The following is a 56,412-nucleotide window of genomic DNA, read 5'->3' on the forward strand; positions in this document are numbered from 1 at the left end:
TACAGGGCCGCGCTGTCCTCCAGTACGGACCCGGCGGACCAGTTGGCCGCGTTCGCCGCCGCCTACGTACGCTTCGCCGCCGAGGAGCGCGCGCTCTTCGACATCACGTTCCTGGCCGGTCTGGACAAGGGCCGACACCCTGAACTGGCTCAGGCGGGTGGCGCCCTCCACGACGACCTGATGCCCGTCACCGGTCGGCTCGCCGGCGGCCCCGAGGCGGCCTTCGACCTGCTCGTCCGTATCTCCGCCGCCGCCCACGGACTTGCCCTGTTCCTCCAGCAGGACATGCTCCCGGGCGCCTGGAACACGCTGGCGGCGGTCGAGGCCCAGGCGGCACTCACGGCCCGCGCCCTCATCGACCACCTGGCGCACGCCACCAGCACGGAAGGCGGCCATGTCCACCACGACCGATGACTTCGGCCCCGCTCTCGACCGCATCGGCCGAGGCAAGTACGTCAGCCTGACCACTCTCCGCAGGGACGGGCGCGCGGTCGCCACGCCCGTCGGCTGTCTGGTCCGGCACGGCATCCTTTACGTCCTCACGCCGCCGGACTCCGGCAAGGCCAAGCGGATCCGCAGCAATCCCCACGTCACCCTCGCACCCTGCCGCATGAACGGCACGGTTCCCGCCGGCGCACCCGTCACGGCCGGTACCGCCCGGCTTCTCGGCGAGACGGAGACCGCCGGCGTACGCGACCTGATGCGGCAACGGTTCCTCATGTACCGCCTGGTAGTGCTGACCGACCGGGTCCTGCGCCGTGAACGCCCGCTGGTGGCCATCGCCGTCTCGGCGTGAAACGGGCTCCTGGCGGTGACCGACGGCCGGGTGGGGGACCGGTTCCTGCGTGAGCGGCGTGTCGGCCCTACTCGGCCGCGTACCCCGCACCGCTAACTTTATTGATCAATCCAGAATCGTGGTAGCCTTCCCTCACGGCACGGATCGGGGAGTTCGGTGTCGACCAGGCGGCCGATCGCGTTCGGCGCGGGCCTGGTCGATGCGTCGCGGGGTGAGGTGGCGCAGGAGGGGAACCCGATGCGGCCGTCTCGGGCGGACCTCCGTCGAGGGTGCCCTCGCGGTCACGATGAGGCGCCCCGGACCGACCTCGGCCGAGCTTCCGCTTGCCGTAATTCTGTATTGATCACTCCATAAAGGATTCCTCATGGAACTGCGCCCCAAGGACAAGGCCGCCGCCGGAACCGGAGCCGCCACGGGCACGGGCCCGGCCGTCGGCGACTCGATCACACCCGAGCCGATCCTCCAGCTCGGCCTGGGATTCATGGCCTCGAAGACCCTGCTGAGCGCGGTGGAACTGGGCATCTTCACCGTCCTGGCGCGGGGCGGCCGGGACCGCGCGTCCCTCGCCGGGGAAGTGGGGCTCCACCCCAGGTCCTCCGCGGACTTCCTCGACGCTCTCGTGTCGCTGGGTCTGCTGGACCGCGACGATGACGACGTCTATCGCAACAGCCCCGCGTCCGGGGTCTTCCTGGACCGGGCCAAGCCCTCCTACATCGGCGGGATCCTGGAGATGGCCAACGCCCGCCTCTTCGGGTTCTGGGACAACCTCACCGACGCCCTGCGAACCGGCACCCAGCAGAACGAGGTCACCCACACCGGGGCCCCCTTCTTCGCCACCCTGAGCCAAGACCCTGTCGCCTGGCGCAACTTCCTCAACGGCATGAACGGTGTCAGCACCCCCCTCGCCGGCGCACTCGCCGCCGACTTCGACTGGACCGGCCGCCGGCACGTGGTCGACCTCGGCGGCGCTCTTGGCGCCGTACCCGCTGCGGTACTGCGATCCCACCCCGAGATGACCGGCACCGTCTTCGAACTTCCGCCGGTACAGCCCGTGTTCGATGAGTTCGCCGCGGCGCACGGCCTGGCCGACCGCCTCTCCTTCCACGGAGGCGACTTCTTCTCCGACCCCCTTCCCCCGGCCGACGTCTACGTCATGGGACAGATCCTCCACGACTGGAACCCCGAGCAGCGGCAGTTCCTGCTCCGCAAGGCCTACGACGCCCTGCCCGCGGGCGGCACGCTCATCGTCTACGACGCCATGATCGACGACGACCGACGACGCAACACCTACGGCTTCATGGTGTCGCTCAACATGCTCATCGACACGGAGGGCGGATCCGAGTACACCGTCGCCGACGCTACCCGCTGGCTGGGGGCGGCAGGCTTCTCCACGACGGAGGCCCGTCCCCTGATCGGCGGCTACACCGCCGTCTACGCCACCAAGTGATCTGATCTGCCGCCGAGTCAGGCTCGGCGTCAGCTCACCGCCGCGGGGTCTGTCCCATGAACGGACTCCGGTGTGGTCCCTGGGATGACGACGTGAAACGCAGCCCAAGGCCCACAGTCAGGCCTTCGCGACGCGGCTGTCGTGCTGCTCCGACAGCCGCGTCGTGAAGGCTGTGCCGGCTGTACCTCCGGCCGGCGGCGACGGCGGATCATCGCGTCCACTCAAGGGCCGGCGGCGCGCCGCAGTCGACCGCCACCACCCTCGCCGCATGTCGCCCGGGCCGACGACGACAACGCCCGTCGCGGGCGGCCGTGCCGAGCGATGTCGTGGAGGTCGCCTCCCGATCGTCCGCCGTGGCGACACCACTGCGGTCCACTTCGACATCGCACTGGGCTGAGCCGGCCTTTGCCCGATTGGCCCCGGGATCAAGAGAGGCGTCGGTACGCTGGCCGTTCCAATGGGGCCTGTATGACCCGGAGGTCTGTATGGCTGACGAGCCCCTCAAGGCGCACTTCTCGGAGACCGTCGAGATTCCGGACGGCCGGAAGGTTCGCGTCATGGCCTATCCCGACGGCAGTATCCGCTTTCGGGTGGACGGCCTGCCGTACGTCCTGACCGAGGCGTATCTCACCGGTAACGCCGAGAAGGACAAGGCGATCCTCAAGATCTCGCCCGGCAAGCAGGGCAGCAACGCCGCGTACAACTACGTGGAAGAGCTGCAGAAGAGGGACCGCAGTTAGACGAACGAAAGCGCCCCCCCCGGACCTCCACGAGAGAGATCGGGGCGCCTGTCCTCACTCAGCTCGGCGGGCTACCTCTGGTGGCCCTCGTCCTCCAGGACGGTCCGCGCCTCCTCGGTACAGGCGCCCAGGCCGCGTTCTCCACTGAAGCCCTCCCGGGGGAGTCGGCGACCGCCTTCGGACCCCTGGAAATGACGGACCCCGCGCGTGGGGCGTCATGACCCTGGGCGGGTGTCCAGGGGTCCGGACGATGCCGGGTAGCGCCGAGGGGTGGTACTCGCGGTACCGTCAGTACATGACGACGACCAAGGGCATGAACGTCCCCTTCGCGGACGACGACGAGCTCGACGTGGTGCGGCGTGCGGCCGCGGCCGCGGGGATGTCCACCCGCGAGTACATCCGCCAGGCCGCTCTCACGCAGGCCAATGCCGTACCCACCGCGTTCCTGGAAGCCGCCTTGGAGGCCCACGCATACGTGAAGGACGCGTTCGCCGAGGTCCTGCCCGAGGACGGGCGCCCGAACGAGGCGTACCGTGCCGCGGACGCCGAGGCCGGCCGCCGTCTGGCCGAGCTCGACGCCGGCGACCAGGCCCGCGGAACCGCCGCGTGAGCCGAGCCCGCCCCGACGGGGTGATCTACGCGACGGTCCCGATGTTGCTGCAGGTCGCGGAGCACATCACCGGCGACCCGCAGGCCGACGACCTCGGAGTACTCGATGCCGCGGTCGCCCGTCACCGCGCGGAGGCCATGGGCCAGGAGATCTACGGCTCGATCTGGCTCAAGGCGGCCGCGCTGGTTCACACCCTGGTCAGGCTCCCGGCCCTGGAGCACTCCAACGGCCAGTTCGGATGGTCGGCCGCCGTCGCGTTCCTCCAGGTGAACGGCCGGACCCTGGCCTACGAGCCGAAGGACGCCGCGATCCTCGTGCGTGGCGTCATCGCCGGCGACGTCCCCGTGCGGCAGATCGCCCTGCAGCTCCGCCAGTGGGCGCAGGCCTGAAAAGGATCGCCGACCGTCGTCGGGGATCGGTCTGCCGGCTCAAAGGGTGAGCGCACCTCCGCGTCCAGCACCCCAGGCAAGGAACTGCCGGGGTGTTTGCGGCCATTGCGGCTCAGGCGGCGGGAAAGGGGGGATGCGGACAAGGGTCCGCTGACCCGCCCCGACCACATCCTCACGATCGCCCAGCGCATCCGGCGAACCCAAGGCCGGGCCCGGGAAGGCTGAGCGCCGAGCCGGCACCCGCCGTGGTGCCGGCCGACAAGCCTGATCCGTGCCTAAAAGGGCAGTTTGTCCCCCGTGTCAGGGGTAGGCGCACAGTGTCTCCGGTGAACGGAGGAGAGCCATGGCGAGACAGAGATCGCGGACTCGTTGAGTGCGTGGTGCGGGAGACTCCCAGAGAGCCGCGTGCTGTCACGTCGTGATCCTCAGGAGCTTCCGCGAGGAGCAGCACATGATCTATTCAGCCGATATTCGGGAGTGGCGCGACCGCGATGTCGTGGACCCGAAGGGCCACAAGATCGGCGCGCTGGAGGCCGTGTACGTCGACACCGCCACCGACCAACCGGCCATGGCGACGATCCGCACCGGTCTGCCCACACGGCAGCGCCTGGTCTTCGTCCCCCTCGACGAGGTGATCGTGGGGCCTGGCTACGTCAAGGTCGCGCTGTCCAAGGGACTGGTGAAGAAGGCCCCGTCGATCGGGACGGACGAGATCCTGCCGGCGGAACAAGAGGTCGAGATCTTCCAGTACTACGACATGGCCTACCAACCGGGCGCCGGGGGCGAACGACGGCTTGCTCGCCGCTGATCGGCTCTCGCCGAGCTGAGGAGGTGCTTGGACATGGCGCTCTTCCTGTTCCTCGTACTCGTGGCCGTCATCCTGGGCCTGATCGGCGTGGTCGCCCACGGCCTGTTCTACCTCTTGATCATTGGCATCGTGGTGCTCGTGCTCGACGTGGTCTACATCGTCGCGAGAGGACGTCGCAGGCGCCAAGCCCCCCTCCGCTGACCCGGCTCGCCGCGCGGGGACGGAGGCCCTCCGGGCCGGTGGGACGTCGCCGTCCACACCGGGCCCGGAGGGTCTTCGCTCGTTCGCGAACCGTCAGCCGTACACCTGCATCTCGTAGAGCGAGTAGCCCCACTGGCCTGACAGTTGACTGCCCTGCATGCGGACGTATCTCGCCTGCCCGCTGACGGGGATCTTCTCGGTACCTCCCGAGGAGTCGGGCCGGGTGGAGAGGTCACGCCAGGTGGAGCCGTCCGTGGAGCCCTGCACCTTGTAGGACTTCGCGTACGACGCCTCCCACATCAGGTCGACCTCGGAGAGGTTGTACGTGCTGCCGAGGTCCACCTGGATCCAGCTGTTCGGGTCCTGGCCGGCGCTCCACCGGGTGCTCAGGTCCCCGTCGAAGGCCTTGGTCGCCGACTGGGTGTCGCTGGACTGGGACGAGGCGGTCGCGGGCCTGCCCTGTGCGAGGTTGGCCCGCGGGGCGTTCATGGTGAGGTTGACGGTCACGGTCTTGCCGGCCTGGAGCGGCAGGACGCGTGCGATGCCGCCCAGCGGGGAGGCCTGGACGGTCACGCCGTCACCGGTGATCGAGGAGATGCCGGAGCGCTGGATCAGGGTCAGGTTCTGGTTGATCTTCGAGGTGAGTGTGACCTTCGCGGTGTGGGCGTCGGTGTCCCACGTCAGGTTGTTGATGGTGAACTGGCTCTTGCCGAGCATCCCGGAGACGGACCCCTTGTTCAGGCCCTTCGGCAGACCGGGCAGCAGTTCCAGCGTGCCGGGCTTGGTGGCGGCCAGCATCTCCATCATCACGGTGGGCACGGAGTTGACGACGTCCGTGGCGAAGGTGTTGTGGTTGTTGTAGTGGGAGGTCGCCATGCTGCTGTAGTAGTAGTCGTCCTTGGCGAAGCGCAGCAGCTTCGCGCCGACCGAGTCCGGCATGTCGAGGTCGGCCGCGATCAGGGCCCCGTGCAGCAGGCCGTGTCCGGCGTTCTCGTACGAGCCCTGGTCCTTCTTCTGCAGGAAGACCTGCGCGGCCTTGAACTGCGCGGAGTTGGTCTCCGGCGTGAGCTCGCGGTAGGGCCACACCGGCATCAGGCCGCTGGAGTGGCGGTGCTGGTAGTTGTTCTTGTTCGCCAGGTCGGGCCACGCCCACTCGGCCAGCGCGCCGTCGTTGTTGATCAGGTACGGCGGCAGGTGGTCCAGCTTCTCCTGCCAGACCGGGATCCTGTCGGCGTCGCGGCCGAGGGTCTTCGCGGTCTGGATCAGCGTCGTCAGCGCGAACTTGGCGCCGGAGACGTCGTAGACGGAGTTGACCGCGAGCGGCACCCCGCCCGGCGGGGTGTTCTCCGGGGAGATGGAGCCGGCGAGGACGTAGTTGCCGTTGCCGTCCTTCTTGGTGAGGAAGTCCTCGTAGAAGTCGCCCATGTCGCGGATCAGCGGGTAGTACTTGTCGGCCAGGAACGTGGTGTCCCCGGTGATCTGGTAGTACTCCCAGAACGGTTCGAGCAGCCAGGACTCCCCGCCCGTCACGTACTGGTAGGGGTAGTCGAAGTTGATGTTGGAGATGAGGCCCTCGCCGTTGGGGGTGTTGCCGCCGGTGAGCATGCCGCGGGTGCCGAGGAGCTTCTTGGCGTTGGTCTCGAAGTCCTTCTGCCATTGCTGGTTGAGCCAGAAGTAACCCGCCATGGCCTCCGGCATGTTGCCGATGTTGCCGCTGGAGATCTGCAGGTTGAGGTTGGCGTCCAGGTGGTAGTAGCCGTCCCAGCCGACGTTGCTGTCACCCGTCCAGTTGCCGAGCAGGTCCGGGGCCTGCGTGGGCCCGCTGGAGCCGAGCAGGTGGTAGCGGCCGGCGTAGAACATCCGCTCGTACAGTGCCGGGACCGGTGTCGAGGAGGACTTCTGTTCGGCGAGCAGCTGCTCGGTGGACTTCGCGCGGTCGGCGGGGGAGGCGCCGAAGTCGATCGACACCCGGCCGAAGATCGAGCTGTGCGCGGCGGTGTGCCGGTTGAGCAGCGTGGGGTAGTCGGTGGTGAGCCCGGCGAGCTTCTGCTGCAGCAGGTTCTTGCCCCACTCCTGCTCGGCCGGGACACCGCCGTTGTAGGTGCCGTTGTAGCGCTGGGTCAGGGACAGCAACAGCACGTAACTGGCGTTCGAGACGGTCACCTGGCCGTTGCTGAGGGTCTTGGTGCCGTCGGTGACGATGCGGGTGACGCCCTCGTATCCGGCGTTGTAGCTGCCGCTGGGGTACTTGGCCCGCAGGTTCAGGTAGTCGGTGGTGGAGTTGTTGGTGGAGGTGACGCCCTTGTTGAGGAGGTTCATGCCGGGGTCGATGGACAGGCCCAGCGTCATGGTCTCCTTCTGACCCGCGGGCGCCGCCTGGTACTGGACGGTGACGCCGTCGGCGCGGGAGACGAAGGAGTCCCGTTCCCACGAGCCCTTGCTGTCCGCCCAGTTGACCTTCACCACGCCCGCCGAGTAATCGGTCGAGCGGACGTAGTTGCTGATCGTCCCGGCGTCCGGCATCGCGATGGTCATCTTGTAGCCGGGGTGCTTGCTGCCCTCGCCGCCGCCCTGGTAGCCCTGCACGTCGGCGGCGAGCTGGTTGGCCTGCTGGTACTGGCCGGAGAGCAGCTGGTCGCGGATCTTGTTGATGTTGTCCTGGCTGACGGTGTTGAAGGTGCGGTGCGGACGGGCCTCCGTACGCGCCATGAAGAAGTCCTTGTCGTCGAAGACGACGGTGTCGTTGTGCGGGTTGCCGAAGACGATGACGCCCTGCTTGCCGTTGCCGGCCAGGAGGCCGTCCTGCCAGTTGCCGTACGTCGTGGGGTAGGTGGTGGACGGCGCGACGGTCGGTGAACCGACGGAGGGGCCGCCGCCCGTGGTGCCGTAGACCGCGAACTCCCACAGGGAGTACCCGTACGCGGTCGCGGGTGTGACGCCCTGTATGCGTACGTAGCGGGCGGTTCTGCCCACGTTGACGGTTTCGGTGCCGCCCTGGCCGTTGGTGGTGGAGTAGGCGTCGGTCCAGGTGGAGGCGTTGTCCGACACCTGGATCTTGTATGCCTTCCCGTATGCCGCCTCCCAGGTGAGTACGGCGGTCGACACCGCGTACTGCGCGCCGAGGTCGACCTGGAGCCAGGCGCCGGGGTCGTTGCTGTGGTCGCTCGACCAGCGGGTGCCGGTGTTGCCGTCGATGGCGTTGGACGCCACGTAGCTGCCGTCCTGGTACGAGGCGACGGCGCGGGCGCCCGGATTGCGGGCGAGGTTGACGGGGGCGTCGGCGGCGTTCGACCGGGACGCCTGCAATGCCATGGTGAGCAGCAGGAGCAAGGTCGCGGCGACGCCGAGCAACGCTCTTCCCGTGCGCGGGGTGCGGGATCTTTCGAGGATCATGGGTGACTCGCCTCTCAGCTGCCGTTGGCGGTGACGCGCAGGGAGGAGATGGCGTCGTTGTTGCCCGTGGTGGTCAGGTTCGGGGCGTCGCCGGTGAAGGTCCAGGCGGTCCCGGAGAAGCCCGCGTCAGCGTAGCCGGTCAGGGTGCAGCCCGCCGGGACGCGGAGCGAGGAGATGGAGTCGTTGGCGATGCCCTTGGCCTGGAGCGCCGGCAGGTCGTAACTGCCGGGTGCGAGGGCGGCCGAGGCCCCGCTGTAGTTGGCGTCGCCGTAGACGGTGGCGCTGGTGCCGGTGCCGCCGACGGGGGTGCCGTAGATCTCGAACTCGTAGAGCGAGTAGCCGTATCCGGTCGCGGGTGTGACGCCCTGCATGCGTACGTAGCGGGCGGTTCTGCCCACGTTGACGGTTTCGGTGCCGCCCTGGCCGTTGGTGGTGGAGTAGGCGTCGGTCCAGGTGGAGGCGTTGTCCGACACCTGGATCTTGTATGCCTTCGCGTACGCCGCCTCCCAGGTGAGTACGGCGGTGGACACCGTGTACTGCGCGCCGAGGTCGACCTGGAGCCAGGCGCCGGGGTCGTTGCTGTGGTCGCTCGACCAGCGCGAGGAGCTGTTGCCGTCGATGGCGTTGGAGGCCAGGTAGCTGCCGTCCTGGTAGGAGGCGACCGCCTTGGCGTCGGCTCCGAGCGACAGGTTCACCGGGGTGCCGGTCGGCGGGGGCGGCGGGGTGGGCACGGTCTGGCCCGCCGGCGGCCACAGCGTGAAGGAGTTGCTGCCGGCCCGGGCCGCGGCGAACGGGCCGGCCATGGTGTCGGTGCCGCTGACCTGCCGGCCGAAGAAGTCGGTGGTGACGTCGGCCTGGATGCTCTGGTTGGCCGGCGGGATGGTGCCGACCCTGGCCTGGGTGACCGGGGTGTTGCCGTGGATGCCGGAGGCGTCCAGATCGAAGCTCAGCGACATCTGGGTGTTCGTCGCGGTGTAGCGCACGTTCGAGATCGTGCCGGCGGAATTGCCTTCCTTCACCTGGGTCTTGTCCGTGGTGGTGTCCGGCAGCGTCGAGCCTTGGACCAGGTTGTTGTACCAGAAGAACTTCTCGGGCGAGGTGAGCGCGGTGGTCTCGTTCATCGTGCCCGGTTGGAAGTAGTACGCGTTCCGGCCGCTGCCGTCGATGTGGATGTTCGCGTTGTCGAGGAAGAGATTGTTGGCGAAGACGACGCCGGTGGCGTCCAGGGTCCGGATGTCGCTGTTGCCGATGAAGACGTTGTTGTCGACCAGGATGGGGCCGAAGACCGCTTCGGCGTAGTAGCCCCAAGGGCTGTTCATCACGATGTTGCCGGTGATGCGGACGTTCTGGTTGCCCCAGTCGGTCCAGATGCCGGCCGAGTTCCCGCCCTTGGAGTTCTTGACGTAATTGCCCTTGATCAGGCCCTCGTTCATGTAGTGGACCTTGATCGGGGCGGTCTCGGCACCGCTGAACTCATTGCGGTAGTTGGTGTCCTCGATCATGTTGTAGAGGATCTGCGAGTGCCAGGAGAAGACGCCCGCGATACCCGACTGGCCACTTTTCGCGATGTAGTTGTTGCGCACGATGTGGGAGCCGTAGGCGCTCGTGTTGTGGAAGTCCGTGCGCGGTGTGCCAGGGCGGTTGCCGGCCCAGGTGTCATTGCTGAGGCCGATGTCGATGCCGATGGTCCTGGCGTTGATGACGATGTTGTTCTGGATGATCCACTTCAGGCCGCCGTAGACGCTGATCGCCCCGGCCTGCCGGCGGTCGGGGCTGTCGGGGAAGTCCGAGTAGGTGTTGGCCGCGTGCTTGATCGTGAAGCCGTTGACGGTGATGTACCCGAGGCCCCACACGTCGGGCGCGAACACCTGCCGGCGGACGTTGATCTCGGCGAGCCGGGCGTTGGGGTCGGCACCGCTGAAGTTGGCCCAAATGGTTGTGCTGGACGAACCGACCTGGGAGTACCAGGTGTTCGCGGCGCTGTTCACGGCGCTGAGCGATGGCTTCTCGTAGTACGCGCTCTCGTCGAGGTAGACGTCACCGGCGGTGTAGCCGGCGAAGGTGCCACCGCCGCCGCCGTTCGGCTGCCCCTGGGCGTACGGGTTCCAGTCGCCGAAGTAGCTGTTGGGCAGGGTGACGCTCCAGACGTTGCCGCTGCCGCGGGTCCAGGAGTTGATCTCCTCGGAGCCCTTGATGCTCACCGTGCCGTCGCCGGCGTTGGTGTAGGTGATCCGGTGCTGCTCGTCGGTGCCGCCACGCGCGGGCTTGACCGTCTCGCGGTACAGCCCGGCGTGGACCATCACGGTGTCGCCGGGCTGCGCCACCTGGGCGGCGCGGTTGATCGTCAGATACGGGGCGGCCTGGGTGCCGGCGTTGCCGTCGCTGCCGTTCTTGGCCACGTGGATGACGCGCGGGGCGTCGGCCGCGTGGGCCGGGACGGCCGCGGGCAGCGCCAGCACGGCGAGCGCGGCGGCGGCGACCATGGCGCACATCGCGCGGCAGGCGGCGGCCACGCGTGAGGCTCTGCGGTCGCGGCCGGGCGCGGCATGGCCGGGCGGGCTGTCGGTGTGTCTCATCGGGCTCCTTCGGGGGAGGTGAGGGGCGCCGCGGAGGCCGGGTTGGCGCGAGAGCCCCAAAAGGGCTTGAGGCTTAGTTTCTTAATTAATCTATGAAACTCCGACGCGTCATGGCCCGCACGTGCCAGCGGTCGAGCACCGTACCCGCGCGTCGGCGCGGCATCAATACATCGGACCAAAGTGGCCGCTGCCGGGCGGAAGATGAGCGTCCGTCAGGGGGTGGCCGCGTGCGCGCCGAGCGACCCCCGGGGGCCTCAGGGGCTAGGCGCGAGCCGCCAGTTCGGGACCGTGGCCCGGGGCCACCGAGCCCTGGAGCACCAGCGCCGCGCCACCGATGGCCGCTGCGTCCCGGGGGTTGCTCGACAGGTCCACCTGCACGCCGTGCACGTCACGGGTGTACGCATGCGCGGCGAGTTGCCGCCTGACCTCGCTGACGTAGATCGACCCGGCGACCACGAAACCCGGCCCGGCCAGCACCAACGTGTCGAGGTCCCACACGTTCACCAACGCCACCGCACCCTCCGCGAGCAGCGCCGCCGACTCGTCGACGAGCGCGCGGGCCTCCTCGTCGCCGTAGAGCGCGGCGCGCGCCAGTACGTCGAAGGCGCGGGTGTCCGCGTCGTCGGGGCTGATCCGCAATCGGTCCGCGAGCCCCGGCACCGCACGGGCCCGGCCCACCACGGCGCGCGGCGCGGCGTACATCTCCAGGCAGCCGCGGTTGCCGCACGGGCAGGGTTCACCGTCACGGATCACGGCCAGATGTCCGATCTTTCCCGCGTTGGAGCTCGACCCCCGGTGCAGCGCACCGTCCAGGACGACGCCCGAGCCGATGCCGGAATTCATGTACAGGCAGCCGAAAGTGCGGTCCCGGGAGACCTGCCGGCTCCAGAACTCGCCGACCGTCGCGGCCGCCGCGTCGCTGTCGACCAGCACCGGGATGTCGAGGCGGCCGGCCAGCGCGTCCGCGAGGTCGAGTCCCGCCCACTGCGGCAGGCCCGGCGGGGCGAGGAAGCCACCGCGCGCCAGGTCCACGGGCCCGGGGCCGACCACCGCGAGCCCGGCGACGCTCTGCTTCTCCAGGCCCAGACCCTCCGTCACGTCGCGGTAGAGCGAGGCCAGTTGCTCGACCGGGTCCTCGGTGCCGCCGGAGCCCGTACCTTCCGGCTCCGCCCCGGAATCGGCACCGCCGGCGCCCGGGCCCGCGACGAGGGCGCGGCCCACCGTGCCGCCGCGGGTGTCGGTGACCACGCAGGTCAGCGCGTCGGCACCGACGTGGATGCCGACGCCGTAGGCCGCTCGCGAGTTGATGATCAGCATGGTGCGCGGCTTGCCCCGGGTGGCCACCGTGTCGCCGGTCTCGCGCACCACGCCGTCGTCGATCAGCCGCCGCACGATGGTGGAGATCGTCGGCTGTGTCAGCCCCGTCGCGTTGACCAGCTCCACCCGGCTGATCGGCCCGGACGACCGGATGAGGTCGACGATGAGTGCGCGGCTGCCGGGTCCCGCTGCCGTGGACTCCCGTCGGGCCATCCTCGTCCACCTTCCGCTTCGCCGTACGCTGTCGTACCACTACGTCAAGCACGAGGTTAGACGAGACCCGCGACCGGGAGGCCATCATGCCCGCGATCAACAACGGGGCCCGCCCGCTGCGTGGCACTCCGGTCGGGCTCGCCCTGGTACGGGACGCCGAGGTACTGGGCGCGGAGCCGTTCTTCCACGATTTCATCGCCGGCATGGAGCGCGTCCTGGTACCGCTCGGGGTGCCGGTGCTGCTCCAGGTCGTGGCCACGGTGGAGCAGGCCGTCGAGCGGATGCGGGCCTGGTCGCAGCACGGCCAGGTCCAGGGCGTGATCCTCATCGACCTGCTGCCGGGAGACGAGCGGGTGGCACTGGTCAAGGAACTCGGCATGCCGACCGTGGTGATCGGCGACCCGGAGACCGCGGGCGGGCTGCCGGCCGTGTGGACGCAGGACGACGTGGCGATGCAGGACGTGGTGGACAAGCTGGTCGCCGCGGGGCACGCTCACCTCGGGCACGTCGCCGGCCCGGCGCAGATGGCGCACACGATCATCCGCCGGCGTACGTTCCTGGCGGCGGCCGCCAGGAACGGGGTGCGCACCACGACCTTCGAGGGGGACTACTCGGAAGCCGCGGGCATCCGGGCGCTGACCGCGCTGGGCGCGCTGGAGGACCGGCCGACCGCGGTGGTCTTCGACAACGACGTGATGGCGCTGGGCGCCCTGCACGAAGCGGGCCGGATCGGGCTCACCGTGCCGGCCGACCTGTCGCTGGTGGCCTGGGACGACTCCGCCCTGTGTCAGCTCGCCGCGCCGCCGCTCAGCGCGGTCAGCCATGACGTCCAGGAATTGGGCGAGTTGGCCGGCCGCACTCTGGCGGACGCCCTGGTTGCCGCCCCTGCCACCACAGTTGACGCGCCGCCGGCCCGTTTGGTGATGCGCGGCAGCGTCTGAAGTCTGCGCTCCTGCCCATGCCTCGCACTTTGATAGATTACTAATCTTTCTTATTGACTTCCGCTGGGGGCTCGTGGACGCTGTGTCGCGTTCGCAGCGTCCTCGAGCAAAGGAAGCTCTATGAACCACCGCACCAGGCCCTGGGCCGTGCGCGTCATGGCCGGGTCCGTTGTCAGCGTCCTCACCCTCGCCCTGGGCGGCTGCGGCACGAGCGGCGACTCGGTGAGCGGCACCGGCGGCAGCAACTCGATCGACGTCGTCACCCGCTGGTCGGCCGGCAACACCGCGGCGGCCGCGCAGGACCGCGTCTTCACGTCCTTCACCAAGGAGACCGGCGTCAAGGTCAACGCGACCGACGGCCTGGAGACCATCGACGACCAGGTCGAGAACGCCGTCGCGGCCGGCAAGTCCCCTGACGTGGTGATCGTCAATCTCTACGACAAGACGCTCGGCTGGCAGGACGCCGGCCTCACCGTCCCGGTCGACGACTACCTCGAGCAGTGGGGTCTCGCCGACAAGATGAAGCCCGGCGCCCTCGACGAGTGGCGGGTCGGCGGCAAGCCCGACGGCAAGCTCCAGGGCCTGCCCTTCTCCGGCTTCAGCTGGCCTGTCTGGTACAACACCGACCTGCTCAGGACAGCCGGCGTCGACACGATCCCGACCACCACCGACGAGCTGATCGACGCCTCCAAGAAGCTGCGCGCCGCCCACATCCAGCCGCTCACCGTCGGCGGCAACGACTGGACCGGGCAGAAGCTCTTCTACCAGATCGCGCAGTCCTACACCGACGCCGCGACCATGGAGAAGGTCATGCAGAGCGGCGGCTACTGCGCCACCCCGTCCGTGATGCAGGGCATCAAGCTCTTCACCCAGCTGCGCGACGCCGGCGTCTTCGCCGACAACGCGGCCGGCCTGAACGCCGACGCGATGTACGCGGCCTACTACTCCGGCAAGGCCGCCATGATGTCCGCCGGTTCCTGGGCGTACACCGACGCCAAGAAGTCGGGCACCGGCGTCGAGACCCGCACCACGCTCGCCGGCCTGCCGCTGCCCTCCGGCTCGGCGTACAAGAACCCGACCGCCTTCCAGGGCTTCACCGGCGTCGGCTTCATGATCACCAAGCGCGGGGCGTCGAAGGACCGCATCGACAACGTGCGCAAGTTCATCACCTCCTTCTACAAGGACCCGACCGTCGGCGACTTCGTGAAGGACGCCGGCATCCTGCCCCCCACCGCCGGTGACTTCCAGACGTACGCCACCGACCCGCTGCTGTCGCAGTCGCTCAAGCTCGACAAGACCGTCGACTACGCCGTGGTGCCCGACGTGTGGATCGGCTCGGCATCCGACCCGATCATCCAGGTCCTGACCGGGGCGTACGGCAAGTCCTCCGCCGACACGATCTGCAAGGGCCTCGACGACGCCACCACCAGCGCCAAGAACTGACGTTGCCAGACCGCGCCGCTCCCGGGGGCCGCCGTCCCGCGGCGTCCCCCGCGGCCCGTGCCCCGTACCGCCGGCCCGAACCGCGTCGCCCTCCCCGTACCGGACCGACCGGCCCCCGCGCGTATCGCCAGTCCCTCCCCGGCCGAAAGAAACCCATGTCATCGACCAGCACACTGGCCGCCACCCGCGCCGCGCCCGAGCCCGCACGGCCGGCCGCCCGCCGACCCGCACGGCGCCGCGGCGGCCTGAACACCCCCCGTCTGCTGTGGCTGACGGTCCCGTCCCTGCTGTGGTTCGCCGTCTTCTCGGTGGGGCCGCTGGTGGCGATGTTCGTCATCGCCACCCTGCGTTGGAAGGGCCTCATCTACGACCCCGCCTTCGTCGGCACCGACAACCTCCGGCACGTCCTGGGCGACCCGGTCTTCCACGACGCGCTGCGCAACAGCGCCGTGCAGGTCGCCGTCGTCATCCCGGTGATGATCCCGCTGGCCTTCATGCTCGGCTACCACCTCAGCACCAAACCGCGCGGCTACCGCCTGCTGTCCGTGCTGTACTTCTCGCCCGGCCTGATCTCCATCTCCATCACCGGGATGATCTTCTACGGTGTGCTGTCGCCGGACGGCGGCACCAACGGCCTGCTGAAAGCGGCCGGCCTGGACTCGCTCACGCACTCCTGGCTCGCCGACCCCAGTACCGCACTGCCCAGCCTGATCGCCATCGACCTGTGGCGCGGCATCGGCTGGACCGCCGTGCTGTTCGCCTCCCGCCTGGCCAGTCTCCCCGGCGACGTGATCGAGGCGGCCAGGATCGACGGCGCCGGACGCTTCCGCATCATGTGGCAGGTCGCCTTCCCGATGGTGAAGGACTATCTGCGCACCCTCACGATGCTCCAGTTCCTGTGGACACTGTTCACCTCCGCCGCGCTGATCCTGCTGCTCACCAAGGGCGGACCCGGCACTTCGTCCACCACGTTGTCCTACCTCGTGTACGAGAAGGCCTTCTCGCAGAGCGACCTCGGATACAGCCAGGTCGTCGGCGTCGTCCTGCTGCTGGTCGGCATCGCCGGGATGCTGCTGATCCGCACGCTGCTGCGCAGCCCTGAGGAGAAGACCCGATGACCACCTCCACCTCCTCGCGGCGCCCCCAACGCGTCCGCCCCGTACGGCGATCACGACAGCGCGGCGCCGGACCGCTCGCCATCCCGCTGTCCTGGCTGTACGCGCTGCTGCTCGCCGCGCCGCTCTACTACCTCGCGGTGAGCGCGCTCAAGACCAACATCGAGATCTTCAACCATCCCTTCGCGCTGCCCGAGCACTGGCTGTGGCACAACTTCCGCACCGCCTGGCAGACCGCGGACCTCGGACAGGCGCTGCTGAACTCGCTGCTGATCTCCGCCGTCGCGATCCTGCTGACGCTGGGCCTCGCGCTGCCCGCGTCCTTCGCGCTGGCCCGGCTGGACAACCGGCTCTCGCGGCTGGTCACCGGTGCCTTCTCGGCGGGCTTCCTGATCCCGCCGTTCGCGGCCCTGATCCCCACCGTCATCCTCGCGATCAAGCTCCACATGTTCTACACGCGCGAGTTCCAGATGCTCTTCCTCCCGGCGAGCGCGCTGCCGCTGTCGGTGCTGCTGCTCACGCAGTTCATGAGGACCGTGCCGCCTGCCCTGGTGGAGTCCGCGGCGCTGGACGGCGCAGGCAACTGGCCGCTGCTGATCCATGTGTTCATCCCGATCGCGATGCCTGGCGTCATCAGCGTGGCGATCCTCCAGCTGCTCACCTTCTGGAACGAGTACCTCTTCTCCCTGACCATCACCGGCACCGCACCCGACATCCGCACCGCGCAGGTCGCGCTGCCCACCCTGATCTCCGACTCGACCGACTTCGGCGTGCTCACCGCCGGCACCGTGCTGACCCTCGTGCCGGTGTACGTCGCCTACACGCTCGCCAACCGCCGTATGCAGGAAGCACTCACCGCAGGGGCAGTCAAGGGATGACACTCAGTACCGAACTCAGCACCGGCTCCGCCACGAGCTTCGACGCCGATACCGGCACCGCCGCGTCGACGCCGCCCGCAACCCGCCACGACCTCGGCGGTGAGTGGCAGTTGACCTGGCTGGCGGGCCCGGACGGCACGCCCGCCGGGGTCCGGGACGCCGCGCTCCCCGCCCGGGTACCCGGCGAGGTGCACACCGCACTGCTCGCCGCGGGACACCTCGCCGACCCCGACGTGGGACTCGGCGAGAGCGCGCAGGACTGGGTGGGCCGCTCCCAGTGGTCCTACCGCCGCTCCTTCCACTTCACGCCCACGCCCGGCGCCCGCACCGACCTGGTCGCCGACGGCCTGGACACGGTCGCCGAGGTGTACATCAACGGCCGGCACGTCGGCGCCGCCCGCGACCAGCACCTCGCCTACCGCTGGCCGGTGGACGACGTGCTGCAGCCGGGCGACAACACCGTCGAAGTGCGCTTCGCCTCGGCCTGGGACGCCGCGCTCGCCCACGAGCGCGCGCACGGCCCGCTGCCCTCGCCGTACGACGAGCCGTACGCCCACATCCGCAAGGCGGCCGCCAACTTCGGCTGGGACTGGGGACCCCACTACGTCACCGCCGGCATCTGGCAGGCCATCGGACTGGAGACCTCCGCGGGCCGGATCGACCACCTACGCCCGCTGGTCCGGCTCGCCCCCGACCACGGCACCGCCGAGGTCACCACCCACGTACGGACCGAAGCCCCCGAGGGCACCCGCGTCCGCGTCGAACTGACCGGCCCGGACGGCCAGTCCGTCGCGAGCGCCACCGGCCAGGTCGTGGGGGAGGAGACGGTGCTGACGCTCACCGTCACGCACCCGGAACTGTGGTGGCCGGTGGGCCTGGGCGCCCAGCCGCTCTACCGGCTCACCGCCCGCCTCGACACCCCGGACGGCACGATGCTGGACGAGGCGTCAGCACGCGTCGGGCTGCGCTCGGTCGCCGTGGACGAGACCCCGGACGCGCTGGGCACCCGCTGGGCGCTCGTCGTCAACGGCCGGAAGGTACGGGTCCGCGGCTACAACTGGATCCCCGACGACACCCTGCCCAGCCGCGAGACACCACGGCGCGTCGTCACCCGCATCGACCAGGCCCTGGCCGGCAACGCCAACCTGCTGCGCGTGTGGGGCGGCGGCCACTTCGCCGACGAGCACTTCCTTAACGCGTGCGACGAGCGGGGCCTCCTGGTCTGGCACGACTTCCTCTTCGCCTGCGCCGCCTACTGCGAGGACGAGGACACCGCGGCGCTGGTCACCGCGGAGGCCGAGCAGGCGGTGGCCAGAATGTCCCCCCACCCCAGCCTGGTGGTGTGGTGCGGCGGCAACGAGACGGTACTCGGCCGGCACCACTGGGGCTGGGCGGACCAGATCGGCGAACGGGGCTGGGGCGCGCACTACTACCTGGACGTCCTGCCCGACGTACTGGCCCGGCTCGACCCGACCCGCCCCTACCTGCCCAACTCGCCCTGGTCCGGGTCCCTCGACGCCGACCCGGCGGCCGACACCCACGGCGTGAGCCACCTGTGGGACGCCTGGAACGAGGCGGACTACGCGCACTACCGGGACCACGACCCGTCCTTCGTCGCCGAGATGGGATGGTGCGGACCCGCCGCCTGGACCACCCTCGAGCGCGTGCTCGGCGGGGAGACCCCCGGCCCCAGCTCGCCGCTGACCCGGCATCACCTGCGGGCCATCGACGGCATGCACAAGCTGACCCGCGGCCTCCAGCCGCACGTGCCCACCCCCGCCGAGGGTGCGGACTGGCACTTCGCCACGCAGTTGGTGCAGGCCCGGGCGGTCGCCGCGGGCGTGGAGTGGCTGCGGTCGCGCGAGCGGTGTGCGGGTGCGGTGGTGTGGCAGCTCAACGACTGCTGGCCGGCGATCAGCTGGTCGGCGGTCGACGTGGCCGGTATCGAGAAGCCGCTGTGGTACGCACTCAAGCACTCCTTCGCGCCACGGCTGGCGACCGTACAGCCCGTGAGCCCGGGCCCGACGCACGACCCGACGGGGCCGGCGGGCCTTGCCGTGACGCTGGTCAACGACTCGGCGGGGGACTGGACACCGGAAGTGACCGTGGTCCGCGTCTCCCTGGACGGCCAGGAGCGGGCCCGGGCCCGGCTTCAGGTGAGCTGTCCGGCGGGCGGCCTGCTCACCCTGCCGCTGGACCCTGTGGTGGCGACACCGGCCGACCCGCGTGCCGAGTTGCTGGTCGTCGACGCGGACGGAGTGCGCACGACCTGGGCCTACCGTCCGAGCCGCGCCCTGACCTCGCCTCGGCCCGCCCGCACCGTGACCACGTCCTACGCGGACGGCGCGCTGGCCCTGACGGTGACGGCGGAGTCCGTGCTGCGCGACGTCTGCGTCTTCCCGGACCGGCTGGCCGCCGCGCTGGACGTCACCCCGCATGCGCTGACCTGCGACACGTCGCTGGTGACCCTCCTCCCGGGCGAGACCCACAGCTTCCACCTCACCACCCGGGACGGCAGCCCGCTGCGCGAGATGGCGATCCCGGAGCAGGCGCTACGGCTTGCGGTCCGCTCGGCGGAGGAGCTGACGACGTGACCGGCTGACCAGCGAACCACCGTGCGCCGTCCCGCTGCGCTGGGGGCGGCCCACATTTCCGCACCTTGCCGCGAATGTCTGAAACACCTGGAGATATCGGCGCGCATGACCGGCCATGGCGCGGGCGACAGCCCGGGCCCGGGCCGCGACATGGCAGGGGGCCCAGACTCCTCCCCGTGATTCCTCAGCCGAACTTGTTCAGGTCCTTCATTCACGGCCTGTGGACCGGCGATCCCCCGAGAACGGGACCGCGAGGTTGCCATGCGCAGCACCCCGCTGGGGCCTGTCTGACGGGTCGCGTCACCGTCCCCGTACCCGACAGCGATGTCACCCGAATGGCCCAACATTACGTGTCGCCCACATGGACGAACAGCAAGCTGAGTAGTGTCCCAACCGAGGCAATCCGTGAAAGGCGAACCACATGCGCATTCGACGAAGCCTCGCCGCCGTCATGGCCACGGCAGCCCTTGCCGGACTCGGCCTGACAGGCGCCGCCACCGCCACCGCCGCCACCCACGTCGCCCACACCTCCGCCGCCCCCACCGTGGGTGAGTGCGAGAAGGGCGGCGGAACAGTCGACTGGGCGACCTGGACCTGCAGGGGCGGAACGTACGACGGGCAGAAGATCGACTGACCCTCGCAAAGCGCCCCGCAGCCACGCGCCGCGGGGCGCTCCCGCGCGAGCGTAGCCGGGAGAGTTGCAGGGACGGTGCAGACCCGTCGTGCACGCGACCTGGGGTACATGCCCTGATCAGAGGTCGGATTCAGGCGGTACAGGGCCATCCGGAACCGGTGCTGAATCGAACAGCGGACAGGAACGAAGAAGCCCCCTCCGACCTGCCGTAGAGGCTGGTCGGAGCGGGTCGCCCTCAGCGTGGCGACGCGCCAGGATTCCAACCTGGGAAAAGGACACCAGGGCTGTTTCGCGCTGTGTCACAGACAGATCTTGGTGGTCGGTGGCAGATTTTACTACCCCGACGTCGCGCGTTCATGTTCAGGAACGCCCCAGAGCTTCGTTCACCCGTCGCTTGTATTCGTCAAGGCCCATGAATCTGCACGCCCCCGTCCCGGCATCTACCACGATCGGAAGATTTCCTCCCATCTGTGGACGTCGCGGAACGCTCCGGGAAGCGGGGCGTGGAGGTGCACTACTGAAAACGAAATCACCTGCCCGGGTGAGTCGACTGTTGGGTGCAGCCGTCATCCCCAACTCATCCCAGCGACGCATACTGGATCTGCCAAACCGTGTCGCTGCCTCTTGTGCCTCATCTGGATTCATCAAGCATCTCCAACGCTGGTAATCAGCACTGCACCACCAACAGACCCGGAAAGTGTGTGCCCCCAGGACCCTGGGGAGGCGCACCAGTTGCGCACCAGAACGTACGGTGAGGCACGGTCAGCGAGGGTTCGGTGCGGTACGGCAGCCCGGTCGACCCCGGGCCGTCGATGCAGTTCAACCGTCACATCACCGCGCCGTTCGCCAGCAGCATCTCGGCGCCGCACCGGGCCTCGCGGGCGGGACTGGCGCTGTGCTGCACGGCTGCCGTCGCGACGGAGCCCTCCACCAGGAGGTAGACGGCGTTCGCCACCGCGGGGGTGTAGCCGGATGCGGCGACGATGCCGGTGACCAGGGCGCGGAACGCCCGCTGGTGGTGGTGCACCTCGGCCGCCACGACGGCGTTGGTGGGGCCGAGTTCCCCGTACACGTTCATCCACGGACAACCGCGGAAGTCCGGTTCATGGAACCACTCGTCGAGATAGTCGAAGATTGCCAGCACCCGCAGCCGCGGCTGATCGACATCCGCGACGTACTCCTCGATGGCCGCCATCATGCGGTCGTGGCGTCGCCGCAGGAACGCGACGACCAGGTCGTCCTTGCCGGGGAACAGTTGGTAAATGCGTCTCAGTGGGAGGTCGGCGGCGGCGCGGACCTCACTCATGTTCACGGCCTGGATGCCGCGTGCATAGAAGACCTGCTCGGCAGCGTCGAGCAGCTGACCGCGCATGGCCTCCTCGGCCGCTGTCGTCGATGGCACGGGACCCCTCTTGCTGATGAGAATAGTCGTTCTCTAGACTACAGGCGGCGGTGAGAATGGGTATTCTCGCAGCCCGTCCGGTCGAGGGCTCCGCTCTCCCCGGCACCCGGGTCACCCTCGATCGGCAGGAACCGCCAGCATGAGCACGCAGAGCCCTCCCGCACCTGCAGACCCAGGCATCAGCGCACGCCGGCTGCGGCTGCTCACCCTCATCCTTGCCACGGCCTCCGGTGTGTGCGTGGCGAACATCTTCTACTCGCAGCCGCTGCTCGAACTGATCGCGCGGACGTACCACACCACCGAGGGCTCGGCCGCGATCGTGGTGACGGTGACCCAACTCGGGTACGCGGCCGGGATCATCGTCCTCATGCCGCTCGGGGACCTGTTGGAGAACCGGGCCCTGGCGTCGCGGGTCCTGGTGGTGACGGCGATTGCCGCCGCGCTCGCCTCGGTCGCTCCGAGCCTGGCGTCCTTTTTGGTCTTCTCCGTGCTGCTCGGCTTCACCTCTGTCGTCGCGCAGATCGTCGTCCCTGTCGCGGCTCACCTCGCACCGGAGGACCAGCGCGGACGGTTCGTGGTCCGGGTGATGGGCGGGCTGCTGCTGGGGATCATGCTGGCCCGTAGGGCTTCGAGCCTGCTCGCGGACCTGTGGGGCCGGCGCTCCGTCTACGTCGTCTCGGCGGTGCTGATGCTGATCATGTCCGTCGTACTGGCCACGACGGTGCCACGGCGTACGCCGGACCACACGGACGGATACCGCACGCTGGTGTCGTCGATCGGTCACCTCATCAGAACCGAGCCGGCGTTGCGCCGGCGGGCCGTCCTCCAGGCCGTCATGTTCGCGACGTTCTCCGCGTTCTGGACGTCCATCGCCTACGAGCTGATCGCGCAGCACCACCTGTCGCAGGCGCAGATCGCGATCTTCGCCTTGGTCGGCGCCGCGGGCACCGGAGCCGCACCGATCGCGGGCCGCCTCGGCGACCGCGGCCTCGGCAGACCGGCAACGGGTGTGGTGTTCGCCCTGGCCGCCGTCGCCATGGCGATCGCCGGGCTCGGCGACCACAGCCTGAGCGTCCTGGCGGGCGCCGGCATCCTCCTCGACCTCGCGGTCCAGGGGAACCTGGTGCTCAGCCGGCAGGAGATCTACCAGCTGAGGCCGGATGCCCGCTCCCGGATCAACACGGTCTTCATCGGGAGCGCCTTCGGCGGCGGTGCGATCGGATCGGCCCTGTCCGGGCTCGTGTACGGCCACGGGGGATGGACGGGAGTCAGCACGGCCGGAGTGGTCCTGTCACTCATCGGCTTCGGCCTGTGGAGCGGCTCGGAGATGGTGCGCCGCAGAAACGCCACCACCTCACCCGCTGCCTGATCCCCGTGGATCGGGGCCACGTGGACATCCATCCGCAGAACTGCGGCCGGTCGGGACGGTGAGGCGTCCGCCCTCCCCGGTTCGCCGGCCGTGCCGGTCCTCGTCGTCCGAGCCCACCCGACCTCCCCCTCCCGGCACTGGCGGCCGGCCCGACAGATCCCGAACTCGGCAAGGAGAACAACCGAATGCCCCTGCTTGAACGCATCAATGACCCCGCGGACCTGCGTGGCCTGAGCCCCAGGCAACTCGAGGCCCTCGCCGAGGAGATCCGCGGCTTCCTCGTACAGAACGTGTCCGAGACCGGCGGCCACCTCGGACCGAACCTGGGCGTGGTCGAGCTGACCCTGGCCCTGCACCGTACGTTCGACTCACCCCGGGACATCCTCCTCTGGGATGTCGGCCACCAGGCGTACGTCCACAAGCTGGTCACAGGCAGGGCCGCGGAGTTCTCCGGCCTCCGCCGCAGAGGCGGGCTGTCGGGCTACCCCAGCCGCGCCGAGTCCGCACACGACCACATCGAGCACTCGCACGCCTCCATGGCACTGTCGTACGCCGACGGCATGGCCAAGGCCCGCCACCTGAAGGGCGATCCGGACCACCACATCGTGGCCGTCGTGGGCGACGGCGCCCTGACCGGCGGAGCCGCCTGGGAAGCGCTCAACAACATCGCGGCAGCGCCCGAACGCCCGGTCGTGATCGTCGTCAACGACAACGGACGGTCGTACGCGCCGACCGTCGGCGGACTGGCACGGCACCTGTCGGCGCTGCGCACGCACGCGGGCTACGAACGAGTGCTGGACTGGGGGAAGCACACCCTCGACAGCGCCGGGCCCGCAGGGCACACCGTCTACCGCGCGCTGCACGCCGCCAAGAAGGGGATCAAGGACGCGCTGGCGCCCCAGGCGCTGTTCGGGGACCTGGGGTTGAAATATCTCGGCCCGGTGGACGGCCACGACATCTCCGCTCTGGAGGAGGCGCTCGAACGCGCCAAGACCTGCCCGGGCCCGGTGATCGTCCACTGCGTCACCCGCAAGGGACAGGGCTACCGGCCGGCCGAGGAGGACCAGACGGACCACTTCCACGGGATCGGCACCATCGACCCGGTCACGGGCAGCCGGCTGCGCCCGAGCGGGCTCACGTGGTCCGCCGCGTTCGGGCAGGAGATGGTCGCGATCGCCGCTGAGCGCGAGGACGTGGTGGCGATCACGGCCGCCATGCCCGGATCGGTCGGTCTCACCGGCTTCGCGACGGAATACCCCGCACGCTTCTTCGACGTCGGCATCGCCGAGCAGCATGCCGTGGGATCGGCCGCAGGACTGGCCATGAGCGGCCTGCATCCCGTGGTCGCGCTGTACGGGACGTTCCTCAACCGGGCCATGGACCAGGTGCTGATGGACCTCGCGCTGCACGGGCTCGGCGTCACGATCGCGATCGACAGGGCCGGCGTGACCGGCGACGACGGCCCGAGCCACAACGGTATGTGGGACTTGGCGCTGCTCCAGGCCGTACCCGGCCTCCGGATGGCGGCACCCCGCGACCTCCCGTCGCTGCGCGAGGAGTTGGGCGAGGCGCTGGAGATCCCGGACGCCCCGACGGCGATCCGCTTCCCCCGTGGCTCGGTGGGCACGGCCGTGCCGGCGGTACGGCGCTCGGACGGAGTCGACGTGCTGCGGGAGTCGAGCGCCGGCGTCCTCGTGGTCGCCGTGGGAACGATGGCGCGTACGGCGCTGGAGGCCGCGGAACTCTGTTCCCGCCAAGGCCTGGAGACCACCGTGGTGGACCCCCGGTGGGTCAAGCCCCTGCCACGGGAGCTGCTGCGGCTGGCCGCCCTGCACCGGCAGGTCGTGACCGTCGAGGACGGGCTGCGCACCGGCGGCGTCGGAACCACCCTCCTCCAGGAGTTGAGCGACGCGGGGATCGCCGCCGACGTCCACGTGCTCGGAGTGGCCGACGGCTTCCCCGGGCAGGGCACTCGCGCGGAAGTACTGGCCGAGGCCGGACTGACAGCACGTGCCATCGCTGACGCGGTGCTTGCGAGAGCGGCGTCCCGCGTGACCGCCTGACCCGGCCGGAGACGGACGCCCGCTGGCATGCCTGCGCCCCAGGTGCGGCGCCTCATGACGTTGGTTGCCTGCTGTCAGGCTTGACGGGCGAAGGACGCGAGACGGTCGGCGAGCGCGATGACGAGGTCGCGCAGCTCATCAGGGCGTTCGATGACGAACGGCCGGTCAAGCGAGGCGAGTAGCGGCGGCAACCAGTCGAGCTCTTCCACCCGTAGCTCGACTCGCAGCCAACGCTCGGTCGACGGATCCGCGCCTGCCGCGGGCACGGGCTCCTCCAGGCTCGCGACGCCGGCGGGCAGCCGGGCGCGGATCTGATCGACCGTCCCATGGATCCGCAAGCTCACCTCATACCGGTACTCAGCCGTGGCGAACCCGGACAGCACGCGCTGTGCCGGATCGAGTACGGCGGGCGCCTCGAATGAGCCGGGCAGCGTTCTCGCGGCCGCGATGCGATCGAGCCGGAAGGTCCGGTCCTCGCCGACCTCGGGATCTGTGCCCGTGACGTACCATCGGCCCGAATGCGCCACGATCCCGTACGCGTGCAGAGGACGTTCGCTGCGCCGGCCGTCGCGGTCGGTGTATCTGATCGAGACCGGTCGTCGGTGGCGTACCGCATCGGCGATGGTGAGCAGGACCTCGGCGTCCGGTGTTGCGACCCGGCCGGGCGGTGCTGTGAATGCGAGGGAGTCCAGGACCGTGTCGAGCTTGCGGGCCAAGCGATCGGGCAGCACCCTGCGGATCTTGGCCGCCGCCGTCTCGCTCGCCGTGTCCGCCGTCGTCATCAGCCCCGCCCGGCGCCCGGCGACCAGGCCGAGGAGGACAGCGAGCGCCTCGTCGTCGCTGAGCATGAGGGGAGGCAAGCGGTATCCCGGGGCGAGGCGGTACCCGCCGTAACGGCCTCGCACCGCCTCGACCGGCACGTCGAGGTCGATCAACTGGTCCACATACCGCCTCACGGTCCGCCCGTCGACGCCGAGCCGGTCGGCGAGTTCCGCCACGGTCCGGATACCGCCCGACTGCAATAGCTCCAGCAGAGTCAGCACGCGCCCGGTGGGTCGAGACATGTCCCGAGCGTAACGCGAATACCGGACCGATTCTGTCCACTATGTGTCCTAGCCTGCGAGGCGCAGCGGTTTCATCAACCCGGGAGAACACCATGGACTTCGTCTCGATCCGCATCATCACCAGCGACGTCGCGCGCCTCGCCGAGTTCTACGAGAAGGCGACAGGAGTGCCGGCGACCCGGGCCACAGAGGACTTCGCCGAACTCACGACCCCCCATGCCACCCTCGCGATCGCCAGCACCCGCACCGTCCCGCTGTTCGCTCCGGGTTCCGCCCGCCCGGCGGACAACCACAGCGTGATCATCGAGTTCCTCGTCGACGACGTGGACCGCGTGCACGGGAACCTGACCGGCTTCGTCGCCGACTTCGTGAACGAGCCCACGACGATGCCCTGGGGCAACCGGTCGCTGCTCTTCCGCGACCCCGACGGCAACCTCGTCAACTTCTTCACCCCGGTCACACCGGCCGCCATCGAGAAGTTCGCTCGCTGACGCCGGATACAGTCACCTGCGCGGGAGCCCTGGGACCCCAGGCTCCCGAAGGGGGCTGGGGTCGTGAACGGTTCTCAGATTCTGGCCGGTCCGCCGCTGAACCGTGATCGATGCCACCATCACCGCGACGACCCATGCACCGAAACCGCCGAGGCACCATGCCCGACTGGCAAGATCACCCCGCTGGCGCTGCCGGACGAGCCGTGGCCAGGCCCGGATCGCCTGCCACCGATGAAGGCGGTTCCCGAGCCGAGGACGGCAAGGGAGTGCTGCCGTTGCCGAACGGTCGGCGCCGGAAGGCCTGGGGGAGTTGGCGCGGCGGGTGGTCCCGCCTGGCTGTAACAACTCAATGGCGGCCTACAGTTGGTCTCCCACGCTGGCCGGCTCCGGAGGATGCGGCCCGCCACCGTCCTTGATGTCCTGCGCGCAGGTTCGTCCGACGTAGGACTGGTCGTTGGGGATCAAGAGGACCGCGGCGACCTGCTCAGGGTGTTCGACGGCGAGCCAGTCGTCACCCGTGAGGTCGCCGCCGGGCCCGAACGCCTGCGACGAATAGACCGTCTGACACCCCAACGCCACACGCTCCTTGTCGACGGCGCAGGCGTCCACTGCAGGGCCGGAAACCTCGTCGGCGCCGTCGAAGCGGTAGTGGAAGTGGACCCGATCACCTTCGGAGGGCACCTGTGGGTGAGGCTCAAGACGCCAGTCGACGACCTCGGCGGTGACGCCCAGAGGCCGCCCGGATATGTCTTCCACCCGCACCCTGACCCCGGCCTCACCGCGCTTCGTCGTCGTGTCGGTGCAGCCCCAGTGGGAAGAGCAGCCGGACACGGTGAGGATCACCAGAGCCAACGGAGCACCGGCACGTACCCGTAGGGGAAACACTTCGGACGACCTCCAGGCGGGGTGGAGCGGTGCAGCCTATCTTGGGGCGTGGCAACCGCGGGTGACAGCGACGAGCGCCCGCGGCGGTGGATCCTCGCCCATGGCCGGCCGTGTGGACCGATCCCCCTTCCCGGTTGCAGGCTCGCAGGCCTGATCAGGCACGCACGGGCGCGCCCCACCGTCGCGCGCTGGGGGCGGTGCAGAGGGCGTGCCTGGCCCGGAACACCCTAGAGTGGCGCGAGGCGACCTGCCTCGAACTCCGGTTCCGCCGGGAGGCGGTCGTCGCATCGGTCGCGGCGACCTCGGAGAGGGGCGGGTGTGGGCGACGGGGGTCTCGTGGGCCGTCGGCGGGAGCGTGCGGCGTTGTCCGGCTGGCTCGACGCCGCACTCGACGGTGAGCCGAGGCTGGTGCTCTGCGGGGGCGAGCCGGGAATCGGCAAGACGCGGCTGGCCATGGAAACGGCCGCCATGGCGACCGCGGCAGGTGCCGCGACACGCTGGGCGCGGGCGCACGAAGGTATCGGTACGCCCCCGTTCTGGCTGTGGCGCCAGCTGTTGCGCTCCGACCCCGCCCTGCCCGGGACCGGATCGAAGAACGTACTGGACATGATCGAGGCCAACCGGGACGCGGACCGGTTCGCGCTGTTCGACGCCATCGTCCGCCAGGTCTTCGCACTCGCTGAGCGTTCCGGCCTGCTGCTCGTGGTCGAGGACGCACAGTGGGCGGACGAGCCGTCGCTGCTGCTCCTGCGGTACCTGGCGCGTGAGCTGCGCGGCGCACGGGTCCTCGTCCTCGTCACGTACCGGACCGTGGGGGCCCCGGACGCGGTGGCATGGCGGAGCGTACTGCCGGACCTGGGCCGGGAGCCCGCGACGGTCCGACTGCCGCTGGCCGGACTGGGGCCCCAGGACACGGCGCTCCTGGTCGAGGCGGTCACCGGCCAGGCCGCGCCCGGCGACGCGGCCGGCCAGGTGTACCGGCTGACCGCCGGCAATCCGTTCTTCGCCCGCGAGCTGGCCGGGACGTGGGCGACGGAAGGGGGATCCTCGGACTGGCGACTGCCGGCATCGCTCGTGGACGTGATCGAACAGCGCACGGCCGGTCTGTCCGGCCCGGCGCGCCGGGTCCTCACCGCGGCCGCGGTGCTCGGTGAGCAGTTCTCGGTGGCGGTCACGGCGGCGATGGTCGAGAGACCGGCGATGAGCTGCCTGCCGCTGCTGGAGGAGGCAGAGCGCGCCGGGCTGATCGCCGCCGCCGACACCCTCGGCGAATGGCGTTTCACCCACGCTCTGCTGTGCGAAGCCATCGAAGCCCGCACACCGGGCGAGGAGCGGGCCCGACTCCACCGGGCGGCAGCCGAGACGATCGAACGGATCTACGCCGAGCAGATCGACGACCGCTCGGCGGACATCGCCCGCCACTGGGCCGCCGCCTCGCTCGACGACCCATCCCCGGCCGTGACATGGGGACGCCGGGCGGGGGACGCGGCTCTGCGGTCCCTCGCCTACGAGGAGAGCGCGCGCCTGTACCGGCTCGCCCTGGACGCCGGCGGGCCGTCGATCGAGCAGCAGCTCCGGTGCCGCCTGCTGATCGACCTCGCCCACGCCCACTGGCGGGCAACGGACATCGAGCCGTGCCGAGCGGCCATCGCCGAAGCCGTCACCATCGCCCGCCGCATCGGCCGCCCGGACCTCATGGCCGAAGCCGCGCTCGGCGTCGAACCGATCGGGTCGATGTCCTGGGACCTCAGCCTTCGCCAGTTGTGCGAGGAGGCGCTCGCCGGAGTCGACCCGGCCGAGGTATCCCTGAGAGCGCGCCTGCTCGGCAGGTCGGCCGAGGCCGCGGTGTACACCAACGAGATCGCCGCCGCGGAGTCGGCCAGCGGCCAGGCGCTCACGCTGGCCGACGAGACCGTCGATCCCGCCGCGACCATCGCCGCCCTGAAGTCCCGCCAACTCTGCCTCGCCGGACCGGAACACATCGACGAGCGCAGGGTTCTCGCCCGTCGCATGACCGAGATCGGACTCACCCTGCGCCGCCCCCGGGAGGAGATGCTGGGGCGCCTGTGGCAGATCGACACCCACTGGGAGCGCGGGGACTTGGCGGCCATCGCCGCCGAACTCCCGCGCCTCGGCTGGTGCGTCGAGCACGTGGGCGGCCCGATCGCCCGCTGGCATCCGCTCACCGTGCGCGCCGCCCTCGCCGCTGCCCACGGCCGCTTCGACGAAGCGCTCGGCCTCGGCCGGGCGGCGTTCGACACCATCCGGGCCACGAACCATCCGACCGCGTTCGGCGCGTACATGTCCTTGCTGTGCGCGCTCGCCCACCATGCCGGCCATGACCGCGTGGCAGCCGGCCTGCCGGCGGACCTGCCGAGCGGCCTGCCGGTCGACCGGGGTGAAGTGCGCGATGCCATCTTCGGTCACGTCGGGGCCGCGTTCATGCTCACCCTCAGCGGCAAACCGGACGCGGCCCTCGACGCCTACCGCGGCGCCGGGCCCGTCCACACCTGGCAACCACCGCCGTACTTCCGGGTGCTGGCCTGGGCCTACGGATCTCTGCTCGCCGTCACTCTCGGCCAGGTCCGCGATGTCGAATACTTCCACGACCTGCTGCGCGCCGAACAAGGGCGCTTCGTCGTGGCAGGCGCCGGCACGGCCAGCTACCTGGGTCCCGTGGAATTGCACCTCGGGCGCGCCGCCGCCTTCCTCGGCCGGCTCGACGACGCCGTCACGCACCTCGACACCGCGCTCGCCCACTGCCACGGCGCCGGCGCGGCCGGATTCGCCGTCGAAGCGGAGTACGAGCTCGCCGCCGCCCTGACCCGCCGGGCGGCCACCGGCGACGCCGACCGAGCGCGCCTGCTCCTCGACAGCGCCGAGTCGGCCGCGGTCCGCATCGGCATGCCCGCATGGGCCCAACGCGCCAGGGACCTGCTGGGCACGATCGACCGAAGCCCGCAGGCCAACCCGCTGTCGCCCCGGGAGACCGAGGTCGCCGAACTGGTCGCCCAAGGCATGACGAACCGCGGGATCGCCGGCACCCTGTTCATCTCCGAGCGCACCGCGCAGACCCATGTCCAGCACATCCTGACCAAGCTCGGCTTCTCCACCCGTACGCAGATCGCCGCCTGGGTCCACCGTCCTGCGCCCGGGCGGCACGCGGGTCCCGCGGCGGGTGCGGGCTCCGCCAATACGTAGTGCGATAAGTCATCCGGCGGACGCCCGCACCCTGCGGCGGCCCGAAGAATCCTCTTCGACAGACCGCAAGAGGAGGAGTCATGCCGTACATCCACGTCAGCCGCACACCCGGACGCACACTCGCCGACCACCACGCCGTCCAGGCCGTGATCGGACGGCCCGAAGGCAAGCTCGTCAGCATCGCAGGGGAGGCCGACGCAGCCCTGCACGTCATCGACGTCTGGCAGTCCAAGAGCCAGGCCGACCGCTTCGCGGCCGAGGTGCTGTTCCCCGCCTTCCAGAAGCTGGACCTGGCACCGGGCAGCGACGCCACGTACATCGACTTCGAGACCGACGACGTGGACGTCGACCTGCTCACCCTATGAACGAGGCAGTACCGGCCCGCCCGGCCACGAGTCACGAGCGGCACCGACGAGCCGACTGCCAAGGGCCCCGCCGTACGCCTCCTGACGGCGATGTTCGCGGCCGACGAGGCCCCAGCCATACGTGAGTTCGCGGCCGCCTCACCGGCGACGGCCGAGCAGGCGTCACGCCATGTCTCATTCCCATCAGCACCAACGAACGAGGACGTCATGACCGACACCGCACCCGACACCCACGACATGGTGGTCATCCACCGGATCTTCCCCCGGGAATTCGGACTGCTCGCCGATCTGATCCGGCGCGCACCGGCCGGTGACCCGCAGCGTGCCGCCGACATCGCCGAGCACCTGGAGTTCACCCTCGACGTCCTGTACCACCATCACAGCGCCGAGGACCAATACCTGTGGCCCCGGTTGCTGCAGCGCGCGCAGCCTCAGACCGACGTCGTGCAGCGGATGCGGCGCCAGCACGAGACCGTCGAAGCGTCCATCGAGGCCGTACGGCGACTGATGCACACATGGCGCGGCGATCCGACCGTCGCGCTGGGATGCGAACTGGCCATGACCCTGACCGGGCTCCGCGATGCCCTCAGCGAGCACCTCGACGACGAGGAGAGCGACATCCTCCCCCTCGTACGCACCCACCTCACCGTCCCGGAATGGGAGGAGGTGGGGCAGAAGGCGTTCGAGAAGTTCCCCCGCAGCGCGATGCCCATCGCCGTCGGCCAGTTGCTGGAGGTCGCCACGGAGTCCGACCGCGAGCTGTTCTTCGGCAAGCTCCCCCTGCCCGCCCGTGCGATGTGGCACCTGGTGGGCCGCGGACAGTACGCCCGCTACATCCGCCGCGTGCGCGGCGTACCGCCTCGCGGCATGCACCCGGCGGTCAGGACGCTGGCGCGGGCGGCCAACGCCGTGGCTGTGTGGCTCTACCGCACCACGAACGGCCGTGTCGCGGGGAGCGCGAAGGGCGTCCCGCTCCTCCTGCTGACCGTCCCCGGCCGCAGGACCGGCAGACCTCGCAGCGTGCTGGTGGGGTACTTCCACCACGACGGCGCATACGTGATCACCGCGTCCGCCGGGGGCGCCAAGAAGGATCCGCAATGGATTTCCAACCTCAAGGCGGCTCGGCAGGCGCGCGTGCAACTGGGCGGCGAGCACCACGTGATGAACGCCTGGGTCGCCGAAGGGGTCACGCGCGACGGTCTGTGGACCGGGGTGGTGCTCGCCCGCGCACCCTTCTTCGGCCAGTACCAGGAGAAGTCCGGCCGCGTCATCCCGATCGCCGTGCTGCAGCCGGGCGACTGACCGCCGGGGAGCAGCCGCAAGCCGTACTGCCGGGCGGTGGGTCCTGCACGGCAACCGGGGGGCAGGTGGGGCGGCGGACCTGCCCGAACGCCGGTCGGACACGCGTCCCGGTCCCCGTACGCCACGGAACCGGCGACGTCGGCGAGCGTGGCAGCCGGCGGTGCCGATGGCACGTGTCACTCATCGCTGGGTTTGAGCCGGTGGAAGTGGCAGTGGCAACGGATGCCCGAGGTGCGGTCTGCGGCCTGTCAGGTGCGCACTGGCCCGGTCAGGCCTCAGCGCTCCCCGCGGCGGGTACGCGCCGCGATCCGGAGCAGTTCCTCGACCGCGCCCGTCAAGGGCCGGTCCTTCGGCCATACGGCGCGCAGCCGACGGCGCAGATCGGCTCCCGTCACCGGGACTTCCACGATGCGCCCCTCGGCGAGATCGTCCCGGACACTGACCGCGCTGAGCACCGCCGGTCCGGCGCCTTCGGCGACGGCCCTTCGTACCGCCACGTTGGCGTCCAGCACCATCAGAGGTCTGGCCGGCTCGGCTCCCGCGCCGGCGAGCACACGCTCGATCGTCTCCCGTGTCCCTGAACCCGGCTCGCGGACGATCAGGCGGGTGCGGGCCAACTCGGCAAGATCCACCGGCTCTCGCCGTCGTGCCCAGACATGCTGCGGCGCGACCACGACGACGAGCCGGTCGGTGCCCACCTGGCGTGAGCTGAGCGTCGACGGCACCGTCGGCGCCTCGACGAACCCCAGGCTGATCCGACCGCTCGCGGCGAGCGCGGTGACCTGTTCGGAATTGGTCACCTTGAGGCTGACGTAGACATCGGGCGCTCCCCGCTGCAATGTTCCGATCCACCGCGGTACGAAGTGTTCGGCCAGCGTCATGCTGGCCGCGAGACGCAGGTCGAGGGCGTGGTCGCCGCGCAGAGCCGCGACGCCCACCATCAGCGAGTCCACTTCGGCCAGCACCCGCCCCGCCCACTGGCACACCGCCTTGCCCTCGACGGTCAGCGCGGAGCCGCGGGTGTCGCGGTTCACCAGCGCCAGCCCCAGACGCCGTTCGAGCAGGGTCAACCGCTTGCTCGCCGCGGGCTGGCTGATGCCCATCCGCTCGGCGGCCCGCCCCAGGCTGCCGAGCTCGGCCACCAGTGTCAGCAACAGGAGACTGCCGAGGTCGGGAGGCGCCTTGCTCATAACCCCAGTTTATGAGGGCATTCCCGATGGGGCGGTACCGGGCCGACGGCCGCCCGGCGAGGATGAAGCAGTCCGGAAAAACGCCCGAGACCACGGCGTGCCGAACAGGGAAGGGAATGCGGATTCACCCGGCACCCCTTCTTCGAAGAAAAACCGAGAGAACAAAGGACCGACCATGTCGCACCATCTCGACACTCCGCTGGCGGCCCAGAACGGCCAGCTGTTCATCGACGACCTGTACGTCTTTCCCGGTGAGAGCAGCACGGTGTTCGTCATGGACGTCAACTCCGACATCACCGGCGTCTACGCCCAGCCCGGATTCCACCCCGAGGCACGCTATGAATTCAAGGTTCACTTCGACGGCGCCGACTTCGAGACCCTGACCTATCGGATCTCCTTCGACGAGCCGGGACCGGACGGCAGGCAGGATCTGCGGCTGCACGTCCTGACCGGCGACGAGGCGCGCGAGGACTCCGCGGACGGCGCCCTGGTGCTGGAAGGCCGCACCGGGGAGACAGCCGCCGCCGATGGAACCCGCATCTGGGCCGGGCGCATCTCCGACTCCTTCTACATCGACCTGTCCCTGCTGGCCGTCGTCAACGGGGCAGTGGCGAAGGGGACGGCGGTGGACCTCTCGGACTGGCGCCCGCAGGAAGCACAGAACAGCTTCGCCGGCACCACCGTGGAATCGATCGTGATCGAGGTGCCGCACGCGCACGCGCAGCTGCGGCCCGGGGCCCGCACGGGTGTCTGGTGCGCGACGAAGCTGGCCACCGACGCCGGCGGATGGCGACAGATCAACCGTGGCGGGCACCCGATGATGTGGCCGATCTTCTGGCCCGGCGACACCGACTTCAGCAACCCCGCCAACACCCGGCACCCCTCGCAGGACCGCGCCGCCGCCGGCGAATTCGTCGCCGGCCAGGTCGCGGCTGTCGTCGCGGCCACCGGGACTTGCGCCGACCCGGAGGGCTACGGCCGCACCGTGGCCGGACAACTGTTCCCCGACGTGCTGCCCTACGTCGTCGGAACTCCCGCCACGTACGGATTCGCCACCCGGAACGGCCGCACCCTGGCCGACAACGCGCCCGAGGCGATGCTCTCCCTCGTGACGAACACGGCTGTCCCGGCCGGTCTCAAGCCGTCCGTCGCCCAGCACCTGCGGACCGACCGCTTCCCCTACGTCGTGCCCGTATGACCGTCCCCGCATCCTGACCGGCACCGCGCCGAACTGCCGGAGGGCCGTGTCCGTCCGGGTGTGGCACGGTTCCTGGCCTGAGTCATCCGAAGCCGGCTCTGGTGCGTGCGCCCTGGTCCCTACGACATGGCCTTCTGACGTCGCGACAGGATCGCGCGCCCGCACCGGAAGCACGATCAGCCGCCGATACGATGTCGGGACCCGCCCGCCGTCCTGGCGAAGCGCCCGTGACCAGGGAGAGGACCGAGCTGTGAATCGGCACAGTTCCCGTGCAGCGGTGTTCTCGGCCGGGTCCTGGGGCACGGCCGTGGCCAAGATCATGGCCGATGCCGGCACCGACGTCATTGTGCATGCCCGTCGAGGCGAGATCGCCGACGCGATCAACACGACGCATCGCAACCCCGGCTACTTCCCGGACATCGAGCTCCCCCTTTCCTTGACGGCCACGACGGATCCGACGACCACACTCACGGGAGCGGACATCCTGGTGCTGTCCATCCCCGCGCAGACCCTGCGGTCCGGCCTCACCGCGTGGGCGCCGCACATCGGCCCCGGCACGGTGATCGTGTCGCTCATGAAGGGCATCGAGCAGACCAGCGGGCTGCGCGCGAGCCAGATCATCGCCGAGGTGACCGGCGTGAGCGCGGACCGCATCGCGGTGCTGTCCGGTCCGAACCTGGCCCGCGAGATCATGTCCGGCCGGCCCGCCGCCGCCACCGTCGCCTGCCCCGACGAGGACGCCGCCCGCCGCATCCAACGGGCCTGTCACACCGCCTACTTCCGCCCGTACACCAGCACCGACGTGACCGGCTGCGAACTGGGCGGCGCGGTGAAGAACGTCATCGCCCTCGCCGCCGGGATCGCCGACGGCATGGGCCTGGGCGACAACGCGGTGGCCATGCTCATCACCCGCGGACTGGCCGAGACCACCCGCCTGGCCATGGCCATGGGCGCTCACCCGGCCACCCTCGCCGGGCTGGCCGGCATGGGCGACCTGGTCGCCAGCTGCGTCTCCCCGCTCGCCCGCAACCGCACCTTCGGTACTCACCTCGGCCGCGGCCTGAGCGTCCAGCAGGCCGCAGCCGCCACCCGGCAGACCACCGAGGGCGTCAAGTCCGCCGAAGCCGTCCTTGCCCTGGCCCACGCCCACGATGTCGAAATGCCGATCACGGAAGTGGTCTCAGCGCTGCTCAACGAGAAGGTCACCCTCGACCAGGCCGGAGCCGCGCTGATGCAGCGTCCCCCCAAGCCCGAGCGCTGACTCTCAAGGGCATGTCCATCGGCCGGCTCAACTCCGGAGTCCGTGCTTCGGACTCGTGTGCCGAGACCGCTGTGCCGAGACCGCTCGGGACAGCCATTCCGGCGACTCAGCGCCCGCCCCGCGCTGACGGCAATCAGCAGGCGCGCCCCAGCGGTGTCCGCACCCAGCAGTGCAAAGACCCCGAGCCGGACATGGCTGGGGGACTTACACATCCGGATATGAATCACGGCCACGCTCGCCCTTGGCGGGCACGCCTCCGCAGTCATCCGTCACGGGCGCCGCATCTGTCACTCTGTTTGGAGGATGTCGAGAACGTGCCGCCGGCTCCGTCCCAGGGACATCAGCGGCGACCGCCGCCTGCAGGAGGAAGAAGGAGAACCAGCATGGCGATTCAGCGGATGGACAACGTCGGCATCGTCGTCGAGGACTTGGATGCCGCGATCGCGTTTTTCGTGGAACTCGGTATGGAGCTCGAGGGCAGGGCGCAGATCGCGGGACTCGTCGCCGACCAGTGCACCGGACTCGAGGGCGTTCGCTGTGACATCGCGATGGTCCGGACCCCGGACGGTCACAGCCGGCTCGAGCTGGCGAAGTACCGCAGCCCCGAGGTGATCAGTGCCGGGCCGCGCAATCGGCCGCACAACATTCTGGGTACGCACCGCGTCATGTTCGCCGTCGACGACATCGAGGACACCGTTGCCCGCCTGCGCCCTCACGGCGCCGAACTCGTAGGCGAGATCGCCCGGTTCGAGGACAGCTATCTCCTCTGCTACGTCCGCGGTCCGGAGGGCATCATCGTCGGTCTGGCCGAACAACTGCGCTGAGGCGGAGGAACCGAACCATGCAGTCGGACGGGATCATCACGACGTTGAACCGCCCGATCCGCCAGGGGCTGCCAGGCGTGACGTGACCCGCCTGGCCTACGTCGCGTCAATGATCCTGACCGGCTTGGAGGAGGCCGAGGAGTGCGAGGCGGTCGGCCGTTTCCGTGCCGGGTACGGGCACGAAGAGTGCCAGGATCTGTGACCGGTCCTCCTCCAGCAGGGCTTGGCAGTCGAGTTCGAGGAGACCTGTTTCGGGGTGTCGGATGCGTTTGCGGCGGCTGCGCAGGACGGCGACTTCGTGCGTGGACCACAAGGCGGCGAATTCCGTGCTGTCCTGCAGCAGCCGGTCCACCAGCGCCTGTGCCCGCGCATCGCCTCGCCGGACCGTCGCGGCGCGCAAGTCCGCCACCAGCATCCGTGACTCCTCCGCCCTGTCCTCGGGCGGGTAGGCCGCCCGGGCATCGGGAGAGGTGAACCATCGGAACACGCCGCTGCGTTCCTGCCCGTCGAATCGGGTGTGATCACCGAAGACCGCTGTGGCGAGCGTGTTCTGCGCCAGGGTCTCCCCGAGGTCGGTCATCACCTGCGCCGGCATGTCGTGCAGGCGGTCCAGAAGCCCGAGGAGCACCGGGGAGACGTGGTCGTCAGCGGAGAGCCGGTCAGGCGCGGTGTACCCGGTGAGCCGGAAGAGGTGGTCCCGCTCGTCCAGGGTCAGCCGCAGCGCGCGTGTCAGACCGCGCAGCACCGACGACGACGGCTGCGGGGCGCGGGCTTGCTCGAGGCGCGTGTAGTAGTCGGTGGAGATCCCGGCACGCAAGGCCACCTCCTCCCGGCGCAGTCCGGGCGTACGCCGCCGCGTCGAGGACGCGACCCCCACCTCACCCGGTGTGAGCGCCTCGCGTCGCACCCTCAGGAAGTGGGAGAGCTGTCCGGCGTCCATGGCACCCAGTGTCGCTCGCGAGCCCCTGGCCGGCCAGGGACTGCCGGTCCCTGGAAAAGCTCGCTCTGCCTGCGCGGCCGCCGACCGTGGACAGTGGCGGAGGAAGGTCCGGACCGCCGGCCCTTCCTCCGCCTACGACGACACAGGAGTACCACCATGGCCGATCACCGTCCGAGGACCTGGTTCCTGACCGGGGCGTCCCGCGGACTGGGCGCTGAGTGGGCGCGGGCCGTACTGGAGCGCGGCGACCGGCTCGCGGCGACAGCCCGGGATGCCGCATCGCTGAAGCCGCTCGTCGATGCCCACGGCGACCAGGTCCTGCCGCTGGGGTTCGATGTCGCGGACGCGGCGGCCGTACGCGAAGCCGTGGCAGCGGCCGAGGCACACTTCGGCGGCATCGACGTGCTGGTGAACAACGCCGGCCACATGCTCGTCGGGGCGGTGGAGGAGGTCACGGACCAGCAGGCCCGTGGGCAGATGGACACGAACTTCTTCGGCGCACTGTGGACCACCCGCGCTGTCCTGCCGGGCATGCGCGCACGCGGTGGGGGCCGCATCCTCCAGGTTTCCTCGCTCGGCGGTGTCGTCGCCTACCCGTCACTCGGCCTGTACCACGCGTCGAAGTGGGCGCTGGAGGCCGTCAGCCAGTCGCTCGCCGCGGAGGTCGCCGCGTACGACATCCACGTGACGCTCATCGAGCCGATCGTCTTCCACACCGGCCTGATGACCTCCTCCCCCCAGGCCCGAGAAGACGACGCCTATACGCACGCCCGCCATGCGCTCTTCGCCGGCGCTGCGCACATCGTCCCCGGCGACGTCGCGGCCTCGGGCCGTGCGGTGCTCGAACTCGCCGACGCCGCCGAACCACCGCTGCGCGTCCTGTTCGGCATCGGAGGCCTGGACGAGGTACGAGAGGAGTACGCGAGCCGCCTCGACGGCTGGCAGAAGTGGGACGGCCTCTCGCGTGCCGCTCACGGTTCAGCGGCCGAGGCCGCAGACGGCGCGTGACCAACACGGAGGGTACGACGGCCGTCCTCGGGTGACGGCCGGCACGGCGGTCCCAGGTGACAGTCTCGCTCGCCCTCCGGGCGAACGGGCTCACCCGGCCCGGCCGCTCAGTGGAAAGCGCGCGGTGCGACAGGGGCAAGAACCATGTACGGAGCTCCGGCCGGACGGGACCAGGAGAGCCTCCCGGCCTCGGCGACTGCACAGGTCCGCGCGGGGCCGAGTGCCCGACGGTCCGGCATGCCCGCCCGCAGGGCGCGCCGGACAGGTCGGTGAACATGCGCCGTCGTACATCTGCCATCAGGATTGGGATGCGGTATCGGGGGCCTTGGCAGTGCGCGGAGTGGCGCTCCCCACCAGCGCGCCGTGTTGGTCAGCGGGTACGAACGCTCTCTTTGCCGGCCGGCGCTCCCCTCGCTGACCGTGCGGGGCCGCCCGCGGCCCCCGCACAGGAACGAGAGGCGAGCACGTCATGAGTGAGGCAGAGCAAGGCGCGGGCCGCGTGGTCATCGTCACCGGTGGCACACGTGGCATGGGTCGGGAGACGGCGGGCTATCTCGCCCGGATCGGCTACCAGGTCGTGGTGAACTACGCCGGGAACGAGGCTCAGGCGAACGAGACCGTCGAAGAGATCACCGCCGCCGGCGGCGGGACCGTCGTGGCGAAACGCGCGGACGTCGCGGACGAGGTGGCGGTCGCGACCATGTTCGACGAGGTGGAGGCCGAGTTCGGCGGAGTCGACGTCGTGGTCCACGCGGCAGGGATCATGCCGACCGGCCCGATGGTCGACTTCGACCTCGCCCAGCTCGACCGGCTGCTGAGTGTCAACATCCGTGGCACGTACGTGGTGAACCAGCAGGCCGCGAAACGGCTCCGCTCCGGCGGCGCCATCATCAATTTCTCCAGCTCCATCACCAGATTCAGCCGGCCCGGTTACACCGCGTACGCGGCGACCAAGGGCGCTGTCCAGGCCATGGCCCTGATCCTCGCGCGCGAACTGCGGGGGCGGGACATCACCGTCAACGTGGTGGCCCCGGGCCCCATCGCCACGCCGCTGTTCTTCGAGGGAAAGAGCCAGGAGGTGATCGACCGCATCTCCGCCGAGCCGCCGCTCGGGCGCCTCGGCGAGCCGGACGACGTCTCCGGGACGGTCGCCTTCCTCGCCGGCCCCGGCCGCTGGATCAACGGCCAGACCCTCTTCATCAACGGCGGGGCCATCTGACAGCGGGGGATGTGAACCTCTCGCAACCAGGTGGTCCGCCCCCGCGGCGGGGCCGGCGTGAGCGGGACCTGAGCTGCGGGACCGGGCCTGGGCCGCCGCAACGACGAGCATGCCGGGCTCCGCGGACCCCCTCGCGGGGCCCGGGCGCCGTTCGTCCGGTACGGGCAGCCGGTGGGCAGACCCGGCGGAGTCGCCTTCGGCACCCCCACGTGGATCTCGTCCGTCGTGCTGCACGGGGGTCCGTACCGCCGGCGCGGTCCACGACGTGCGGTCCCCAGGTTCCGAGGCGGGGCTCCTGGTCCAGTAACGCCCCGACGGTGGGTCCGGATCGCGGCGGCAGGGATTGTCAGCTCACTCCCGCCGCGTCCAGCAAGACCGTGGCGGTGGCCATGGCCAGCCCGCCCAGGCTCCCGGCTTGGGTCACGGCCCGGCCGCTGGATCCGTCGAAGACGACGGTGAGCTGGCGGGCCAGCAGATCGGGGTCGTGTGCGCCGCCACGACGGGCCTCTTCGCGGAAGAAGTCGGTGAGCGTGTCCTTGTAGCGTCGGGCGACCACGCTGGCGGGGCGCTCGGGGTTCTTGAGCTCGAACGCGGTCGCCAGGAAGGGGCAGCCGAGATACTCCGGTGACGCGGACAGCGACTCGAGTCGGTCGAGGACGTGCAGGATGCGATCGCGCGGTGGCAGGTCGGCCTCGGGGGCGGGCAGCAGTTGGCTCAGGTAGCGGGAACCGGCGCGGTCCAGGCTGGCTGCCAGGACGTCGTCCTTGCTGGTGAAGAGCTGGTACATCGACCGCTTGGAGACCCCGGCCGCCCGGCACAGTGCCTCGATGCCGATGTTGACGCCTTCCCGGTAGAAGAGCGTGGCCGCGGCATCGAGGAGCCGCTCGCGAGTCGGAGCCGCCGCCGTGGCGGGTGCGGGCGAGGCGGGTGCGCTGGCGCTGGACGTCATGGGAGCGAGCCTACGCCTTGTCTTGCCGAGGTGAAACCGATCGGTTTACAGTGATGGAAACCGATCGGTTTCCGCCGTCGGTCGTCACGCTGGGAGTACATCCATGACTGCAATCGCAGGTTCGACCGTTCTCGTCACCGGAGGCAGCCGAGGCATCGGCCGGGCCCTGGTGGAGTCCCTGTACGCCCGGGGCGCCAAGAAGGTCTACGCAACCGCCCGTGATCCCCGCACCATCACCCGCACCGGCGCCGTCGCGCTGCCCCTGGAGCTCAGCGACCCCGCTTCGGTGGCCGCCGTCGCTGCGCAGGCCCAGGACGTCACCATCCTGATCAACAATGCCGCTGCGGCCGTTGAGGCATCGTTCCTGACCTCCCCGGTGGACGACGTCCGCCGCGAGTTCGACACCAACTTCTACGGCCCCCTGCTGATGACCCGGGCCCTGGCCCCGGTCATCGAGGCCAACGGTGGCGGCCACCTGCTCAACGTGCACTCCGTCCTGTCCTGGGTCGGGCTCGCCGGTTCCTACAGCGCCTCCAAGGCGGCGCTGTGGTCCCAGACCAACTCCCTGCGTCTGGAGTTGAAGCCGCGCGGCATCACCGTCACCGGGTTGCACGTCGGTTACGTGGACACCGACATGGCGGCGCACATCGACGCCCCGAAGACGTCGCCGGAGAGCGTTGCGGAACAGGCCCTGGACGGGATCGAATCGGACTCCTACGAGGTGTTGGCCGATGAGCTCACCCGTCAGGTCAAGGCGGGTCTGGCCGCCGACCTCGCCAGTCTGTACCCGCAACTGGCCGCCTGACCGTAGCGTCACGCCGCCACGCCCCTGTCACGTCCCGTATACGCGACAGTCCCAGCGGACCTGCCGTCGCTGCTGGTCACGGGGGGGCGGCGGGCAACGTTGCCCGGAGGGGCCTGGCCGACAGGAACTGCGACTCTCACGCATCGCACAGTCGGCCCCCTCATCCCGGCAGCGGACGGTCGATTCGGCTGATTCGCCGAGGACGGCGTCGTGTCGGCCCGTGCGAGGAACATCAGGTCAGGGGGGCTGGTCGTCACTCGACCGCTGGGCAGGATCGCGACCGCGATGTCGGCGGCCTCGTCCCAGTCGGGGTAGAAGCGGCGGGAGGCGGGGTCGAGGAAGTTGCAGCGGGCGAGGTTCGCCTGGTTGCCCGGCGCGGCGTAGACGTCGCTGTAGAAGGCGTGGGCGAGCTGGTTGGCGGCGAGCAGGTCCATGGGGCCGTTCCGGACGAAGGCGCGCCCGGCGGTGATCGCGTCGAGAGTCCACTGCAGGCTGCGGTGCGGAGTCCACTGCCGACTGGTGCGGCGGCGGGGCCGGGTGAGGGCGTCGGAACCGTCGGCAGCCTGAGCCAGGTGGAGAAGGTGCGCGCGTTCGGCGTCATCGAGCCGGAGAGCGCGGGCGACGGCTTCGAGGACGGCCGGTGACACACCGGCGAGGTTGCTCCGCTCCAGCTTGGCGTAGTGCTCCACGCTCATGTCCGCGAGGGCCGCGACCTCGCTCCCGCGCAGACCGGGGACGCGCCGGCGGCTGCCGGAGGGGAGGCCCGCCTGCTCGGGGGTGATCTTCGCGCGCCGCGAGTCATGAGCACCTGTCAGAGTACGTCCGCATCCCCAACGCCCAGGGCACCTTGGTCGCCACCGACGAGACGCCCGCCGAAGAATTGTGGCCCGGCCTGCTGCCCGTATCCGACGCAATGGGTACCGGCTGGTGGGCCGCCGACGCCGCCGAGGTCGAGCCCGGCTCCACCGTCGTGGTGGTCGGCGACGGCGCGGTCGGCCTGTGCGGCGTGCTCGCGGCCAAGGAGATGGGCGCGGAGCGGATCATCGCGATGAGCGGCCACGAGACCCGGCAGAAGCTCGCCCGGGCATTCGGGGCCACCGACATCGTCACCGAGCGCGGCGACGCGGGCGTGGCCCGGATCAAGGACCTCACCGGCGGCATCGGCGCCGACAGCGTGCTGGAGTGCGTCGGCGCCGCCGAGGCCATGCGGCAGGCCCTGCACTGCGCCCGCGCGGGCGGGAACGTCGGATTCGTCGGCGTCCCGCACGAGGTCGCCGTCGACGGCCAGGAGCTGTTCTTCTCCCACGTCGGCCTGCGCGGCGGCCCCGCCCCCGTCCGCCGCTACCTGCAGGACATGATCGGCCTCGTCCTGCCGGGCCGGATCGACCCCGGCAAGGTCTTCGAAAGCTGCCCGCCGAATGAGGAGCACTGGCACGGCGCTGTCCCCGACCGGTTCATGGAACACATCGCCCTGTGGGAAGGCACAGGGGACGGCAATCCCGAAACCGTGTGGGCTGAGCCCGTCACCGATGGCCAGTACAACGGCTCCCGTGCTCGGAACCACCAGATGATCGATTGAGCCGTGGCACTGCAGGCGTTCAAATGCGGACGCCGAACTGGAAGGGCATGTTGCTGATGGACTCGTAGCGGACGACGGTGCCGGTGCGAGGGGCGTGCAGAACCAGCCCGTTCCCCGCGTACAGGCCGACGTGGTGCAGGTCGCCGTAGAAGAGAACCAGGTCGCCGGGCTTCAGCTGGCTCATCGACAGACGCGTGCCGGCATTGGCCTGTCCCTGGGAGGGCCGCGGTATGTAGGCACCGGCTTGGGCGTAGGCCCAGGAGGTGAGACCGGAGCAGTCGAAAGAGCCAGGGCCGGAGGCGCCAAAGACGTACGGTGCTCCGCGCTTGGTCTGGGCGGCCGCCAAGGCCGCCGCAGCCAGGGATGAAGCCGGTGTGTCGTTGCCCAGGTCGACGCGCTCGTTGGAGCGGTTGGCGCGGGCGTCGGACGCGCCGAGGGTCGCGCGCTGCGCGGCGGTGAGCGTGGTGAGGAGTTCGCGCGCCTCGGCCAGCTTGTCCTGGACTTCCTTCTTCTTCCTGCCCAGTTGGGCGCGGGTCCGGTCGAGCTCGGCGAGTTTGCCCGCCGCCTCCGCCTGTTGCTGGTCGAGCGTGCGCTTCTTCTCCGCGATCTGTCGGAGCGCCTCGGTCTGCTTGGTGTTCAGCTGGTCGAGTGCGGACGCCTTGTCGAGGTAGGTGTCCGGGTCGGCGGAGAGGAAGAGCTGCAGTGTCGGGTCGATGCCGCCGCTGCGGTACTGGGCGCTGGCGAGGGTACCGAGGTCGTCCTGGAGGTCGTTCAACTCCGCCTGCTCGCGGGCGAGCTGGTCCTGCAGGTCGTCGACCTGCTCCTCCAGTTTGTGCTGCCTCTCCTTGGCTCCGTTGTATTTCTCCGTCGCCTGCTCGGCCTGTTCGTAGAGGCTGTCGACCTTTTCCTTGACGCTCTTGACGGACTGCTTGGCCGGTACGGCCTGCGCCCCCTGTGCGGACAGGGCGACGGCTGCGGCGGCGGTCGCGGTGAGCACGCTGATGCGGGCGCGGCCGTTCCGCCTGGGTCGACGGTGGGACATCACTGCCTCGAGCTCCTTCTCCTCCAGCCGCCTGCGACATACCCGGGGAATCGCTATCGGCGGTACCTCCACCGCCATCCCGAATGGATGAACGACAGGGCGGAGGTTCGAGGCCCGACCCTAGTGATTAACTCACGCTCAAATCAAACCCCTTGAAGAAAAACGGCGGCCCAGTCGGATATTTCTTCGTCCGCACGGCACTCCTAAAGCTGTGGCGCAGGTCACACCCGTAAAAGTTGTCTGCATCGGCAGGTGAATTTCGGCCGAATCGACCTCGGCCGGGGCCGTATCTCATCGACATCCTGAATTGGATTCCGCTCTTTCTCCTCGCTCCCGCCTGTAAAAGAATGCATCCAGGCGGGCCCCGTGAAGGTCGTCGTGGTGAGGACGACGCCATGGCCCTCGGGGCGAGCCTTCCGCGGCGGCTGGCTACGCTGGGGTCGAACCGTCGTCGAACGACGGGGGAGACCTTGACCTCTTTCAGCGACCGGGCGGTCGAGAGCGTCATCCTGACGTTGCTCGACCAGCGTTCCCCCGGGGCGTCGATCTGCCCGTCAGAGGCGGCCCGTGCGCTCCGTCCGGGACCAGGCGACGGGTGGCGGGACTTGATGGAGCCGGTGCGGCGGGCAGCCGGCCGGCTGGCTGACGCCGGTCTCGTGGTCACCACCCAGCGCGGCGTTCCGGTCGACGCCTTGCGCGTGCGAGGACCCCTTCGCATTCGCCGCCCCTGATCCGGGGGAGCCGGGCGACGGCGCGAGCCCGCACACCTCGTCGTAGCGGAGCGTGACGAGTCGGGCGAGCGCGTCGTGCGTGCCGAGCGGGGCGGAGGTGAGGTCGGCGCCGGAGCGGGCGGCGCGGCGGGCGAAGTAGCCGGGGCTCAGCAGGTACGCGGCGACGGCGACGCGGGAGTGGCCCTCGGCGCGAAGGGCGGCGACGGCCTCGGCAGGGGTGGGACTGGCGGCGCAGAGGTAGGCGGGGACGACGTCGTGCGCGCCCGGGAGGCGGTCGCGCAGCAGCGTGGCCATGGCCGCGGCGTCGGCGTTGGCGCCGGGATCGCTGGATCCGGCCGCGGCGAGCACGACCGGTCCGTCTCCGGTGCGCCACCCGGCGCCGGCGAGGCGGTCGGTCAGGGCGTCGGCCAGCAGCGGGTCCGGGCCGAGCGCGCGGGCGACGCGGGCGCGCACGTGCGGCGCCGCGGCGAGGGCCTCGGGGATGTCGACGCGGACGTGGTAGCCGGCGCCGAGCAGCAGCGGCACCAGGACGACCTCGCCGCTGAGGCGCGCCAATGCCTCCGGCAGGGACGGGGGGACAAGGTCGAGGAAGCACCGTTCCACGCGCAGGTCGGGACGGAGCAACCGCACCAGGGCGACCAGCGCCTCGGTCGACGCGACACCGTCCGCGTCCCGGGTGCCGTGGGCCACGGTGAGGAGCGTCGGCCGGGCGGCGCGGGCGGCGGGGGGACCGGGGGAAGCAGCGACCGTCACGTCGCCGCCAGGCAGTAGCCGCGCTTGGGGACGGTCCTGACCAGGGCGCTGTGCGGGCCGAGCGAGGCCCGCAGGCGGGCGATCGCGGCCTCGACGGCGTGCTCGTCGGTGTCGGAGTCGGTCCAGGCCCGGCGCAGCAGTTCGGCGCGGCTGAGGACCCAGCCCGGTTTCTCCGCCAGCGCCCGCAGCAGCGCGGCGCCTTTCGGCGAGAGCCAGTAGCTCTCCTCGTCGACCAGCAGCGCGCTGCCCTGCAGTACCAGCGTGCGGCCGCCGAGGTGGAGTTCCCGGCGGCAGCGCGAGGGCAGCGTCTCGGTGAGCGTGCGGACCAGAGCGCCGAGGCGGCCGCGTTCGGGCCAGACCGCGGGCAGCCCGGCGTCCAGCAGCGGTCGGGCGCAGACCGGGCCGACGCACACCGGCAGGACGTCTCCGGACATGGCCTCCAGTACCCGCTCGTGCAGGCCGTCGGCCGCCGCGGTCTCCAGGAAGGCGCTGATCGCGGGCGCGCTGGTGAAGGTCAGCGCGTGGACCTCGCGGCGTACGGTCTGCTCGACCAGCCGCCGGACCAGTCCCGGGTCCTCCGGCGGCGCCCAGCGGTAGACGGGGACCGGGACGACGTGGGCGCCGCGCTCGCGCAGGGCCGCGCCGAACCCGGTGAGCGGCAGGCCGTGTTCCTGCACCGCGATCCGGCGGCCGGCCAGCGGCCGGGCCAGCAGCCAGGTCAGCAGTTCGTCGGTGGCCTCGCTCCGGGGGGAGTAGGCCTCGTCCAGCCCGCTGGCGCGGACGGCGCCGGTCGCCTTCGGGCCGCGGGTCAGTACCACGGCGTTCCGGCAGGCGGCGGACAGTTCGGCCCCGCGGCCCCAGCCGTCGGCCGCGCTCATCCAGCCCCGCCAACCGACGCCGGTGGTCGCCACGACGTAGTCGAGCGGCGCGGTCAGGCACTGCTCGGTCGCCCGGCGCAGCGCGATGTCGTCCTCCAGCGGGAGGATGCGCAGCGCCGGGGCCTCGACCACCCGTGCGCCGCGCCGGGTCAGCAGCGCGACGAGCTCGTCGCGGCGGCGCGCGGCGGTCACGCCGACGGTGAAGCCCGTCAGCGGACCGGCCGGCTCGGTCGGGGTGAAGTTGGCGGAGCCCATGAACGCAGACTCGGGCCACACGGTTACCAACAGATTGCCCGGCCGTCTCGCCCGCGTTAGACAAAGGCCGTGCCGTGTTACGGCACGTGTCCTCGACCGCACCCCGTCCCGCCGGCGGCGTGAGGGACGCGTACCGCGGGCGCAACACGGGCGACAAGGCGGTGTAACGCCTCACGGCCAAGGTCGTTGGCATGACGACGACCACCGACACCCACTGCCCGTACTGCTCGCTGCAGTGCGGTATGCGCCTCGCGGCGGTCGACGGTGCCCGGACGGCGGTCGTCGAGCGGCCCGGGTTCCCGGTCAACCGGGGAGCGCTCTGCGGGAAGGGCCAGTCAGCCGCCGCGCTGCTCGGCCCGGCGAGCCGACTGAGCACACCGCTGGTGCGCGAGCACGGCGAGCTGCGGGCGGCGAGCTGGGACGAGGCCCTGGACCGGGTCGCACGCGGCTTCGCGGCGATCCGGGCCGCGCACGGTGCCGACGCGGTCGGTGTCCTGGGCGGCGGCGGGCTGACCAACGAGAAGGCGTACCAGCTGGGCAAGTTCGCCCGGGTCGTGCTGGGCACCGCGAACATCGACTACAACGGCCGCTTCTGCATGTCCTCGGCCGCCGCCGGGAACAGGATCGCCTTCGGCCTGGACCGGGGGCTGCCGTTTCCGCTCGAGGACATCCCGCGCACGGAATGCCTGATCCTGGTCGGTGGCAACCCCGCTGAGACGATGCCGCCCGCGCTTCGCTACTTCCGCGAACTGCGCGAGAACGGCGGCACGTTGATCGTCATCGACCCGCGCCGCACCCGCACCGCCGAGCAGGCCGACCTCCACCTGCAGCCGCTGCCCGGAAGCGACCTGGCGCTCGCGCTCGGTCTGCTGCACGTGCTCATCGCCGACGGGATGGTCGACACGGAGTTCGTCGAGGCGCGCACTACCGGTTTCGCGCAGGCCCGCGCCGCCGTGATGGCCCACTGGCCGGAGCGCGTCGAACGGCTCACCGGCGTCGCGGCGACGCAACTGCGCGCGGCCGCACACCACTTCGGGCGTGCCAGGACCGGCATGGTGCTGACCGGCCGGGGCCCGGAGCAGCAGAGCAAGGGCACCGACACCGTCGGCGCGTGGGCCAATCTGTGCCTGGCGGCGGGCAAGGCGGGCCGGCCGCACTCCGGCTACGGCTGTCTGACCGGCCAGGGCAACGGGCAGGGCGGCCGGGAGCACGGCCAGAAGGCCGACCAGCTCCCCGGCTACCGCTCGATCGAGGACCCGGCGGCGCGCGAGCACGTCGCCCGCGTGTGGGGCGTGGACCCGGACACCCTGCCGCGCTCGGGCCGTTCGGCCTACGAACTGCTGGACGGCCTCGGTGAGCCGGGGCCGGACGGCGTGCGCGGGCTGCTGCTGATGGGGTCCAACCCCGTCGTCTCCGCACCTCGCGCGGCCCATGTGACGCACCGGCTGCGCTCGCTGGACCTGCTGGTGGTCAGCGACCTGGTGCTCTCCGAGACGGCGCAGCTCGCCGACGTCGTCCTGCCCAGCACCCAGTGGGCGGAGGAGACCGGCACGATGACGAACCTCGAGGGCCGGGTGATACTCCGGCAGCGGGCCGTGGACGCGCCCGAGGGCGTACGCGGCGACCTGTGGCTGATGCGCGAACTCGCCGAACGGCTCGGCGTCAAACGCGGGTTCCACGACGATCCGGAGACGGTGTTCCAGGAGCTGCGCCGCGCCTCGGCCGGCGGTCAGGCCGACTACGCGGGCATCAGCTACGAGCGGATCCGCGCCGAGGACGGCGTCTTCTGGCCCTGTCCGGCCGACGACCACCCCGGCACACCGCGGCTCTTCCTGGATACCTTCGCCACGCCGGACGGCCGCGCCCGCTTCGCCCCGGTCACCCACCGCCCGGCGGCCGAGGAGCCCGACGACGACTACCCGCTCCATCTGACCACCGGACGGGTGCTGTCCCAGTATCAAAGCGGCGCGCAGACGCGGCGCGTCGACGCCCTCAACGCCGCCGCACCGGGCCCGTTCGTGGAGTTGCACCCGATGCTCGCACGGCGGCTCGGGGTGGCCGAGGGGGAGCCGCTGGCAGTCACCTCCCGGCGCGGACGGGCGGTCGCGCCGGCCCGCATCACCGAGGCGATCCGACCGGACACGGTGTTCATGCCCTTCCACTGGCCGGGTGCGGGCCGCGCCAACACGCTCACCAATCCGGCGCTGGACCCGACGTCGAAGATGCCCGAGTTCAAGATCTGCGCCGTGCGGGTGGAAGCGGTGCGGGCCCCGAGCGGTGCGGTCGAGTCCAGCCAGGGGGAACACGTATGAATGCCCGTCACATCGCGGTCGTCGGGGCCGGGATGGCCGCCGCACGCTTCGCCGAGCGCTACCACGCGCTCGGTGGCACCGACCGGATCACCCTCTACGGGGCCGAACCCCGCGCTCCCTACAACCGGGTACTCCTCGCCGACGTGTTGACCGGACGCCACGACGCCGAGGCAATCACGCTGCCGGTCGGCGACGCCGAACTACGTCCGGGCAGTGAGGCCGTGGCCGTGGATCCCGGCGCCCACACATTCGAGCTGGCCGACGGCCGGACCGAGGCATGGGACGAACTCGTCCTCGCCACCGGCGCCAACCCGGTGCTGCCCCCCATCCGCGGCTTGCGTCGTCCCGACGGCACCGGGCTCCGCGACGACGTGCACGCCCTGCGCACGCTCGCCGACTGCGCGCGGCTGGCCGAGGACGCCGGCGCGGCGCGGCGCGCGGTGGTCGTCGGGGGAGGCGTACTCGGCGTCAGCGTCGCCCGGGCGCTGGCCGCGCTCGGCCTCGCCGTCGAGATCGTGCACCAGGGACCGCATCTCATCGAGCGCCAGCTCGACGCCGCAGCCGCGGCCGCCCTGCGCGACGGGCTGCGCCGACTGGGCGTCGAGGCCTACCTCGGCAACCGCGCCCGCGCCGTCGTGGACACCGGCGGCACCCGGCACTGCGCCGTCGAGCTGGCCAACGGCTACCGCCTCGGGACCGACCTGGTGGTCATCGCCTGCGGCGTCCGCCCGCGCACCGCCCTCGCCCACACCGCCGGTCTGGACGTCGAAACCGGCATCGTCGTCGACGACACCCTGGCCACGTCCGCCCCGCACGTGTACGCCATCGGCGACTGCACCCAGCACCGCGGCACGGTCCACGGCCTGTCCGGACCGGCCTGGGAACAGGCCGACGTGCTCGCCGCACGGCTCTCCGGCGCCGACCCCGACGCGCTCTACCAGGGCTCCCGCCCGCCGGCCAGACTCACCGCCGGACCGCTGGAGTACGCCGCTTTCGGCGAGGTCCACCTCGACACCGAGGACCTGGCCGCCGACCCCGAACTGCAGGTGCTGCGGCTGACCGACGCCACGCGCGGCACCTACAAGAAGCTCGTGCTGCGCGGTGAGCGCCTGATCGGCGCGATCCTCCTCGGCGACCTGGCCACCGTGGGCGAACTCACCCTCGCCTACCAGCGCGACGCCCCGATGCCCGAACGGCCCCTGCACCTGCTCACCCCTTACGGAGCCTCCCGATGACGCATCGCCAGACGTCCGGCCGGATGTCCCGCCGGCTGAAGGACCTGATCCTGATCGGTCACGGCATGGTCGGCCAGCGCTTCCTGGAGACGCTGGTCGAGCAGCCCAGGGCCGCCGACCGGCGGATCACCGTACTCGCCGAGGAGCCGCGCCCGGCCTACGACCGGGTCCACCTGACCTCGTGGTTCTCCGGCACCGGCAGCGAGGAACTGTCACTCACCCCGCCCGGCTTCCTGAGCGAGCACGGCATCGACCTGCGCCTGGCCGACCCGGCCGCCGCGATCGACCGGGCCGCGCACACCGTCACCACCGCCTCCGGCCAGGTCCTGCACTACGACGAACTGGTGCTGGCCACCGGCTCCTACCCGTTCGTCCCGCCGGTCCCCGGCCACGACGCGTCCGGCTGCCACGTCTACCGGACCATCCAGGACCTGGAGGCGATCCGCGCCGACGCCGCCACCGCTCGCGTCGGCGTCGTCGTCGGTGGCGGGCTGCTCGGCCTGGAGGCGGCGGGCGCGCTCACCGCGCTCGGCCTGGAGACCCACGTCGTCGAGTTCGCACCCCGGCTCATGGCCATCCAGGTCGACGAGGGCGGCGGGCAGCTGCTGCGCCGCAAGATCGAGGACCTGGGCGTCAAGGTGCACACCGGCGCCGGCACCCAGGCCATCCTCACCGGCGACGACGGCCGGGTGCGGGGCATGAGCCTCTCCGACGGGCGTGAACTCCCCGCCGACCTGGTCGTCTTCTCGGCCGGTGTACGGCCGCGCGACCAGCTGGCCCGGGAGAGCGGCCTGCCGGTCGGTGAGCGCGGCGGCATCGTCGTCGATGAGCGCTGCCGGACCCGCGACCCGCACGTCTACGCCATCGGCGAGTGCGCGCTGGCTGCCGACGGCAAGGTCTACGGCCTGGTCGCCCCCGGCTACGCGATGGCCGGCACGGCCGCCCGCTCACTCGCCGGCGACCACCGCGACGAGGACGCCTTCACGGGGGCGGACACCTCGACCAAGCTCAAACTGCTCGGGGTCGACGTCGCCAGCTTCGGTGACGCGCACGGCGCGACCGAGGGCGCGCTCGACGTCCTCTACAGCGACAGCCGCTCCGGTATCTACAAGAAGCTCGTCATCGGCCGCGCGGGGCAACTGCTCGGCGGCGTGCTGGTCGGCGACACCGAGTCCTACGGACTGCTGCGCCCGCTGGCGATCGGCGGCGACCCGCTGCGGACGGCCCCCGAACAGCTGGTGCTGCCGGCCGGTCTCGGCCCGGCCGGTCCGGTCGCACTGCCGGACGAGGCCGTGGTCTGCTCCTGCCACAACGTGAGCAAGGGCGAGATCCGTGCCGCCGTCCACCAGCAGGGCTGCACGACCGTCCCAGAGGTCAAGAAGTGCACCAAGGCGGGCACCGGCTGCGGCAGCTGCGTCAAAATGCTGGGCACCATCGTGACCGAGGAGCTGGAGGCCGGCGGGGTCAGCGTCGACAAGAGCCTGTGCGAGCACTTCGCGCACACCCGCGCGGAGCTCTACGAGATCGTCCGGGTCGCCGGGATCACGTCCTTCTCCGCCCTGATCGACGGACACGGCAGCGGGCAGGGCTGCGACATCTGCAAGCCGGTCGTCGCCTCGATCCTGGCCGGCCTGGACAACGGCCACATCCTCGACGGCGAGCAGGCCGCGCTGCAGGACACCAACGACCACTTCCTGGCCAACCTGCAACGCAACGGCTCCTACTCGGTGGTGCCGAGGATCCCGGGCGGCGAGATCACCCCGGAAGGCCTGATCGCGATCGGCGAGATCGCCCGCGACTTCGGCCTCTACACCAAGATCACCGGCGGCCAGCGCATCGACCTCTTCGGCGCCGCCGTCGACCAGTTGCCCCCGATCTGGCGGCGGCTGGTCGACGCGGGCTTCGAGTCCGGCCACGCCTACGGCAAGTCGCTGCGCACGGTGAAGTCCTGCGTCGGCGAGACCTGGTGCCGGTACGGAGTGCAGGACTCCGTAGGCCTCGCCATCGAACTTGAGCTGCGCTACCGCGGTCTGCGCTCGCCGCACAAACTCAAGTCCGCCGTCTCCGGCTGCGCGCGCGAGTGCGCCGAGGCCCAGGGCAAGGACTTCGGCATCATCGCCACCTCCACCGGCTGGAACCTCTACGTCGGCGGCAACGGCGGCATGACGCCGCGTCATGCCGACCTGCTGGCGACGGACCTGGACCGGGAGACGCTGATCCGGAGCATCGACCGGTTCCTGATGTTCTACATCCGCACCGCCGACCGGCTGGAGCGGACCTCCGTCTGGCTGGACCGCATCGAGGGCGGCCTGGAGCACGTGCGGGCGGTCGTGATGGACGACTCGCTGAGCATCTGCGCCGAACTCGACGCACAGATGGCCCGGCACGTCGGCGGCTACCAGGACGAGTGGGCCGCCGTGCTGAACGACCCCGAGCGGCTGCGCCGCTTCGCTTCCTTCGTCAACGCCCCCGGCACACCCGACCCCGCCGTGACCTTCATGACCGAACGCGGCCAGATCCGCCCCGCCCGCCCCGACGAGAACGGGCGGACCCTCGCCCCGGCGCTGGTCGCCGGCCCCCGACTGGAGGTGCGTACCGCATGAGCGACCTCGTGGAGATCTTCGACGGCACCGCGTGGACGCCCGCCTGCCCTTACGAGGACCTGATCCCCGGGCGCGGGGTGGCCGTCCTCATCACGAGCGGCGAGCAGGTCGCGCTCTTCCGCGACCGGGCGGGCGCGTTGTACGCCGTCGACAACCGCGACCCGTTCAGCGGCGCCCACGTGCTCTCCCGGGGCATCCTCGGCAGCCGAGGCGACGCGCCGACGCTGGCCTCCCCGATGTACAAGCAGGTCTTCGACCTGCGCGACGGCCGGTCCCTCGACGAGGACCGCGCCCCGGACGGCACCGCGGCGGTGCTGCGGGTCTGGCCGGTACGCACTGTCGCATCCACGGCCTCACAGCCGGTCGGGGCGGGCGTGCGCGAGCCGTAGCACGGCCGAGCGACGGGGAGGCGTCCCGCGAAACCCGCCCCTCCTAGCGTCGTCGGAAGCAACGTACCCCCCACCACGAACGAGCGGGTGACAGCTGATGAGCACTGCCGTCGGAACAGAAGGCGCGACCGGGGACACCACCGGGGACACGGCTGGGGACTCGGCCGGGGAGACAAGAGCGGCGGTCGATGCGGGCCAGCCCCGCGGCATCACGGACTGGCGGCCGGAGGACGAGGGGTTCTGGGAGGAGGCCGGCGCGAAGGTCGCGCGCCGGAACCTGGTCTTCTCGGTCCTGTCCGAGCACATCGGCTTCTCGGTGTGGAGCCTGTGGTCGGTGCTCGTGCTGTTCCTCGGCCCGGAGTACCACATCGACGCGGCGGGCAAGTTCACGCTCACCGCACTGCCGACGGCGCTCGGCGCCGCGCTGCGCCTGCCCTACACCTTCGCGGTGGCGAAGTTCGGCGGCCGCAACTGGACCGTGTTCAGCGCGCTGCTGCTGCTGGTCCCGACGGTGCTGGCCGGCATCGTGCTGCGGCCCGGCGTCCCCTACGGGACGCTGCTGGTCGTGGCCTGCCTCGCCGGCGTGGGCGGCGGCAACTTCGCCTCCTCGATGGCGAACATCAACGCCTTCTACCCGCAGCGGCTCAAGGGCTGGGCGCTCGGCATCAACGCCGGCGGCGGGAACCTCGGGGTTCCGGTCGTGCAGCTGGTCGGCCTGCTGGTGCTGGCCACGGCGGGCGCGGCCCAGCCGCGCCTGGTGCCGCTGGTCTACCTGCCGCTGATCGTGCTCGCCGCACTCGGCGCGGCGCTGAAGATGGACAACCTGGCGTCGCTGAGGAACGACAAGCGGGCCCTGCGCGAGGTGGCCGCAGAGCCGCACAGCTGGGTCATGGCGCTTCTCTACATCGGCACCTTCGGCTCGTTCATCGGCTTCGGCTTCGCCTTCGGGCAGGTGCTGCAGGTGCAGTTCCATGACCAGTTCGACACCCCCGTGATGGCCGCGTACCTGACCTTCCTCGGCCCCCTGCTGGGGTCGCTGGTGCGGCCGTTCGGCGGGAGGCTGGCGGACCGCTGGGGCGGCGCCAAGGTGACGCTGTGGACCTTCGCCGCGATGGCGGGGGGCGCGAGCGTGGTGCTCGTGGCGTCGCGGCACCAGTCGCTGCCGATGTTCCTGACCGGCTTCATCGCACTGTTCGTGCTGAGCGGGATCGGCAACGGGTCGACCTACAAGATGATCCCGGCGATCTTCCAGGCCAAGGCGTGTATCGCCGTCGCGGCGGGAGCGGACGCGCAGACCGCGGAGCGGGAGTCGCGGCAACGGGCGTCGGCGCTGATCGGACTGGCCGGCGCGATCGGGGCCTTCGGCGGGGTGCTGGTGAACATCGCCTTCCGCCAGTCGTTCCTGGCCAGCGAGAGCGGCGACGCGGCGTACTGGGCCTTCCTGGCCGCGTATGCGCTGTGCTTCACCGTGACGTGGGCGGTCTACCTGCGCCCCCGGGTGGGACCGATGCGCGGGGTCTGAGTTCACCTGTGCCGGCTCCCCGCGCCCACGGGTGCTCGGTAGGGTTCGGGACGTGTTCGACGGCGAGGAACGAGAGCGGGTCCGGGAGCGTCTCCTGGTTCTCGCGGCCGCGGATCCCGCGGTGGTGGGTGCTGCGGTCACGGGGTCCGAGGCCCTTGGCGCCGCCGATCGCTGGTCGGACCTCGACCTGGCCTTCGGTGTCGACGGCGAGCGCGGCCCGGTGCTGGAGCGCTGGACGCGAACGCTGTACGAGGACTTCTCCGCCCGGCACCACTGGGACCTGCCGTCGGGCCCCGCGCTCTACCGGGTGTTCCTTCTGCCCGGCTGGCTCGAGGTCGACATCGCGTTCACCCCGGCCGGTGAGTTCGGGCCGCTGGGACCGGCCTGGCGCACCGTCTTCGGCCCCACCGTCCCCCGCCCGCACGGCGATCCTCCCAGCCCCAGCCATGTGGTCGGGCTGGCCTGGCACCACGCCCTGCACGCCCGCATCTCCATCGAACGCCAACGGCACTGGCAGGCCGAGTACTGGATCAGCGCCGTCCGCGACCAGGTCATCGCACTCGCCTGCCTCCGCCTGGGCCACCCCTCCGCCTACGCCAAGGCGGCCCACCTGCTCCCCGAGGAAGTCACCGCCCCGCTCCACGCGACCCTCGTCCGGTCGCTGGACGACCAGGAACTGCGCCGGGCCCTGGATGCCGCGCTGACCGCGCTGGCACACGAACTCGAACGCACCGACCACGCGCCGGCGGCGCGGCTTCGGCCCATGCTGGCCGAACTCGCGGACGGGTGAGGGCAGCTGTGTCGCTTCCGTGGGGTGACGACGCGTCAGGGACTGCACCCGACCGCACCACCGAGGCGCATATAGGACTATTTGAGCCAGATGAGAAATTGAGTTGTATTTCATGAGAAGTGGCGTTCTGAGGTGATTTCGTCGTGCCTGACGGTGAGGATCAGTCCGTGCCCGGCCGAACGGTCCGGGCGGTGCCGGGGCGTCAGCCCCGGTTCGTACGGAAGGGTCTGAACATGATCAACGGGTTGAAGAGGGCCGCGGCCCTGGGGGCGGCGACGGTGGCCCTGGCCGCGGGCGCGGTCGTCGGCACGGTCGGCACCGCGTCGGCCGCACCGCAGGACCACCGGCACCGTCCGCCGGCGGCGTCGCACCACTGCGCGAAGGTGGGGGGCCACTGGGTACGGCAGTGGCACCCTGCGTACCGGGACCGGCACCACCGCTGGCACCCCGGCCAGTGGACCCGCGTCTGGCGCCCCGCCCACCAGGAGTGTCACCGCTGACCCCGTAGCGGCGCCGGCGACCTGAACCGGCCCCCGGCACACCTCTCGAGAGGGCGTGCCGGGGGCCGGACGTGACAGAGCAGCCGTGGGGCCCGGCCCCGCCCCCCCCCACGGGGGGGCCCGGGCCCCCGCGGCGCCGGCACAGGAAGGGGGTGGGCCCCGCGGGGGCCACCCCCCGGGGGCGGGGGGTGG

The 56,412-nt window shown here is 70.7% G+C and carries 46 protein-coding genes and 2 pseudogenes (1 of these 48 running past the window's edge); 35 read left to right on the top strand and 13 right to left on the bottom strand.

Annotated elements, in window-relative coordinates; translation table 11 throughout:
* The 8 genes from ACFYXS_RS06385 to ACFYXS_RS06420 all read left to right on the top strand — a co-directional run.
* Window positions 1-414: the 3' portion of a TetR/AcrR family transcriptional regulator gene (locus tag ACFYXS_RS06385; protein ID WP_389244491.1), read on the top strand. The gene continues 228 nt to the left of window position 1, outside the view; 414 of the gene's 642 nt are visible here — the last part of the coding sequence; its start codon lies beyond the left edge, outside the window; its stop codon occupies window positions 412-414.
* The gene (locus ACFYXS_RS06390) at window positions 395-796 is read left to right on the top strand and encodes a PPOX class F420-dependent oxidoreductase (RefSeq protein ID WP_389244493.1); all 402 of its coding nucleotides are present in this window, start codon (window positions 395-397) and stop codon (window positions 794-796) included. Before ACFYXS_RS06385 ends, ACFYXS_RS06390 begins: the two co-directional genes overlap by 20 nt.
* Window positions 797-1,160: 364 nt before the next feature.
* A complete protein-coding gene (locus ACFYXS_RS06395) occupies window positions 1,161-2,243 on the top strand; it encodes a methyltransferase (protein WP_389244495.1) in 1,083 nt (360 codons plus the stop codon).
* A 485-nt stretch (window positions 2,244-2,728) separates the two neighbouring features.
* Window positions 2,729-2,983: a hypothetical protein gene (locus ACFYXS_RS06400; protein WP_389244497.1), complete on the top strand. Its 255-nt coding sequence runs from the start codon at window positions 2,729-2,731 to the stop codon at window positions 2,981-2,983.
* A 295-nt stretch (window positions 2,984-3,278) separates the two neighbouring features.
* A complete protein-coding gene (locus ACFYXS_RS06405; RefSeq protein WP_389244499.1) occupies window positions 3,279-3,593 on the top strand; it encodes a hypothetical protein in 315 nt (104 codons plus the stop codon).
* Window positions 3,590-3,982 carry a fic family toxin-antitoxin system, toxin component gene (locus ACFYXS_RS06410; RefSeq protein WP_389244501.1) on the top strand — a complete coding sequence of 131 codons (393 nt, stop codon included), beginning with the start codon at window positions 3,590-3,592 and terminating at the stop codon, window positions 3,980-3,982. Before ACFYXS_RS06405 ends, ACFYXS_RS06410 begins: the two co-directional genes overlap by 4 nt.
* Before the next feature lie 451 nt (window positions 3,983-4,433).
* Window positions 4,434-4,790: a PRC-barrel domain-containing protein gene (locus ACFYXS_RS06415; protein ID WP_389244503.1), complete on the top strand. Its 357-nt coding sequence runs from the start codon at window positions 4,434-4,436 to the stop codon at window positions 4,788-4,790.
* Window positions 4,791-4,823: 33 nt separating this feature from the next.
* A complete protein-coding gene (locus tag ACFYXS_RS06420) occupies window positions 4,824-4,991 on the top strand; it encodes a hypothetical protein (RefSeq protein ID WP_389244505.1) in 168 nt (55 codons plus the stop codon).
* A gap of 93 nt (window positions 4,992-5,084) precedes the next feature.
* Here the strand turns inward: ACFYXS_RS06420 and ACFYXS_RS06425 are convergent, their stop codons facing one another.
* The 3 genes from ACFYXS_RS06425 to ACFYXS_RS06435 all read right to left on the bottom strand — a co-directional run bounded on the left by ACFYXS_RS06425 (window position 5,085) and on the right by ACFYXS_RS06435 (window position 12,490).
* Window positions 5,085-8,384: a discoidin domain-containing protein gene (locus ACFYXS_RS06425; protein WP_389244507.1), complete on the bottom strand. Its 3,300-nt coding sequence runs from the start codon at window positions 8,382-8,384 to the stop codon at window positions 5,085-5,087.
* 14 nt (window positions 8,385-8,398) lie between these two features.
* Entirely contained in the window at window positions 8,399-10,960 is a 2,562-nt protein-coding gene (locus ACFYXS_RS06430) for a discoidin domain-containing protein (RefSeq protein WP_389244509.1), read from the bottom strand.
* A 261-nt stretch (window positions 10,961-11,221) separates the two neighbouring features.
* Window positions 11,222-12,490, bottom strand: coding sequence for an ROK family protein (locus ACFYXS_RS06435; protein WP_389244511.1), 1,269 nt, complete (start codon window positions 12,488-12,490; stop codon window positions 11,222-11,224).
* Between the two features lie 86 nt (window positions 12,491-12,576).
* On the opposite strand from ACFYXS_RS06435, the gene ACFYXS_RS06440 reads away from it, so the two are divergent.
* From ACFYXS_RS06440 to ACFYXS_RS06465, 6 genes are all read left to right on the top strand, one after another.
* Entirely contained in the window at window positions 12,577-13,431 is an 855-nt protein-coding gene (locus tag ACFYXS_RS06440) for a LacI family DNA-binding transcriptional regulator (RefSeq protein ID WP_389244513.1), read from the top strand.
* Between the two features lie 120 nt (window positions 13,432-13,551).
* Window positions 13,552-14,874, top strand: a complete 1,323-nt coding sequence (locus ACFYXS_RS06445) for an ABC transporter substrate-binding protein (RefSeq protein WP_389244515.1) — start codon at window positions 13,552-13,554, stop codon at window positions 14,872-14,874.
* Window positions 14,875-15,029: 155 nt separating this feature from the next.
* The gene (locus ACFYXS_RS06450; protein WP_389244519.1) at window positions 15,030-15,992 is read left to right on the top strand and encodes a carbohydrate ABC transporter permease; all 963 of its coding nucleotides are present in this window, start codon (window positions 15,030-15,032) and stop codon (window positions 15,990-15,992) included.
* Window positions 15,989-16,867 (top strand): carbohydrate ABC transporter permease, encoded by an 879-nt coding sequence (locus tag ACFYXS_RS06455; protein ID WP_389244521.1) that lies wholly within the window; start codon window positions 15,989-15,991, stop codon window positions 16,865-16,867. Before ACFYXS_RS06450 ends, ACFYXS_RS06455 begins: the two co-directional genes overlap by 4 nt.
* A complete protein-coding gene (locus ACFYXS_RS06460; RefSeq protein ID WP_389244523.1) occupies window positions 16,864-19,461 on the top strand; it encodes a beta-mannosidase in 2,598 nt (865 codons plus the stop codon). The genes ACFYXS_RS06455 and ACFYXS_RS06460 overlap by 4 nt, the downstream gene beginning before the upstream one ends.
* 421 nt (window positions 19,462-19,882) lie before the next feature.
* Window positions 19,883-20,095 (top strand): hypothetical protein, encoded by a 213-nt coding sequence (locus tag ACFYXS_RS06465; protein ID WP_389244526.1) that lies wholly within the window; start codon window positions 19,883-19,885, stop codon window positions 20,093-20,095.
* Between the two features lie 826 nt (window positions 20,096-20,921).
* Here ACFYXS_RS06465 and ACFYXS_RS06470 read toward each other — a convergent pair.
* Window positions 20,922-21,497: a TetR/AcrR family transcriptional regulator gene (locus ACFYXS_RS06470; RefSeq protein ID WP_389244528.1), complete on the bottom strand. Its 576-nt coding sequence runs from the start codon at window positions 21,495-21,497 to the stop codon at window positions 20,922-20,924.
* A gap of 139 nt (window positions 21,498-21,636) precedes the next feature.
* Here ACFYXS_RS06470 and ACFYXS_RS06475 point away from each other — a divergent pair, with 139 nt between their 5' ends.
* Complete coding sequence (locus ACFYXS_RS06475; protein ID WP_389244531.1) at window positions 21,637-22,866, top strand: MFS transporter; 1,230 nt, start codon at window positions 21,637-21,639, stop codon at window positions 22,864-22,866.
* Between the two features lie 185 nt (window positions 22,867-23,051).
* A complete protein-coding gene (dxs, locus tag ACFYXS_RS06480; RefSeq protein ID WP_389244533.1) occupies window positions 23,052-24,929 on the top strand; it encodes a 1-deoxy-D-xylulose-5-phosphate synthase in 1,878 nt (625 codons plus the stop codon).
* A gap of 74 nt (window positions 24,930-25,003) precedes the next feature.
* On the opposite strand, the gene ACFYXS_RS06485 is transcribed toward dxs, so the two are convergent.
* A complete protein-coding gene (locus ACFYXS_RS06485; RefSeq protein ID WP_389244535.1) occupies window positions 25,004-25,993 on the bottom strand; it encodes a helix-turn-helix transcriptional regulator in 990 nt (329 codons plus the stop codon).
* 92 nt (window positions 25,994-26,085) lie between these two features.
* Here ACFYXS_RS06485 and ACFYXS_RS06490 point away from each other — a divergent pair, with 92 nt between their 5' ends.
* Window positions 26,086-26,484 (top strand): VOC family protein, encoded by a 399-nt coding sequence (locus ACFYXS_RS06490; protein ID WP_389244538.1) that lies wholly within the window; start codon window positions 26,086-26,088, stop codon window positions 26,482-26,484.
* 357 nt (window positions 26,485-26,841) lie between these two features.
* Here the strand turns inward: ACFYXS_RS06490 and ACFYXS_RS06495 are convergent, their stop codons facing one another.
* Window positions 26,842-27,327, bottom strand: a complete 486-nt coding sequence (locus tag ACFYXS_RS06495; RefSeq protein ID WP_389244540.1) for a hypothetical protein — start codon at window positions 27,325-27,327, stop codon at window positions 26,842-26,844.
* A gap of 378 nt (window positions 27,328-27,705) precedes the next feature.
* Here ACFYXS_RS06495 and ACFYXS_RS06500 point away from each other — a divergent pair, with 378 nt between their 5' ends.
* The 3 genes from ACFYXS_RS06500 (at window position 27,706) to ACFYXS_RS06510 (ending at window position 32,237) form a co-directional block, all read left to right on the top strand.
* Complete coding sequence (locus tag ACFYXS_RS06500; protein WP_389244717.1) at window positions 27,706-30,570, top strand: AAA family ATPase; 2,865 nt, start codon at window positions 27,706-27,708, stop codon at window positions 30,568-30,570.
* 80 nt (window positions 30,571-30,650) lie between these two features.
* Window positions 30,651-30,935, top strand: coding sequence for a hypothetical protein (locus tag ACFYXS_RS06505; protein ID WP_389244542.1), 285 nt, complete (start codon window positions 30,651-30,653; stop codon window positions 30,933-30,935).
* A gap of 207 nt (window positions 30,936-31,142) precedes the next feature.
* Window positions 31,143-32,237 (top strand): nitroreductase/quinone reductase family protein, encoded by a 1,095-nt coding sequence (locus ACFYXS_RS06510; protein ID WP_389244544.1) that lies wholly within the window; start codon window positions 31,143-31,145, stop codon window positions 32,235-32,237.
* A gap of 275 nt (window positions 32,238-32,512) precedes the next feature.
* Here the strand turns inward: ACFYXS_RS06510 and ACFYXS_RS06515 are convergent, their stop codons facing one another.
* On the bottom strand, window positions 32,513-33,427 hold the full coding sequence (locus tag ACFYXS_RS06515; protein WP_389244547.1) for a LysR family transcriptional regulator: 915 nt from the start codon (window positions 33,425-33,427) through the stop codon (window positions 32,513-32,515).
* Between the two features lie 175 nt (window positions 33,428-33,602).
* On the opposite strand from ACFYXS_RS06515, the gene ACFYXS_RS06520 reads away from it, so the two are divergent.
* From ACFYXS_RS06520 to ACFYXS_RS06530, 3 genes are all read left to right on the top strand, one after another.
* A complete protein-coding gene (locus ACFYXS_RS06520) occupies window positions 33,603-34,625 on the top strand; it encodes a DUF4331 family protein (protein WP_389244549.1) in 1,023 nt (340 codons plus the stop codon).
* Window positions 34,626-34,875: 250 nt separating this feature from the next.
* Complete coding sequence (locus ACFYXS_RS06525) at window positions 34,876-35,886, top strand: NAD(P)H-dependent glycerol-3-phosphate dehydrogenase (RefSeq protein ID WP_389244551.1); 1,011 nt, start codon at window positions 34,876-34,878, stop codon at window positions 35,884-35,886.
* Window positions 35,887-36,269: 383 nt separating this feature from the next.
* Window positions 36,270-36,710, top strand: a complete 441-nt coding sequence (locus tag ACFYXS_RS06530; RefSeq protein ID WP_389244553.1) for a VOC family protein — start codon at window positions 36,270-36,272, stop codon at window positions 36,708-36,710.
* A 106-nt stretch (window positions 36,711-36,816) separates the two neighbouring features.
* On the opposite strand, the gene ACFYXS_RS06535 is transcribed toward ACFYXS_RS06530, so the two are convergent.
* The gene (locus tag ACFYXS_RS06535) at window positions 36,817-37,650 is read right to left on the bottom strand and encodes a helix-turn-helix transcriptional regulator (protein ID WP_389244555.1); all 834 of its coding nucleotides are present in this window, start codon (window positions 37,648-37,650) and stop codon (window positions 36,817-36,819) included.
* A gap of 156 nt (window positions 37,651-37,806) precedes the next feature.
* Here ACFYXS_RS06535 and ACFYXS_RS06540 point away from each other — a divergent pair, with 156 nt between their 5' ends.
* Entirely contained in the window at window positions 37,807-38,658 is an 852-nt protein-coding gene (locus ACFYXS_RS06540) for an SDR family NAD(P)-dependent oxidoreductase (protein WP_389244557.1), read from the top strand.
* Window positions 38,659-39,127: 469 nt separating this feature from the next.
* Window positions 39,128-39,877: an SDR family oxidoreductase gene (locus tag ACFYXS_RS06545; protein ID WP_389244559.1), complete on the top strand. Its 750-nt coding sequence runs from the start codon at window positions 39,128-39,130 to the stop codon at window positions 39,875-39,877.
* 346 nt (window positions 39,878-40,223) lie between these two features.
* Here ACFYXS_RS06545 and ACFYXS_RS06550 read toward each other — a convergent pair whose 3' ends face one another.
* Entirely contained in the window at window positions 40,224-40,826 is a 603-nt protein-coding gene (locus ACFYXS_RS06550) for a TetR/AcrR family transcriptional regulator (RefSeq protein ID WP_389244562.1), read from the bottom strand.
* Between the two features lie 103 nt (window positions 40,827-40,929).
* Between ACFYXS_RS06550 and ACFYXS_RS06555 the strand changes: the two genes are divergently transcribed.
* Window positions 40,930-41,631: an SDR family oxidoreductase gene (locus ACFYXS_RS06555; protein WP_389244564.1), complete on the top strand. Its 702-nt coding sequence runs from the start codon at window positions 40,930-40,932 to the stop codon at window positions 41,629-41,631.
* 8 nt (window positions 41,632-41,639) lie between these two features.
* Here the strand turns inward: ACFYXS_RS06555 and ACFYXS_RS06560 are convergent, their stop codons facing one another.
* The gene (locus ACFYXS_RS06560; protein ID WP_389244566.1) at window positions 41,640-42,326 is read right to left on the bottom strand and encodes a hypothetical protein; all 687 of its coding nucleotides are present in this window, start codon (window positions 42,324-42,326) and stop codon (window positions 41,640-41,642) included.
* 116 nt (window positions 42,327-42,442) lie between these two features.
* Here ACFYXS_RS06560 and ACFYXS_RS06565 point away from each other — a divergent pair.
* Window positions 42,443-43,057, top strand: a pseudogene (locus tag ACFYXS_RS06565) (zinc-binding dehydrogenase); the annotation flags it as partial.
* Window positions 43,058-43,229: 172 nt separating this feature from the next.
* Here ACFYXS_RS06565 and ACFYXS_RS06570 read toward each other — a convergent pair.
* The gene (locus tag ACFYXS_RS06570) at window positions 43,230-44,255 is read right to left on the bottom strand and encodes an NlpC/P60 family protein (protein ID WP_389244568.1); all 1,026 of its coding nucleotides are present in this window, start codon (window positions 44,253-44,255) and stop codon (window positions 43,230-43,232) included.
* 392 nt (window positions 44,256-44,647) lie between these two features.
* Here ACFYXS_RS06570 and ACFYXS_RS06575 point away from each other — a divergent pair, with 392 nt between their 5' ends.
* Window positions 44,648-44,983, top strand: a complete 336-nt coding sequence (locus tag ACFYXS_RS06575; protein ID WP_389244570.1) for a DUF3253 domain-containing protein — start codon at window positions 44,648-44,650, stop codon at window positions 44,981-44,983.
* 66 nt (window positions 44,984-45,049) lie between these two features.
* Here the strand turns inward: ACFYXS_RS06575 and ACFYXS_RS06580 are convergent.
* Both ACFYXS_RS06580 and ACFYXS_RS06585 read right to left on the bottom strand, forming a co-directional pair.
* Window positions 45,050-45,736 (bottom strand): annotated as a pseudogene (locus ACFYXS_RS06580) (sirohydrochlorin chelatase); the annotation flags it as partial.
* Entirely contained in the window at window positions 45,733-46,869 is a 1,137-nt protein-coding gene (locus tag ACFYXS_RS06585) for a uroporphyrinogen-III synthase (protein WP_389244572.1), read from the bottom strand. The gene ACFYXS_RS06585 and the pseudogene ACFYXS_RS06580, both read right to left, overlap by 4 nt.
* A 191-nt stretch (window positions 46,870-47,060) precedes the next feature.
* Between ACFYXS_RS06585 and ACFYXS_RS06590 the strand changes: the two genes are divergently transcribed.
* The 7 genes from ACFYXS_RS06590 (at window position 47,061) to ACFYXS_RS06620 (ending at window position 56,220) form a co-directional block, all read left to right on the top strand.
* On the top strand, window positions 47,061-49,181 hold the full coding sequence (locus ACFYXS_RS06590; protein ID WP_389244574.1) for a molybdopterin oxidoreductase family protein: 2,121 nt from the start codon (window positions 47,061-47,063) through the stop codon (window positions 49,179-49,181).
* The gene (locus ACFYXS_RS06595) at window positions 49,178-50,416 is read left to right on the top strand and encodes an NAD(P)/FAD-dependent oxidoreductase (protein ID WP_389244576.1); all 1,239 of its coding nucleotides are present in this window, start codon (window positions 49,178-49,180) and stop codon (window positions 50,414-50,416) included. The genes ACFYXS_RS06590 and ACFYXS_RS06595 overlap by 4 nt, the downstream gene beginning before the upstream one ends.
* The gene (gene nirB / locus ACFYXS_RS06600; protein ID WP_389244578.1) at window positions 50,413-53,019 is read left to right on the top strand and encodes a nitrite reductase large subunit NirB; all 2,607 of its coding nucleotides are present in this window, start codon (window positions 50,413-50,415) and stop codon (window positions 53,017-53,019) included. The genes ACFYXS_RS06595 and nirB overlap by 4 nt, the downstream gene beginning before the upstream one ends.
* Entirely contained in the window at window positions 53,016-53,408 is a 393-nt protein-coding gene (locus ACFYXS_RS06605; protein ID WP_389244580.1) for a nitrite reductase (NAD(P)H) small subunit, read from the top strand. The genes nirB and ACFYXS_RS06605 overlap by 4 nt, the downstream gene beginning before the upstream one ends.
* A 97-nt stretch (window positions 53,409-53,505) precedes the next feature.
* Window positions 53,506-54,930 (top strand): nitrate/nitrite transporter, encoded by a 1,425-nt coding sequence (locus ACFYXS_RS06610; protein ID WP_389244582.1) that lies wholly within the window; start codon window positions 53,506-53,508, stop codon window positions 54,928-54,930.
* Window positions 54,931-54,982: 52 nt separating this feature from the next.
* Window positions 54,983-55,720 carry a hypothetical protein gene (locus ACFYXS_RS06615; RefSeq protein WP_389244584.1) on the top strand — a complete coding sequence of 246 codons (738 nt, stop codon included), beginning with the start codon at window positions 54,983-54,985 and terminating at the stop codon, window positions 55,718-55,720.
* 233 nt (window positions 55,721-55,953) lie between these two features.
* The gene (locus ACFYXS_RS06620) at window positions 55,954-56,220 is read left to right on the top strand and encodes a hypothetical protein (protein WP_389244586.1); all 267 of its coding nucleotides are present in this window, start codon (window positions 55,954-55,956) and stop codon (window positions 56,218-56,220) included.
* The last annotated feature ends 192 nt before the right edge of the window (window positions 56,221-56,412 follow it).

Source organism: Streptomyces sp. NPDC002574 (genome assembly GCF_042889545.1).
In the GTDB taxonomy this organism is placed as follows: domain Bacteria; phylum Actinomycetota; class Actinomycetes; order Streptomycetales; family Streptomycetaceae; genus Actinacidiphila.

What these genes read in the sequence shown, in the direction of transcription:
- ACFYXS_RS06390 (WP_389244493.1), top strand. Translation starts at nt 395, where the DNA reads ATGTCCACCACGACCGATGACTTCGGCCCCGCTCTCGACCGCATCGGC.
- ACFYXS_RS06395 (WP_389244495.1), top strand. Translation starts at nt 1,161, where the DNA reads ATGGAACTGCGCCCCAAGGACAAGGCCGCCGCCGGAACCGGAGCCGCC.
- ACFYXS_RS06400 (WP_389244497.1), top strand. Translation starts at nt 2,729, where the DNA reads ATGGCTGACGAGCCCCTCAAGGCGCACTTCTCGGAGACCGTCGAGATT.
- ACFYXS_RS06405 (WP_389244499.1), top strand. Translation starts at nt 3,279, where the DNA reads ATGACGACGACCAAGGGCATGAACGTCCCCTTCGCGGACGACGACGAG.
- ACFYXS_RS06415 (WP_389244503.1), top strand. Translation starts at nt 4,434, where the DNA reads ATGATCTATTCAGCCGATATTCGGGAGTGGCGCGACCGCGATGTCGTG.
- ACFYXS_RS06420 (WP_389244505.1), top strand. Translation starts at nt 4,824, where the DNA reads ATGGCGCTCTTCCTGTTCCTCGTACTCGTGGCCGTCATCCTGGGCCTG.
- ACFYXS_RS06425 (WP_389244507.1), bottom strand. Translation starts at nt 8,384, where the DNA reads ATGATCCTCGAAAGATCCCGCACCCCGCGCACGGGAAGAGCGTTGCTC.
- ACFYXS_RS06430 (WP_389244509.1), bottom strand. Translation starts at nt 10,960, where the DNA reads ATGAGACACACCGACAGCCCGCCCGGCCATGCCGCGCCCGGCCGCGAC.
- ACFYXS_RS06435 (WP_389244511.1), bottom strand. Translation starts at nt 12,490, where the DNA reads ATGGCCCGACGGGAGTCCACGGCAGCGGGACCCGGCAGCCGCGCACTC.
- ACFYXS_RS06440 (WP_389244513.1), top strand. Translation starts at nt 12,577, where the DNA reads ATGCCCGCGATCAACAACGGGGCCCGCCCGCTGCGTGGCACTCCGGTC.
- ACFYXS_RS06445 (WP_389244515.1), top strand. Translation starts at nt 13,552, where the DNA reads ATGAACCACCGCACCAGGCCCTGGGCCGTGCGCGTCATGGCCGGGTCC.
- ACFYXS_RS06450 (WP_389244519.1), top strand. Translation starts at nt 15,030, where the DNA reads ATGTCATCGACCAGCACACTGGCCGCCACCCGCGCCGCGCCCGAGCCC.
- ACFYXS_RS06455 (WP_389244521.1), top strand. Translation starts at nt 15,989, where the DNA reads ATGACCACCTCCACCTCCTCGCGGCGCCCCCAACGCGTCCGCCCCGTA.
- ACFYXS_RS06460 (WP_389244523.1), top strand. Translation starts at nt 16,864, where the DNA reads ATGACACTCAGTACCGAACTCAGCACCGGCTCCGCCACGAGCTTCGAC.
- ACFYXS_RS06465 (WP_389244526.1), top strand. Translation starts at nt 19,883, where the DNA reads ATGCGCATTCGACGAAGCCTCGCCGCCGTCATGGCCACGGCAGCCCTT.
- ACFYXS_RS06475 (WP_389244531.1), top strand. Translation starts at nt 21,637, where the DNA reads ATGAGCACGCAGAGCCCTCCCGCACCTGCAGACCCAGGCATCAGCGCA.
- dxs (WP_389244533.1), top strand. Translation starts at nt 23,052, where the DNA reads ATGCCCCTGCTTGAACGCATCAATGACCCCGCGGACCTGCGTGGCCTG.
- ACFYXS_RS06485 (WP_389244535.1), bottom strand. Translation starts at nt 25,993, where the DNA reads ATGTCTCGACCCACCGGGCGCGTGCTGACTCTGCTGGAGCTATTGCAG.
- ACFYXS_RS06490 (WP_389244538.1), top strand. Translation starts at nt 26,086, where the DNA reads ATGGACTTCGTCTCGATCCGCATCATCACCAGCGACGTCGCGCGCCTC.
- ACFYXS_RS06505 (WP_389244542.1), top strand. Translation starts at nt 30,651, where the DNA reads ATGCCGTACATCCACGTCAGCCGCACACCCGGACGCACACTCGCCGAC.
- ACFYXS_RS06510 (WP_389244544.1), top strand. Translation starts at nt 31,143, where the DNA reads ATGACCGACACCGCACCCGACACCCACGACATGGTGGTCATCCACCGG.
- ACFYXS_RS06515 (WP_389244547.1), bottom strand. Translation starts at nt 33,427, where the DNA reads ATGAGCAAGGCGCCTCCCGACCTCGGCAGTCTCCTGTTGCTGACACTG.
- ACFYXS_RS06520 (WP_389244549.1), top strand. Translation starts at nt 33,603, where the DNA reads ATGTCGCACCATCTCGACACTCCGCTGGCGGCCCAGAACGGCCAGCTG.
- ACFYXS_RS06530 (WP_389244553.1), top strand. Translation starts at nt 36,270, where the DNA reads ATGGCGATTCAGCGGATGGACAACGTCGGCATCGTCGTCGAGGACTTG.
- ACFYXS_RS06535 (WP_389244555.1), bottom strand. Translation starts at nt 37,650, where the DNA reads ATGGACGCCGGACAGCTCTCCCACTTCCTGAGGGTGCGACGCGAGGCG.
- ACFYXS_RS06540 (WP_389244557.1), top strand. Translation starts at nt 37,807, where the DNA reads ATGGCCGATCACCGTCCGAGGACCTGGTTCCTGACCGGGGCGTCCCGC.
- ACFYXS_RS06545 (WP_389244559.1), top strand. Translation starts at nt 39,128, where the DNA reads ATGAGTGAGGCAGAGCAAGGCGCGGGCCGCGTGGTCATCGTCACCGGT.
- ACFYXS_RS06550 (WP_389244562.1), bottom strand. Translation starts at nt 40,826, where the DNA reads ATGACGTCCAGCGCCAGCGCACCCGCCTCGCCCGCACCCGCCACGGCG.
- ACFYXS_RS06555 (WP_389244564.1), top strand. Translation starts at nt 40,930, where the DNA reads ATGACTGCAATCGCAGGTTCGACCGTTCTCGTCACCGGAGGCAGCCGA.
- ACFYXS_RS06560 (WP_389244566.1), bottom strand. Translation starts at nt 42,326, where the DNA reads ATGAGCGTGGAGCACTACGCCAAGCTGGAGCGGAGCAACCTCGCCGGT.
- ACFYXS_RS06575 (WP_389244570.1), top strand. Translation starts at nt 44,648, where the DNA reads ATGGCCCTCGGGGCGAGCCTTCCGCGGCGGCTGGCTACGCTGGGGTCG.
- ACFYXS_RS06585 (WP_389244572.1), bottom strand. Translation starts at nt 46,869, where the DNA reads ATGGGCTCCGCCAACTTCACCCCGACCGAGCCGGCCGGTCCGCTGACG.
- ACFYXS_RS06590 (WP_389244574.1), top strand. Translation starts at nt 47,061, where the DNA reads ATGACGACGACCACCGACACCCACTGCCCGTACTGCTCGCTGCAGTGC.
- ACFYXS_RS06595 (WP_389244576.1), top strand. Translation starts at nt 49,178, where the DNA reads ATGAATGCCCGTCACATCGCGGTCGTCGGGGCCGGGATGGCCGCCGCA.
- nirB (WP_389244578.1), top strand. Translation starts at nt 50,413, where the DNA reads ATGACGCATCGCCAGACGTCCGGCCGGATGTCCCGCCGGCTGAAGGAC.
- ACFYXS_RS06605 (WP_389244580.1), top strand. Translation starts at nt 53,016, where the DNA reads ATGAGCGACCTCGTGGAGATCTTCGACGGCACCGCGTGGACGCCCGCC.
- ACFYXS_RS06610 (WP_389244582.1), top strand. Translation starts at nt 53,506, where the DNA reads ATGAGCACTGCCGTCGGAACAGAAGGCGCGACCGGGGACACCACCGGG.
- ACFYXS_RS06620 (WP_389244586.1), top strand. Translation starts at nt 55,954, where the DNA reads ATGATCAACGGGTTGAAGAGGGCCGCGGCCCTGGGGGCGGCGACGGTG.